This window comes from Streptomyces sp. JK94, from assembly GCF_053613315.1.
The window spans coordinates 115,078-171,198 of record NZ_JBSICH010000026.1 but is presented as its reverse complement, the minus strand read 5'-3'; the positions used below and the strand labels follow the sequence as shown (position 1 = coordinate 171,198).

At 71.9% G+C, this 56,121-nt stretch carries 53 protein-coding genes and 5 pseudogenes (2 of these 58 cut by a window edge); 29 read left to right on the top strand and 29 right to left on the bottom strand.

Annotation, left to right across the window (positions count from 1 at the left end; translation table 11 throughout):
• Both ACVV2G_RS23550 and ACVV2G_RS23545 read right to left on the bottom strand, forming a co-directional pair.
• Positions 1–3,889, bottom strand: partial view of a type I polyketide synthase gene (locus tag ACVV2G_RS23550; protein WP_453844731.1) — the 5' portion only. 1,820 nt of this gene lie to the left of the window's left edge; only the first 3,889 of its 5,709 coding nucleotides appear in the window; it begins with the start codon at positions 3,887–3,889; its stop codon lies off the left edge, out of view.
• 11 nt (positions 3,890–3,900) lie between these two features.
• Entirely contained in the window at positions 3,901–4,215 is a 315-nt protein-coding gene (locus tag ACVV2G_RS23545) for an acyl carrier protein (protein ID WP_453844730.1), read from the bottom strand.
• A gap of 150 nt (positions 4,216–4,365) precedes the next feature.
• Between ACVV2G_RS23545 and ACVV2G_RS23540 the strand changes: the two genes are divergently transcribed.
• The 11 genes from ACVV2G_RS23540 to serS all read left to right on the top strand — a co-directional run bounded on the left by ACVV2G_RS23540 (position 4,366) and on the right by serS (position 15,244).
• Positions 4,366–5,997 (top strand): aldehyde dehydrogenase family protein, encoded by a 1,632-nt coding sequence (locus ACVV2G_RS23540; protein ID WP_453844729.1) that lies wholly within the window; start codon positions 4,366–4,368, stop codon positions 5,995–5,997.
• A 45-nt stretch (positions 5,998–6,042) separates the two neighbouring features.
• Positions 6,043–7,182, top strand: a complete 1,140-nt coding sequence (locus ACVV2G_RS23535; protein ID WP_453844728.1) for an acyl-CoA dehydrogenase family protein — start codon at positions 6,043–6,045, stop codon at positions 7,180–7,182.
• Between the two features lie 133 nt (positions 7,183–7,315).
• On the top strand, positions 7,316–8,611 hold the full coding sequence (locus ACVV2G_RS23530) for an aspartate aminotransferase family protein (protein WP_453844727.1): 1,296 nt from the start codon (positions 7,316–7,318) through the stop codon (positions 8,609–8,611).
• A gap of 2 nt (positions 8,612–8,613) precedes the next feature.
• Entirely contained in the window at positions 8,614–9,096 is a 483-nt protein-coding gene (locus ACVV2G_RS23525) for a type II toxin-antitoxin system RatA family toxin (protein ID WP_453844726.1), read from the top strand.
• Between the two features lie 21 nt (positions 9,097–9,117).
• Complete coding sequence (locus ACVV2G_RS23520) at positions 9,118–9,726, top strand: hypothetical protein (RefSeq protein ID WP_453844725.1); 609 nt, start codon at positions 9,118–9,120, stop codon at positions 9,724–9,726.
• Positions 9,723–10,280, top strand: a complete 558-nt coding sequence (locus ACVV2G_RS23515; protein ID WP_453844723.1) for a flavin reductase family protein — start codon at positions 9,723–9,725, stop codon at positions 10,278–10,280. The genes ACVV2G_RS23520 and ACVV2G_RS23515 overlap by 4 nt, the downstream gene beginning before the upstream one ends.
• Entirely contained in the window at positions 10,277–11,269 is a 993-nt protein-coding gene (locus ACVV2G_RS23510; protein WP_030234932.1) for a ferritin family protein, read from the top strand. The genes ACVV2G_RS23515 and ACVV2G_RS23510 overlap by 4 nt, the downstream gene beginning before the upstream one ends.
• Positions 11,266–12,273: a beta-ketoacyl-ACP synthase III gene (locus ACVV2G_RS23505; protein WP_453844722.1), complete on the top strand. Its 1,008-nt coding sequence runs from the start codon at positions 11,266–11,268 to the stop codon at positions 12,271–12,273. Before ACVV2G_RS23510 ends, ACVV2G_RS23505 begins: the two co-directional genes overlap by 4 nt.
• Positions 12,274–12,379: 106 nt before the next feature.
• Positions 12,380–12,610 (top strand): acyl carrier protein, encoded by a 231-nt coding sequence (locus ACVV2G_RS23500; protein WP_018888444.1) that lies wholly within the window; start codon positions 12,380–12,382, stop codon positions 12,608–12,610.
• Entirely contained in the window at positions 12,610–13,830 is a 1,221-nt protein-coding gene (locus ACVV2G_RS23495) for a beta-ketoacyl-[acyl-carrier-protein] synthase family protein (protein WP_453844721.1), read from the top strand. The genes ACVV2G_RS23500 and ACVV2G_RS23495 overlap by 1 nt, the downstream gene beginning before the upstream one ends.
• A gap of 136 nt (positions 13,831–13,966) precedes the next feature.
• Positions 13,967–15,244 (top strand): serine--tRNA ligase, encoded by a 1,278-nt coding sequence (serS, locus tag ACVV2G_RS23490; RefSeq protein ID WP_453844720.1) that lies wholly within the window; start codon positions 13,967–13,969, stop codon positions 15,242–15,244.
• An 83-nt stretch (positions 15,245–15,327) separates the two neighbouring features.
• Here serS and fabI read toward each other — a convergent pair whose 3' ends face one another.
• The 6 genes from fabI to ACVV2G_RS23460 all read right to left on the bottom strand — a co-directional run bounded on the left by fabI (position 15,328) and on the right by ACVV2G_RS23460 (position 20,677).
• Positions 15,328–16,092, bottom strand: a complete 765-nt coding sequence (fabI, locus tag ACVV2G_RS23485; RefSeq protein ID WP_453844719.1) for an enoyl-ACP reductase FabI — start codon at positions 16,090–16,092, stop codon at positions 15,328–15,330.
• Positions 16,089–16,415, bottom strand: coding sequence for a ferredoxin (fdxA, locus tag ACVV2G_RS23480; protein WP_150483456.1), 327 nt, complete (start codon positions 16,413–16,415; stop codon positions 16,089–16,091). The genes fabI and fdxA overlap by 4 nt, the downstream gene beginning before the upstream one ends.
• A gap of 2 nt (positions 16,416–16,417) precedes the next feature.
• Positions 16,418–17,842, bottom strand: a complete 1,425-nt coding sequence (locus ACVV2G_RS23475) for an MFS transporter (protein WP_453844718.1) — start codon at positions 17,840–17,842, stop codon at positions 16,418–16,420.
• Between the two features lie 182 nt (positions 17,843–18,024).
• Positions 18,025–19,128 carry a fatty acid desaturase family protein gene (locus tag ACVV2G_RS23470; RefSeq protein WP_264247817.1) on the bottom strand — a complete coding sequence of 368 codons (1,104 nt, stop codon included), beginning with the start codon at positions 19,126–19,128 and terminating at the stop codon, positions 18,025–18,027.
• Between the two features lie 245 nt (positions 19,129–19,373).
• Positions 19,374–19,538, bottom strand: a complete 165-nt coding sequence (locus ACVV2G_RS23465; protein ID WP_453844717.1) for a hypothetical protein — start codon at positions 19,536–19,538, stop codon at positions 19,374–19,376.
• 143 nt (positions 19,539–19,681) lie between these two features.
• Positions 19,682–20,677, bottom strand: coding sequence for a DUF2156 domain-containing protein (locus tag ACVV2G_RS23460; protein ID WP_453844716.1), 996 nt, complete (start codon positions 20,675–20,677; stop codon positions 19,682–19,684).
• 175 nt (positions 20,678–20,852) lie between these two features.
• On the opposite strand from ACVV2G_RS23460, the pseudogene ACVV2G_RS23455 reads away from it, so the two are divergent.
• The 7 genes and pseudogenes from ACVV2G_RS23455 to ACVV2G_RS23425 all read left to right on the top strand — a co-directional run.
• A pseudogene (locus ACVV2G_RS23455) lies at positions 20,853–20,945 on the top strand.
• A gap of 31 nt (positions 20,946–20,976) precedes the next feature.
• Positions 20,977–21,069, top strand: a pseudogene (locus tag ACVV2G_RS23450).
• 420 nt (positions 21,070–21,489) lie between these two features.
• The gene (locus ACVV2G_RS23445; RefSeq protein ID WP_453844715.1) at positions 21,490–22,284 is read left to right on the top strand and encodes an AfsR/SARP family transcriptional regulator; all 795 of its coding nucleotides are present in this window, start codon (positions 21,490–21,492) and stop codon (positions 22,282–22,284) included.
• 110 nt (positions 22,285–22,394) lie between these two features.
• Complete coding sequence (locus tag ACVV2G_RS23440; protein ID WP_453844714.1) at positions 22,395–22,826, top strand: hypothetical protein; 432 nt, start codon at positions 22,395–22,397, stop codon at positions 22,824–22,826.
• 24 nt (positions 22,827–22,850) lie between these two features.
• Positions 22,851–24,395 carry an acyl-CoA carboxylase subunit beta gene (locus ACVV2G_RS23435; RefSeq protein WP_453844713.1) on the top strand — a complete coding sequence of 515 codons (1,545 nt, stop codon included), beginning with the start codon at positions 22,851–22,853 and terminating at the stop codon, positions 24,393–24,395.
• A gap of 32 nt (positions 24,396–24,427) precedes the next feature.
• The gene (locus tag ACVV2G_RS23430) at positions 24,428–24,616 is read left to right on the top strand and encodes an acyl-CoA carboxylase epsilon subunit (protein ID WP_453844712.1); all 189 of its coding nucleotides are present in this window, start codon (positions 24,428–24,430) and stop codon (positions 24,614–24,616) included.
• Between the two features lie 134 nt (positions 24,617–24,750).
• Positions 24,751–25,101 (top strand): annotated as a pseudogene (locus tag ACVV2G_RS23425) (IS1380 family transposase); the annotation flags it as partial.
• A gap of 4 nt (positions 25,102–25,105) precedes the next feature.
• On the opposite strand, the pseudogene ACVV2G_RS23420 reads toward ACVV2G_RS23425, so the two are convergent.
• A pseudogene (locus ACVV2G_RS23420) lies at positions 25,106–25,384 on the bottom strand (transposase); the annotation flags it as partial.
• Here ACVV2G_RS23420 and ACVV2G_RS23415 point away from each other — a divergent pair.
• Positions 25,385–25,510 (top strand): annotated as a pseudogene (locus ACVV2G_RS23415) (IS701 family transposase); the annotation flags it as partial.
• Positions 25,511–25,725: 215 nt separating this feature from the next.
• Here ACVV2G_RS23415 and ACVV2G_RS23410 read toward each other — a convergent pair.
• Both ACVV2G_RS23410 and ACVV2G_RS23405 read right to left on the bottom strand, forming a co-directional pair.
• Complete coding sequence (locus ACVV2G_RS23410; protein WP_453844711.1) at positions 25,726–27,078, bottom strand: class I SAM-dependent RNA methyltransferase; 1,353 nt, start codon at positions 27,076–27,078, stop codon at positions 25,726–25,728.
• A 70-nt stretch (positions 27,079–27,148) separates the two neighbouring features.
• On the bottom strand, positions 27,149–29,206 hold the full coding sequence (locus tag ACVV2G_RS23405; RefSeq protein WP_453844710.1) for an APC family permease: 2,058 nt from the start codon (positions 29,204–29,206) through the stop codon (positions 27,149–27,151).
• A 565-nt stretch (positions 29,207–29,771) separates the two neighbouring features.
• Here ACVV2G_RS23405 and ACVV2G_RS23400 point away from each other — a divergent pair.
• Positions 29,772–30,443: a potassium channel family protein gene (locus ACVV2G_RS23400; RefSeq protein WP_453844709.1), complete on the top strand. Its 672-nt coding sequence runs from the start codon at positions 29,772–29,774 to the stop codon at positions 30,441–30,443.
• A complete protein-coding gene (locus ACVV2G_RS23395; protein WP_453844707.1) occupies positions 30,443–31,120 on the top strand; it encodes a potassium channel family protein in 678 nt (225 codons plus the stop codon). The genes ACVV2G_RS23400 and ACVV2G_RS23395 overlap by 1 nt, the downstream gene beginning before the upstream one ends.
• 77 nt (positions 31,121–31,197) lie before the next feature.
• Here the strand turns inward: ACVV2G_RS23395 and ACVV2G_RS23390 are convergent, their stop codons facing one another.
• The 5 genes from ACVV2G_RS23390 to ACVV2G_RS23370 form a co-directional block, all read right to left on the bottom strand.
• On the bottom strand, positions 31,198–31,977 hold the full coding sequence (locus ACVV2G_RS23390) for a DUF3159 domain-containing protein (protein ID WP_453844706.1): 780 nt from the start codon (positions 31,975–31,977) through the stop codon (positions 31,198–31,200).
• Between the two features lie 3 nt (positions 31,978–31,980).
• Positions 31,981–32,379: an OB-fold nucleic acid binding domain-containing protein gene (locus ACVV2G_RS23385; protein ID WP_453844705.1), complete on the bottom strand. Its 399-nt coding sequence runs from the start codon at positions 32,377–32,379 to the stop codon at positions 31,981–31,983.
• A gap of 221 nt (positions 32,380–32,600) precedes the next feature.
• A complete protein-coding gene (locus ACVV2G_RS23380; RefSeq protein ID WP_453844704.1) occupies positions 32,601–33,353 on the bottom strand; it encodes a DUF3710 domain-containing protein in 753 nt (250 codons plus the stop codon).
• 1 nt (position 33,354) lies between these two features.
• The gene (gene dut, locus ACVV2G_RS23375) at positions 33,355–33,906 is read right to left on the bottom strand and encodes a dUTP diphosphatase (protein WP_453844703.1); all 552 of its coding nucleotides are present in this window, start codon (positions 33,904–33,906) and stop codon (positions 33,355–33,357) included.
• Positions 33,903–34,487 carry a PaaI family thioesterase gene (locus tag ACVV2G_RS23370; RefSeq protein ID WP_453844702.1) on the bottom strand — a complete coding sequence of 195 codons (585 nt, stop codon included), beginning with the start codon at positions 34,485–34,487 and terminating at the stop codon, positions 33,903–33,905. The genes dut and ACVV2G_RS23370 overlap by 4 nt, the downstream gene beginning before the upstream one ends.
• Positions 34,488–34,544: 57 nt before the next feature.
• On the opposite strand from ACVV2G_RS23370, the gene ACVV2G_RS23365 reads away from it, so the two are divergent.
• On the top strand, positions 34,545–35,006 hold the full coding sequence (locus ACVV2G_RS23365; protein WP_453844701.1) for a DUF3093 domain-containing protein: 462 nt from the start codon (positions 34,545–34,547) through the stop codon (positions 35,004–35,006).
• Positions 35,007–35,019: 13 nt separating this feature from the next.
• Here the strand turns inward: ACVV2G_RS23365 and ACVV2G_RS23360 are convergent, their stop codons facing one another.
• The 4 genes from ACVV2G_RS23360 to ACVV2G_RS23345 form a co-directional block, all read right to left on the bottom strand.
• Entirely contained in the window at positions 35,020–35,961 is a 942-nt protein-coding gene (locus ACVV2G_RS23360; RefSeq protein ID WP_453844700.1) for a hypothetical protein, read from the bottom strand.
• A 13-nt stretch (positions 35,962–35,974) separates the two neighbouring features.
• A complete protein-coding gene (locus ACVV2G_RS23355; RefSeq protein WP_003993510.1) occupies positions 35,975–36,271 on the bottom strand; it encodes a DUF4193 domain-containing protein in 297 nt (98 codons plus the stop codon).
• Between the two features lie 405 nt (positions 36,272–36,676).
• A complete protein-coding gene (locus tag ACVV2G_RS23350; RefSeq protein ID WP_453844699.1) occupies positions 36,677–37,921 on the bottom strand; it encodes a sensor histidine kinase in 1,245 nt (414 codons plus the stop codon).
• Between the two features lie 6 nt (positions 37,922–37,927).
• Positions 37,928–38,581 carry a response regulator transcription factor gene (locus tag ACVV2G_RS23345; RefSeq protein ID WP_266726523.1) on the bottom strand — a complete coding sequence of 218 codons (654 nt, stop codon included), beginning with the start codon at positions 38,579–38,581 and terminating at the stop codon, positions 37,928–37,930.
• A 426-nt stretch (positions 38,582–39,007) separates the two neighbouring features.
• On the opposite strand from ACVV2G_RS23345, the gene ACVV2G_RS23340 reads away from it, so the two are divergent.
• Positions 39,008–39,181 (top strand): hypothetical protein, encoded by a 174-nt coding sequence (locus ACVV2G_RS23340; RefSeq protein WP_453844698.1) that lies wholly within the window; start codon positions 39,008–39,010, stop codon positions 39,179–39,181.
• Positions 39,182–39,522: 341 nt separating this feature from the next.
• Here ACVV2G_RS23340 and ACVV2G_RS23335 read toward each other — a convergent pair whose 3' ends face one another.
• Both ACVV2G_RS23335 and ACVV2G_RS23330 read right to left on the bottom strand, forming a co-directional pair.
• Positions 39,523–40,341 carry an inositol monophosphatase family protein gene (locus ACVV2G_RS23335; RefSeq protein ID WP_453844697.1) on the bottom strand — a complete coding sequence of 273 codons (819 nt, stop codon included), beginning with the start codon at positions 40,339–40,341 and terminating at the stop codon, positions 39,523–39,525.
• Between the two features lie 8 nt (positions 40,342–40,349).
• The gene (locus ACVV2G_RS23330) at positions 40,350–41,477 is read right to left on the bottom strand and encodes a ferrochelatase (RefSeq protein ID WP_453844696.1); all 1,128 of its coding nucleotides are present in this window, start codon (positions 41,475–41,477) and stop codon (positions 40,350–40,352) included.
• Positions 41,478–41,638: 161 nt separating this feature from the next.
• Between ACVV2G_RS23330 and ACVV2G_RS23325 the strand changes: the two genes are divergently transcribed.
• The gene (locus ACVV2G_RS23325; RefSeq protein ID WP_453844695.1) at positions 41,639–42,895 is read left to right on the top strand and encodes an MFS transporter; all 1,257 of its coding nucleotides are present in this window, start codon (positions 41,639–41,641) and stop codon (positions 42,893–42,895) included.
• Complete coding sequence (locus tag ACVV2G_RS23320; RefSeq protein ID WP_453844694.1) at positions 42,837–44,174, top strand: D-arabinono-1,4-lactone oxidase; 1,338 nt, start codon at positions 42,837–42,839, stop codon at positions 44,172–44,174. Before ACVV2G_RS23325 ends, ACVV2G_RS23320 begins: the two co-directional genes overlap by 59 nt.
• Here the strand turns inward: ACVV2G_RS23320 and ACVV2G_RS23315 are convergent.
• A complete protein-coding gene (locus tag ACVV2G_RS23315) occupies positions 44,098–44,952 on the bottom strand; it encodes a hypothetical protein (RefSeq protein ID WP_453844693.1) in 855 nt (284 codons plus the stop codon). The genes ACVV2G_RS23320 and ACVV2G_RS23315 overlap by 77 nt on opposite strands.
• Before the next feature lie 470 nt (positions 44,953–45,422).
• Here ACVV2G_RS23315 and sepH point away from each other — a divergent pair, with 470 nt between their 5' ends.
• The gene (gene sepH / locus ACVV2G_RS23310) at positions 45,423–46,475 is read left to right on the top strand and encodes a septation protein SepH (RefSeq protein WP_453844692.1); all 1,053 of its coding nucleotides are present in this window, start codon (positions 45,423–45,425) and stop codon (positions 46,473–46,475) included.
• Between the two features lie 340 nt (positions 46,476–46,815).
• Here the strand turns inward: sepH and ACVV2G_RS23305 are convergent, their stop codons facing one another.
• A complete protein-coding gene (locus ACVV2G_RS23305) occupies positions 46,816–47,406 on the bottom strand; it encodes a TetR/AcrR family transcriptional regulator (protein WP_453844691.1) in 591 nt (196 codons plus the stop codon).
• Between the two features lie 150 nt (positions 47,407–47,556).
• Between ACVV2G_RS23305 and ACVV2G_RS23300 the strand changes: the two genes are divergently transcribed.
• Both ACVV2G_RS23300 and ACVV2G_RS23295 read left to right on the top strand, forming a co-directional pair.
• Positions 47,557–48,576, top strand: a complete 1,020-nt coding sequence (locus tag ACVV2G_RS23300; protein WP_309032744.1) for an aldo/keto reductase — start codon at positions 47,557–47,559, stop codon at positions 48,574–48,576.
• A 231-nt stretch (positions 48,577–48,807) separates the two neighbouring features.
• Positions 48,808–49,650: an IS5 family transposase gene (locus ACVV2G_RS23295; RefSeq protein WP_453844690.1), complete on the top strand. Its 843-nt coding sequence runs from the start codon at positions 48,808–48,810 to the stop codon at positions 49,648–49,650.
• Positions 49,651–49,897: 247 nt separating this feature from the next.
• Here ACVV2G_RS23295 and ACVV2G_RS23290 read toward each other — a convergent pair whose 3' ends face one another.
• Entirely contained in the window at positions 49,898–50,749 is an 852-nt protein-coding gene (locus tag ACVV2G_RS23290; protein ID WP_453844689.1) for a sulfurtransferase, read from the bottom strand.
• A 252-nt stretch (positions 50,750–51,001) separates the two neighbouring features.
• On the opposite strand from ACVV2G_RS23290, the gene ACVV2G_RS23285 reads away from it, so the two are divergent.
• On the top strand, positions 51,002–51,823 hold the full coding sequence (locus tag ACVV2G_RS23285) for a VOC family protein (RefSeq protein WP_453844688.1): 822 nt from the start codon (positions 51,002–51,004) through the stop codon (positions 51,821–51,823).
• A 137-nt stretch (positions 51,824–51,960) separates the two neighbouring features.
• Here the strand turns inward: ACVV2G_RS23285 and ACVV2G_RS23280 are convergent, their stop codons facing one another.
• From ACVV2G_RS23280 to ACVV2G_RS23265, 4 genes are all read right to left on the bottom strand, one after another.
• Complete coding sequence (locus tag ACVV2G_RS23280) at positions 51,961–52,611, bottom strand: thymidine kinase (protein WP_453844687.1); 651 nt, start codon at positions 52,609–52,611, stop codon at positions 51,961–51,963.
• A gap of 46 nt (positions 52,612–52,657) precedes the next feature.
• Positions 52,658–53,851, bottom strand: coding sequence for an alkaline phosphatase family protein (locus ACVV2G_RS23275; protein ID WP_453844686.1), 1,194 nt, complete (start codon positions 53,849–53,851; stop codon positions 52,658–52,660).
• On the bottom strand, positions 53,851–54,447 hold the full coding sequence (locus ACVV2G_RS23270) for a DUF5998 family protein (RefSeq protein WP_453844741.1): 597 nt from the start codon (positions 54,445–54,447) through the stop codon (positions 53,851–53,853). Before ACVV2G_RS23270 ends, ACVV2G_RS23275 begins: the two co-directional genes overlap by 1 nt.
• Before the next feature lie 62 nt (positions 54,448–54,509).
• Positions 54,510–56,121 carry the 3' portion of a bifunctional acetate--CoA ligase family protein/GNAT family N-acetyltransferase gene (locus ACVV2G_RS23265; RefSeq protein ID WP_453844685.1) on the bottom strand. 1,454 nt of this gene lie beyond the right edge of the window, so the window shows 1,612 of its 3,066 coding nt (coding positions 1,455–3,066); its start codon lies beyond the right edge, outside the window; its stop codon occupies positions 54,510–54,512.

Sequence of the window (56,121 nt, the reverse complement as noted above, 5' to 3'; positions counted from 1 at the left end):
CCGGGTCGCCGGGCAGCCACTGGGCTCCCTCGGTCACCAGCCACAGGCGGGGCGGCCGGGGGGTGCCCGCGGCGTCCAGCGCGGTGATCAGGGCGAGCAGTTCGCGGTAGTTCTCCTCGCACTCGGCGCGCAGCCGGTCGGCGGACATGGCCTGCGGGAGCTGCCGCCAGACGCGGCAGACGTCGGTGACGGTGGGGTCCTCCAGGGCCGCCTTGAGTTCGGTGAGGCCGGCGCCCCGGGTGACCTTCAGGCCGGGCCGTCCGGCGAGGTCGGCGGCGCGGGCGGGCGACGGGTCGAGCAGCACGACGTGCCGGGCGGGGGCGGTGGTCTGCGGTGCGGGCAGGGCGCGGCGGACCCACTCGGGGCGGTGCAGGAACCGGCGGCGGCCGGCTCTGCCCTCGGGGCGGGCCAGCCGGACGCCGAGCAGTTCGGCGACCGGGTCGCCGTTCTCCAGCAGCAGCACGTCGGCGGTGCGGCGGTCCTGGTCGCCGTGCACTCGGGCGAGGACGCGCAGCTCCTCGCCGCGGGGCTTGCGGAAGTGGCGGACCGAGGCGACGCCGCGGGGCACGAACACCGGGCCCTCGGGGTCGAGGACGACGCACGCCTGGACGGCGGCCTCCACGAGCTCCGCCGGCACGTGTTCGACGGCGGAGGCATTCCGGCCGGTCAGCTCCCCGGTGACCAGGCCGTCGGCGTGCCGGGCGGCGCGCAGCAGCAGCCGCATCCGGGAGCCGTGCGGGCGGCCGACGGAGGCGAGGTCGGTGTAGATGTCCTCGTCGTCGATCTGTGTTCCGGCGGGGGCGAGGCCCGCGTCCAGTTCGGCCAGTTCGGAGACGGGGACCACCGGTTCGGGGTCGGCGTCGATCACCGCGGTGGCGTGCACGTCCTCCTCGCCGCCGACGACCGTGAACACCGCCACCTCGGCGCCCCCGCCCGGCAGCGGCCGCCAGCGGGTGGTCAGGGCGGTCCTGGTCTCGGCGGGAACGTCGAGCGGCGCGAGCAGCCGGAGGTCGCGCACGGCGGACCGGGCGTGGCCCCGGACCTCGTCCTGGACCGCGAACAGCAGGTCGACGTAGGCGCCGGCGGGCAGGGTGGTGCGTCCGCCGTCGGCCAGGTCGGCGAGCGGGCCGAGGTCCTCGGCGGTGAACTCCGCGGTGAACTCCCGTACCCCCGAGGCGAAGCGCTCCTCGGTGCCGAGCAGCGGGTGGCGGGCGGTGCCGCCCGCGGCGGCGCGGCGGGGTCCGGCGGCCGGCAGCCAGTAGCGCTTGCGCTGGAAGGCGTAGGTGGGCAGATCCACCTTGGCCGGCACGGCGTGCCCGGCGTGGTAGCCGGGCCAGGAGACGGTGAGTCCGGCGGCCCAGTACTCGGCGAGTGCGGTCAGGGTGGTGGTGGCCGTCCGGTCCCGGCGGCGCAGGCTGGCCAGCCACAGGTGGTCCTCGGCGGCGACGCCGCGCCGGGCGAGCGCGGTCAGCGCGGCCTGCGGGCCGATCTCGATCATGGCGTGCCGGCCGCGCCGGGCCACCGCGCGGATGCCGTCCAGGAAACGCACGGGTTCGCCGATGTGCCGCACCCAGTAGTCGGGGGTGGCGATGTCGCGGAACCGGGCGAGCCGCCCGGTCACGTTGGAGATCAGGCTGATGGCCGGCTCGTGGAACTCGATGCCGTCGAGTGCGGCGCGGAAGTCGTCGTGGACCTCGGCCATCTGCGGGGAGTGGAAGGCGTGCGAGACCGCGAGCCGGTCGACGCGCACGCCGCGCTCCTTGAGGATGGCGCAGACCTCGTCCAGGGCGGGGAGGGCGCCGGAGACGACGCACTGGTCGGGGGCGTTGACCGCGGCCAGGGCGAGGTCGGGGCGGCTCTCCAGGAGCGGCTCGACGTCCTCGGCGGGGGCGGCGACCGCGGCCATGCCGCCCTCGGCGCGCACCGCCTGCATCAGCCGGGCCCGCGCGGCGACCAGCCGCACGGCGTCGGGGAGGCTGAACAGGCCGGCGACCGCGGCGGCGACGACCTCGCCGATGCTGTGCCCGACGAGCACGTTGGGGCGCACGCCCCAGGCCATCCACTGCCGGGCGAGGGCGTACTCGAGGGTGAACAGGGCGGGCTGGGTGTACTCGGTGCGGTCGATCGCCCCGGGGTCTTCGGCGGTGCCGAGCAGCAGGTCGCGCACGGAGCGGTCCAGGTGCTCCGCGAACAGCCGGTCGCACGCGTCGACGTGGGAGCGGAATTCCGGGAGGGCCTCGTAGAGGGCGGCGCCCATGCCTGCGTACTGGGAGCCCTGGCCGGTGAACATGAAGGCCGTCTTGCGGATGCCGCTGGGGCCCTCGTGGTCCTGGCCGGCCGCCCGGTCCAGGAGCCGGGCCAGGGCGGCGCGGTCGGCGACCGGGGCGGCGACGCGGTAGGGATGGTGGGTGCGGGCGACGTTGGCGGTGTGGCAGAGGGCGTCGAGGGGAAGGTCGGGCCGCTCGTCGAGCAGCCGCCGGTGGTTCGCGGCCTGCTCGCGCAGGGCGGCGGAGCTCTTGGCGGAGAGGGTGAAAAGCGGGGCGGCAGGCGTGCCTGAGGACTGCGGCGCGGGGCTCGCCTCCGGTGCCTGCTCCAGGATCACCGCGCCGATGGTGCCGGCGAAGCCGAAGCTGTTCACGACCGCGCGGCGCACCTCGGCCCGCCATGGCTCGCAGGCGGTCGGCACGCGCAGCGGGTAGAGGTCCCAGGGGATGCGCCCGGACGGGGTGGTGAGGTTCAGGTGCGGGTAGATGGTGCCGGAGCGCAGCTGCAGCACCGTCTTGATGACGCCGACGATGCCGGAGGCCGGCTCCATGTGGCCCAGGTTGGTCTTCACCGATGCGGCGAGCACGGGGTTGTCGGCGGTGTGCGACTCGGCGAACACGTCCCCGATGGCGCAGAACTCGATCGGGTCGCCGAGCGGGGTGCCGGTGCCGTGCGCCTCCACGTACTGGATGTCCTCGGGGGCGAGGCGGGCCGTGGCCAGCGCGGCGCGGATCACCTTCTCCTGAGCGGGGCCGTTGGGCACGGTCAGTCCGGCGCTGTCGCCGTCCTGGCCGACGGCGGTGCCGCGCACCAGGGCGAGCACCCGGTCGCCGTCACGCTCGGCGTCGGAGAGCAGCTTGAGGACCAGGACGCCGCAGCCCTCGGCGCGCGCGTAGCCGTCGGCCGACTCGTCGAAGGTCTTGCACTGCCCGTCCGGGGCGAGCATCCGTGCGTTGGAGAACATCACCGGGATGCGCGGGTGGTGCAGGGCGTTGACGCCACCGCACAGCGCGATGTCGGTCTCGCCGGAGCGCAGGGCCTGCACCGCCAGGTGCAGTGCGACCAGGGAGGACGAGCAGGCGGTGTCGACGCTCATGCTGGGTCCGCGCCACCCCAGGAAGTACGACAGCCGGCCCGACAGCGGGAACATCGTGATGCCGGAGGCCAGGTGGCCGTCCATCTCCTCGTACGGCAGGGACTCCAGCTCGAGCGCGTAGTCGATGGAGCTGGCGCCGACGTAGACGCCGCCGTTGCCGCGGCGCAGCGGTGCCGGGTCGATGTTGGCGTGCTCCAGGGCCTGCCAGGCGGTCTCCAGCAGCAGGCGCTGCTGGGGGTCCATGTACCGGGCCTCCTTCGGGGAGATGTTGAAGAAGGCGGCGTCGAAGAGGTCCACGCGGTCGAGGAAGCCCCCCGCGGTGGTGTGGATCTTCCCCTTGTCCTCGGGGGTCTCGGGGGTGAACGCAGCCACGTCCCACCGGTCCTGCGGGATCGGGCCGATCCCGCTGCGTCCCTCCCGCAGGAAGGCGTCGAACTCGTCGGGCGAGGTGCTGCCGCCGGGGAATCGCAGACCGATTCCGACGATCGCGACCGGCTCGGGCGGCTGCTGGGACTCCGCACGCGGCATGGAGAGACTCCTTAGCTTTCCTGAGAGGAACTTTCCTGGACGGCCTGGGTCAAGTGGTCCACCAGATGGGCGACCGTCGGCTCGTTGAAGAGCACGTTGACGTTGATGGAGAGATCAAGGAGCCGCTCCAGGCTCTGCCGTATTTCGGTCAGCCGCAGTGAGGTGAGTCCGAGATCGAAATAGCTGATGTCGAGCGGGAGGTCTTCGGATTCGTCCATGAGGAGAACCGCCCTGAATCTCTTCAGGACGATCGACTCGATTTCTTCGGCGAGTTCGGCGCGCGGCAGATCACGCAGGCGCTGGACAGTGCTGTCGACGGGTGGCATGCGGTCATGCAAGCAGCGCAGGCTGACGCTCCACTGACGGACGGCGGGGCCGGCTTGGCTGAATCAGCCCCCTGTCAGCGCCGGGTCAGATTCCGCTGCCACGCTCGCACTGCTTCGAAAAATCCGCTCGCCAAAGGTGAAAGGCTGAAGATGCTTCGCGAAGCCGCGCAGGAGGAGAGTGCCGAGGCACCTTCCGATATCAAGAGCTACGACCTCTACATCGCGGGCAAGGACGTCGCGGGTGACGGGTGGGTGTACACCGTCAGCGGCCGGTCCCTGCTGGAAGACGTGTTCACCAGCGTGAGCCTGAAGCGCGCCCTGGAGCAGGACCCGGAGTCGGAGGCGGCCAGGCACCCGTATGTCGTCGGGCGCTGCGCGGTCGCGGACGACGCGTCCATCGACCTGGCCACGCAGGCCGCGGCCGCCGCCGCACCCGACTGGGCGGCCGTGCCGCTGGAGCGGCGGATGCGGCTGGGCACCCGGTTCCGTGAGGAACTCATCAAGCACCAGGACGAGTTCCTGCGCATGCTGGTCGCCGAATCCCACCCGGTCAAGCTGGCCCGCTGGGAGCTGAGCTGCCTGCTGCAGATCTACTCCCCGGGCTCCCTGCGCTGGTACACCAAGCAGATGCGGGTCGAGAAGGAGTACGCCGGCCGCACGCTGGTGCTGCACCGCCAGCCCGACGGTGTGGTGGCCTTCAACCCGCCGCAGAACGCACCCCTGCCGAGCGCCGCCCTGTGCGTGCTGGCGCTGATGGCCGGCAACGCGGTGGTGGTGCGGGCGCCGCGCAGCATCGCGCTGAGCACCATGTGGCTGCTGCGGGACGTGGTGGCGCCGCTGCTGGAGGAGATGGACGCGCCGGCCGGGGTGCTCAACGCGGTGTGCAGCAACCCCAAGCAGACCATGGACCGCTGGATCGCGGACCCGCTGATCAACGACATCTTCTACATCGGCGGCAGCCAGGAGGGCCTGCGCTTCGAGCAGCAGTGCGTGGCGCACGGCAAGAAGCCGATCCTCGAACTGGCGGGCAACGACGGCATCGTGGTGTGGAAGGACGCAGACGTCAAGTGGGCGGCCGAGGCCATCACCGAGGCCTTCTACGGCTCCGGCCAGATCTGCATGGTGCCCAACTACGTGCTGGTGCACCCGGACATCGCGGACAGCCTGATCGCCGAGGTGAAGGAGCAGGTCAAGGGCATCCGGCCGGGCCTGCCCGAGGAGGAGGACGTACTGCTGTCGCCGGTGCGGCGCAGTGAGCGGTTCTTCCGGCTGCTGCGGCAGGCGCTGGACAACGGCGCCGAGCTGGTCACCGGCGGCCACCGCACCGAACTGGACGGCACGCCCTCGGAGACGGGGGTCTTCCTCCAGCCGACGGTGGTGCGCGTGGACGGCCTGGACCGGGCGCGCACCTACGACGTGGTGCGCGAGGAGACGTTCTTCCCGCTGGTGCCGATCGTGGTCCCCGAGCGGGAGGACGACGACGCCCTCCTGGAGGCGTTCCTGCGCTTCGTCAACAGCAACGACTACGGGCTGCGCAACTCCCTGTGGTCGCGTTCCGACCACGTCGTCGAGACCTTCGTGCGGAGGGTCGTCAACGGCGGCCTGCTGAAGGTCAACGACTCCCACATCGGCTTCCTGCCCTACCTGCCCAGCCACGGCGGCACCGGCCGCACCGGCGGCGCCTTCGGCGAGGCCAACTACCCGATGCTCAAGACCTCCCACGTGCAGGGCGTCAGCATCGCCCGCGGCGTCAGCCCGTACGACGCGGTGTTCGGCGCCTGACCGCCCTCCGCCCCTGAACCCCGCCGTTTTCGCTGGAGGCTTCCGTTGCGTTCCCTCGACCTCGCCCGCTCCGTCTGCGAGCGCTTCCACCCCGGTCTGCTCAAGGAGCTGGACCAGATCCCGTACACCGACCGCGAGCGGCCCGGCAGCCCGGTGATCGACCTGTTCCGCATCCACGGCGGGGTCGGTCTGCTGATCCCCGAGGAGTACGGCGGCCACGGCGCCGACGCCCTGGACGCAATGCGGGTCCAGCTGGCCCTGGGCGCCGTGTCCCCGTCGCTGGTGGCGGCCGTGTCGATGCACCACTTCACCACCGCGATGCTGTACTCGCTGGCCGTCAAGGCGGGCCGGCTGACCGACGAGCAGACGGCCCTGCTGCGCCGGATCGTGCCCGACCAGCAGGTGATGGCGTCCGGCTGGGCCGAGGGCCGGACGGCGCAGAACATCCTCAAGCCGGCCGTGACCGCCCGCCCGGTGCGCGACGGGTTCCTGCTCACCGGTGCCAAGAAGCCGTGCAGCCTGTCCCGTTCGATGAGCCTGCTCACGGCGAGCGTCGCCATCCACGGCGACGACGGCGAGCCGGAGCTGGCCCTCGCCCTGGTGCCGGCCGACGCGCCCGGCCTGACCGTGCACCCGTACTGGGGTAACGACCTGCTGGCGGGCGCGGAGAGCGAAGAGGTGCGGCTGGAGGACGTGTTCGTACCGGCCGGCATGGTCGTGCGGGCCGGCGCCGACGACCCGCACCGCCTCGACGACCTCCAGTCGGCCGGGTTCGTCTGGTTCGAGCTGCTGATCTCCGCCGGGTACGCGGGCGGTGCGCTGGAGCTGGTGGAGCAGGTGCTGGAGCGCGAGCGCGGCAGCGTGGCGGAGCGGGCCTCCCTCGCCATGGACATGGAGACCGCGGTCGCGCTGCTGGAGGGCGTCGCGCGGGCGACCGGCCCGGAGCCCGGTGACGAGGAGTCGGTGGGCCGCGTGCTGGTGGCCCGGTACGCCGTGCAGAACGCCCTGCCCGACATCGCCTCCCGCGCCCTGGAACTGCTGGGCGGCCTGGACTTCATCCGCGGCTCCGGTCCGGCACAGGCCGCGGCCGCGCTGCGGGCCCTCGCCTTCCACCCGCCGTCGCGCGCCGCCGCCGCCGAGCCGCTGCTGCGCTGGTTCGGCGGCGGCGAGCTCGTCCTCGCCTAGGGCCGCGGCCGGGACGGTTCGCCGGCGGTGAGAACCCGGTCACGGCACCACTGCCGCGGCCGGACAGGCCCCGGCCGCAGCACGGTCCCGGTCCTGTCCGCACGACCCCACGACCCCTTGGAGTGAGCCACACGTGACCGTCATCCAGGAATCCCCGGCGGCTCCGTCCGCCGACGCCGAGGCAGAAATCCTTGGCCTGTACCGCGCGCATCTGAGCAAGGGCCGGGCCACGCTCGCCGAACTGTTCGGCAGCCACATGGAGGTGGCGTCCGAGGGCGCCTGGCTCACCACCAGCGACGGTGAGCGCTTCCTCAACGCCGGCGGCTACGGCGTGTTCGTGATGGGCGCCCGCCACCCGATCGTGATGGAAGAGGTGGAGCGCCAGCTGCGCATCCACCCCACCGCGACCCGCATCCTGCTGGAGCCCACCGTGGCCCGCGCGGCCGAGGCACTGGTCTCGGTGCTGCCGCCCGGTCTGGACCGGGTGCACTTCGCGCTGTCGGGAGCGGAGGCGGTGGAGACCGGCCTGAAGCTGGCCCGCGCGGGCGGTTTCAAGCGCACGGTCTCCATGCGCGGCGGCTACCACGGCAAGACCCTCGGCGCGCTGTCGGCCACCGCCAAGGAGGTCTACCAGCGGCCGTTCCGCCCGCTGGTGCCCGACTTCCTGCACCTGCCCTTCGGTGACGCCGACGCCCTGGAGGCCGAACTCGCCGCCCACCCGGGCGAGGTGTGCGTCATCCTCGAACCGGTCCAGGGCGAGGGCGGTGTGATCATCCCGCCGAAGGGCTACCTCAAGCGCGTCGAGAAGCTGGTGCGCGAGTACGACGGCTTCCTGATCCTCGACGAGGTGCAGTCTGGCTTCGGCCGGCTCGGCGAGTGGTGGGGCGCCGACATCGATGGCGTCGTCCCGGACGTCCTGCTCGCCGGCAAGGCGCTCGGCGGCGGGGTGATGCCGGTCTCGGCGGCCGTCGCCACCCGCAAGGCCTTCCGTCCCTTCGACAAGGACCCCTACGTCCACACCGCCACGTTCTCCGGCCAGCCGGTACTGATGGCCGCGGTCCAGGGCGCCATCCGGGCCGTGAAGGAGGAGCGCCTGGTCACCAGGGCGCTGGGCCTCGGCGCCCGGCTGCTGCCGGCGATCACCGAGATCGCGCGCCGCAACATCCCCGACCTCGTGGTGGACGTGCGCGGCCGGGGCCTGCTGATCGGCGTCGAGCTCGTCGAGGCCGGGCTGGCCGGCGAGCTGCTGATCGAACTGTTCAACCACGGCGTGGTCGCCAACCATTCGATGAACGGCAGCTCGGTGGTGCGGTTCACCCCGCCCGCCGTGCTCGGCGACACCGACGTGGACTTCCTCCTCAACTCCTTCGACCTGGCCACCCGCGACCTCGTACGGGGCGCGGCCAAGATGCCGGAAGGCGGTAACTGATCGTGAGGCACGTCGAACTCGATGCCCGGATACCCGGGGAGCAGGCCGAGACGGTCCTGCACGCCGTACGGCGCTGGGAGCGGTACCCGGACCTGGCGCCCCACGTCAACGCGACCACGGTGCACGCCGCCTACCCCGACCCCGCCGCCTCCTCCAGCTGGGAGCTGCACTTCCGCAGCGGCCTGCTGCGCTGGACCGAGGACGACACCGTGCTGCCGGAGCAGGGCGAGATCCGCTTCGAGCAGTCCGACGGGGACTTCGACTCCTTCTCCGGGACCTGGTCGGTGACGCAGGACGGCGACGACGTCGCGGTCCGCTTCGACGCCGACTTCGACTTCGGCATCCCGAGTCTGGAGGGCATCCTCGACCCGATCGCCGAGCGGGTCATCAAGGAGACCGTGGCCTGGGCGCTGACCGGCCTGTTCCCCGCCGTGCGCATCAACGGCGGCATCGAACTCACCCCGCCCGCCGCGGTCGGCGCCTAGCGCATCAGGGAGCTGCTGACCATGGACCAGGCAAACCCGTTCGAGACACCGCGCACGTACTCGCTGCACCGCGCCGAGTACGTGGTGGGCTTCGCCGTCACCACCGGCCTGATGATCGCCCACTTCGACGAGATCCGCTGGCTGCCGGCGATCGCCCTCTTCCTCTACATCGACCTGATCGGATACATCCCGGGCGCGATCGCGTTCCGGCGCAGTGGCGGGCGGCCGATCCACAAGGCGTACTACGTCCTGTACAACGTGATGCACAGCCTCATCACCCAGGCCGCCGTGGCCGCGCTGTGGTGCTGGCTGGTGAAACCCGAGTGGGCGCTGCTGGTGCTGCCCTTCCACCTCTTCGGCGACCGCGGGCTGTTCGGCAACTTCATGAAGTCCTTCACGCTACCCTTCGAGCCGGTCCGCCAGCCCGGCTACCTGCGGCTCCTGGACGACCTGGGCCTGCCGCACCCCAAGCCGGTCGGGCATGTGACGGACCCGGTGCCGGTCGGGCACGTCCCGGTCCGCAAGCCGGTGCCGGCGCCGCGGGCGGACGCCGCCGCGGCGCAGGAGGCCCCGGCGCAGGCCGCCGTGGCCGGAGAGTCCGCGGCCGGGCAGGCGGAGGCGCTGCGATGAGCACCGCGACCGCGACCGGCCCGCGCACACGCCGGCCCGTCCGCCAGGACCCGGCCGAACGGCGCCGGGCGCTCTACCACCTGGCGTCCCCGGTGTCGGTGCTGACCACCGGCCCGGAGAGCCGGATGCACGGCACCACCGCGAGCACGGTCACCCTGGTCTCGCGCGAGCCGCTGCTCGTCGGCGTCGTGCTGCGGGCCGGGTCGTCCTTCGCGCGGCGGGCCGCCGCCACGGGCCGGTTCGCGATCAACGTGCTGGGCGGTGACCAGGCGGAGGTGGCCCGCCGGTTCGCCGACAGCGGGCGCCCCGACGGCAGCGCCCAGTTCGCGGGCCTGGCCTGGACGGCGGACCCGTACGCGCAGGCCCCGCTCATCGCGGGTGCGCTCGCCCACTACACCTGCCGCTTCCACTCCGCCCACGCCGCGGGCGACAGCGAGCTGCTGCTCGGCCACGTCGTGCGCGCCAGGGCGGACGAAGGGCTCCCCCTGCTGAGTTACGCCGGCCGCCTGCGCGCCGGCACCCTGCACCCGGCTAAGGAGGCCGCAGCGTCATGACGCAGTCCAAGGTACTCGTGGCCCCCGAGGCCGACTGGGACAAGGCGCCCGGTCTGCTGGACGGGGCGAAGGAACTCACCCTCGGTCCCGAGGAGTGCGACCTCGCCTACTGGATCACCTCGGTGGCCCAGGGCACGCTGCGCGACCGCGGCGTGACCGGCCACCACGACGACGCGATCGTCCCGGACTTCCTGAAGGAGCCGGGCCCGCTGCGCGAGGCGCTGGTGCTGGAGTTCGGTCTGCGCGGGCTGTCCGAGGAGCTGGCCACCCGGCTGCTCGGCCACTACGTGTCGATTGCGCCCGGCATCCCCGAGATGGAGTTCTACGCCACCCAGTTGCTCGACGAGGCACGGCACGCCCGGGTGTTCCGCAACCACCTGGTGGAGCTGGGCATCCCGGCCGACACGCTCCTGAAGAGCATCGACGAGATGGCCCGGGACTACCGCGCCCGGGTGCTGGACCCGGTGGTCGACTTCACCCTCGACATCGTCCGGGACCAGGCCGACTTCCCCGGCGGTGTCGCCGTGTTCGCCATCGTCATCGAGGGCGTGCTGGCACCGGCCGCCGAGCTGAGCGAACGCAAGTGGACTCCCCTGTCCCCGGCCACCGGCGAGATCTCCCGCGGCACCGCGATCGACGAGATCCGCCATCTGACGGTGGCCAGCACCATCCTGCGCGACCACGTGGCCGCGCACCCCGAGTACCGTCCGCGCCTGCTGGAGATCCTGCGGGCCGGCGTGCGTCTGTGGGACGAGATCCCCGACCGGGAGTTCGTGATCCACCGCGAGGAGCTGTTCCAGGAGGGCATGCTCCGGCACGCCGACCGGATCGGCGACTACGAGATCTGGCCCGGCGTGCGGATGCTCGACACCACTCCCGAGCAGCGCTACGACATGGCCGAGCGGTGGACCGACGAGATGGCCGAGGCCCGGATGGCCTACATGGGCCTGCCCCTGGAGGTCCTCAGCAGTCCGGGGCCGGGCGCGTGAGCACCCGACGGGCCGCCGTGGTCTGCGGGATCGGGTCGTACGTCCCGCCCGACGTGGTCACCAACGAGGATCTGGCCCGGAGCCTGGACACCTCGGACGACTGGATCCGCTCGCGCACCGGGATCGCCCGGCGCTGTGTGGTCGCCCCGGGCACGGCGACCAGCGACCTGGCGGTCGAGGCGGGCCTGCGGGCGCTGAAGTCGGCGGGAGACGGGCGGGCGGGCGCGGTGGTGCTGGCCACCACCACCCCGGACCAGCCGTGTCCGGCCACCGCGCCGCAGGTCGCGGCGCGGCTCGGACTCGGCGAGGTGCCCGCCTTCGACGTGGCCGCCGTCTGCTCCGGCTTCCTGTACGGCCTGGCCAGTTCGGCGGGCCTGATCGCCGCCGGGGTGACGGACCGGGTGCTGCTGATTGCCGCGGACGCGTTCACGACGATCATCAACCCCGAGGACCGCACCACGGCGGTGATCTTCGGGGACGGCGCGGGCGCGGTACTGCTGCGCGCCGGCTCCCCCGGGGAGCCGGGCGCGGTGGGCCCGCTCGTGCTGGGCAGCGACGGCGGGCTGAGCCATCTGATCGAGGTGCCGGCCGGAGGGTCGCGGCAGCGGTCGTCCGGCCGGGAGCCCGCGCCGGAGGACCGTTTCTTCCGGATGGTGGGCCGCGACACCTACCGGCACGCGGTGGAGCGGATGACCGTCACCTCCACCGAGGCGGCAGAGCGGGCCGGCTGGCGGCCGTGCGACGTCGACCGGTTCGCCGCGCACCAGGCCAACGCCCGCATCCTGGAGGCGGTCTCGGAGCGGCTCGGCATCTCCGGCGAACGGCGGCTGAGCAACATCGCACGGGTCGGCAACACCGGCGCCGCCTCACTGCCGCTGCTGCTGGCCGAGAGCGCGGCGGACGGACGGCTCACCGCCGGGCACCGGCTGCTGCTGACCGCGTTCGGCGGCGGGCTGTCCTGGGGCGCGACCACGCTGGTCTGGCCCGAGGTGCGAACCATCTGACGTCCCGTCACAGGCGGGGCCCGGGCCGGCCCCTCCCACAAGCGTTGTCCGACACAGCGGAGAACGGGCGCTTGCGCCTTCGAGAGAACTGTCGAAAGGAACCGACATGCTGGAGCAGCTCAAGGAAATCCTGTCCAACAAGCTCAAGGTGTCGCCGGAGGCCATCACCCCGGAGGCCACCCGGGAGGACATCGAGCTGGACTCGCTGGCCGTGGTGGAGCTGTCACTGCTGCTGAAGTCCGAGCTCGGCCTGGACGTCAGCGACGACGACCTGCTGGAGGCGGAAACCGTGGCCGACATGGTCCGGCTGATGGAGGAGCGGAGTGCGAAGGTCTGATGGCCGGCATGGACATCGCCGTCACCGGGCTCGGCCTGGTCACCCCGGGTGGTATCGGGGTCGGGCCGAGCTGGGCGGCGGTCTGCGACGGCAGGCCGGCCGCCGCCCTCGATCCGCTGCTGACGGATAACCCCGTACGTATCTCCTGCCGGGTGCCCGGCTTCGACCCCGAGCGCCTGCTGAGCGCGCGGCGGGCCCACCGCCTGGACCGGTTCGTCCAGTTCGCGCTGGTCGCCGCGCACGAGGCGGTGGCCGACGCGGACCTCGATCCGCAGACGTGGGACGGGGCGCGGGTGGGTGTGGTGCTGGGCTGCGCAGACGGCGGCCCGGGCACCGTCGAGGAACAGCACCACGTGCTGCGCGAGCAGGGCGCCGACCGGGTCTCGCCGCTGCTGCTGCCCATGCAGCTGCCGAACATGCTGGCCGGTCAGACGGCCATCGAATTCGGGGCGACCGGGCCCAACCTGGTGGTGGCCACCGCCTGCGCCTCGGGCGCGACCGCCATCGGCACGGCCCGGGACCTGCTCGCCCTCGGCCGCTGCGACATCGTCCTGGCGGGCGGCAGCGAGGCCATGGTCACCCCACTGGTCATGGCCGGCTTCGCCCAGATGGGGGCACTGTCGAAGCGGCACGACGACCCGGCCTCCGCGTCCCGGCCGTTCGACGCCGACCGGGACGGCTTCGTCGCCGGGGAGGGCGCCGGCATCCTCGTCATGGAACGGGTGGCGGACGCCCGCGCCCGCGGCGCCCATGTGCACGGCCGGATCATCGGCTACGGCGCCACCGCCGACGCCCACCACATGACGTCGCCGCACCCCGACGGCGCGGGCATCGAGGCCGCCGTCCGCGCCGCGCTCGCCGACGCGGGCGCGGACCCGGACGACGTCCAGCACGTCAACGCCCACGGCACGTCGACACCGCTGAACGACCTGGCGGAAGCCCGCATGATCGGCCGGACGCTGCGCGGGGACCCGCTGGTCACGTCCACGAAGGGAGTCACCGGACACCTGCTCGGCGCGGCCGGGGCAGTCGAGGCCGCCTTCACCGTGCTGAGCGTCGAGCACGAACTCGTGCCCCCCACCGCCAACCTCGTCATGCCCGACTCCAGGATCGACATCAAACTCGCCCAGGCCGCCACGTACATGCCCATCGATCTCGCCCTGAGCAACTCCCTGGGCTTCGGCGGCCAGAACACGGCCCTGGCCATCGCGCCGGCCTGAACGGCCCGGACACATACCGGCAGCCGCCCGCGGAGCACCTCCGCCGGGCGGCTGTTCCCGTGCGGCACCCGGCCGCACGGCACCCGCCCCGCCGGTCCGCGGGCCACCCCATCCCGCCACACGTCAGGAGTCCACCGTGCACGATCCCCAAGAACTGCTGAAGGACGGGCCGCAGGCCGTACGGCGGCTGGCCCGCCGACGCCACGACCTCGACCCGGCCGCGCTGGCCGGCGCCCTGCGCGAGCGCAACGGCGCGCAGGCGGAGGTGACCCGGCTGCGCACCGAGCTGAACCGCACGGCCAGGGCCCGCCGCTCCGGCCCGCCGACCGAGGAGGAAAAGGCGTCCGCCCGGGCGCTGCGGACCGAGGTGCAGCGGGCCGAGGCCGCCGCCCGCACGGCCGCAGCACACCTGACCGAGCTGCTGCTCTCCGTCCCCAACATCCCCCTGGACGCGGTCCCGGACGGCGACTCGGAGAAGGAGACCGTGGAGATACGCCGGGGCGGTCCCGCTCCGCGGCCGGCGGACGGCGCCCGCCACCACGCCGACATCGGGGAGTCCCTCGGCATCCTCGACGGCCCGGCCGCGGCCCGGCTGTCCGGTGCCCGCTTCGCCGTCGCCCGCGGGGCCGGGGCACGACTGGAGCGGGCCCTGCGCGACTTCCTCCTCGACCTGCACACCCGCGAGCACGGCTACACCGAGCAGTCGGTGCCGTTCCTGGTCGACCGCGACACCATGACCGGGACCGGGCAGCTGCCCAAGTTCGAGGACGACCTGTTCCGCACCCAGGTCGGTGAGCGGGAACTGTTCCTGATCCCCACCGCCGAGGTCCCGCTGACCAACCTGGTGGCCGGCCGGCTCCTCGACTCCCGCTCGCTGCCGCTGGCCTTCACCGCCTGCACGCCGTGCTTCCGGGCGGAGGCCGGGGCGTACGGCCGGGACACCCGCGGCATCCTGCGGCTGCACCAGTTCGAGAAGGTGGAGCTGGTGCGCGTCTGCGCCCCCGAGGACGCCCCGGCACAGCTCGAACTCATGGTGAACCACGCCGAGGAGTGCCTGAAGCGCCTGGAACTGGCGCACCGCGTGGTGCTGCTGCCGGCCGGCGACCTCGGGTTCTCCGCCCGGATGACCTACGACGTCGAGGTGTGGCTGCCGGGCAGCGGCTCCTACCGGGAGATCTCCTCGGTCTCCGACTGCGGCACCTTCCAGGCGCGTCGCGCGGACATCCGCGTCAAGCGGCCCGACGGGAGCAGGACGCCGGCGGTCACGCTGAACGGCTCGGCGCTGCCGATCGGCCGCACGGTCGCCGCGCTGCTGGAGCAGGGCGTGCGGGAGGACGGCTCGGTGGTGCTGCCCGAGGCCCTCGTCCCGTACACCGGCTTCCGCCGGATCCTGCCGGGCGGGGACACCGCGTAGGCGCCGGCGGGCGCCACCGCGAAAGGGGCGGGAGCCGGGTCCGCGACCCGCTCCCGCCCCTTTCGCCGCGCCCGGCCCGGGGCTCAGGCGCCCATCATGTGCACCCCTCCGTCGACGTGCACGATCTCCCCCGTGGTGCGCGGGAAGAAGTCCGACAGCAGGGCGACGACCCCGCGGGCCGCCGGTTCCGGGTCGGTGGGGTCCCAGCCCGCCGGGGCCCGGTGCTCCCAGACCCCGGCGAGGTCGGCGAACCCGGGGATGGACTTGGCCGCCATGGAGCGCAGCGGTCCCGCCGCGACGAGGTTGCAGCGGACGCCGCGACCGCCCAGGTCCCGGGCGAGGTAGCGGCTGGTCGACTCCAGGGCGGCCTTGGCGACGCCCATCCAGTCGTAGCGCGGCCAGGCGACCGCGGCGTCGAAGGTCAGCCCGACCACCGAGCCGCCGCACCGCTCCATCAGGGGCAGGCAGGCCGTGGTCAGCGACTTCAGGGAGTACGCCGACACGTGCACGGCGGTCGACACGTCGTTCCAGTCGCCGTCCAGGAAGGAGAAGGCGCCCCGCGGCCCGTAGGCGATGGAGTGCACCAGTCCGTCCAGGGTGTCGGTGTGCTCGCGGATCCGGTCGCCGAGGCCGTCCAGTTGCCGCTGGTCGGTGACGTCGAGTTCGAGCACCGGGGCCGGCTTCGGCAGCCGTCCGGCGACGCGCTCGATCAGGGAGAGGCGCCCGAAGCCGGTGAGGACGACCTCGGCACCCTCCTCCTGGGCGATGCGGGCCGTGTGGAAGGCGATGGACGCGTCCGTGACGACCCCGGTCACCAGGATCCGCTTGCCGGCGAGGAGTCCGCTCATGTCCGGGTCACCGCCTCGGGCAGGGCCCGCACCAGCGGGGAGTCGTGGCCGAGGGCACCGAGTGCGGCGGCACCGCCGGGCGAGCCCACGGCGGCGAAGAAGTCGGCGTTGGAGGCGGTGTGGTCGCCCCACTCGGCGGGCACGTCGTCCTCGAAGCAGATCGCCTCGACGGGGCAGACGGGTTCGCAGGCGCCGCAGTCGACGCACTCGTCGGGGTGGATGTACAGGGCCCGGCGGCCCTCGTAGATGCAGTCCACGGGGCACTCGTCGACGCAGGAGCGGTCCTTGACGTCGACGCAGGGCAGTGCGATGACGTAGGCCATCGTCAGCTCCTCTTCGTCACGGGGGTGGTCGGGGGGCCGGCGACGCCGTCGACCGGAGCCCCGGTGGTGCGCTCGCCCAGCAGCAGGACGGTCGCCGCCAGGGCCGCCATCGCCGCGGCGATGACCCCGAACAGGGCACCGGGGCCGCGCGAGTCCAGGACCGGCAGCAGGACGAACGGCAGTGCGGCAGCGCTGAGTTTGGACAGCGAGTAGGCGGCGCCGGACGCGGTGGCGCGGATCGCGGTCGGATACTGCTCGGAGAGGTACACGTGCGAGACGCTGGAGAAGACGTTGCTGCACAGGGTGTAGACGAAGCCGAACGCCACGATGAGCGCGGGGGATCCGGCGTAGGCGAAGCCGAGGCCGGCCACCATCATCGCCGCCGCGGAGGCCGCGACCAGCGTCCGGCGCTCGAACCGGTCGACGATCGGCAGGGCCAGCGCGGAACCGACCGGGTAGCCCAGGAAGGACAGCGCGGTGAAGCCGATGCCCGCGACGATGCCATAGCCCTTGGCCGCGACGATCTGGGGGGCCAGCGTGCCGAAACCGTAGTAGCCGACCACGGACAGCACGCAGAAGATCCACAGCACCACCGTGCGGCGCCGCATGCCGCGGCCGAACACGTCGCGCACACGGTGGCGCACCGCGGCCGGTTCCACCGGTCCGGCGGTGCCCGCGGCCACCGGGCGAACCGTCGCGGGACGGTCCGGGTAGGCCTGCTTCTCCATCTCGGCCACCAGCAGCTCGGCCTCCTCGGTGCGGCCCTGGGCGGCCAGCCACCTCGGCGACTCGATCAGCCGGCGGCGCAGCACCCACACCACGGCGGAGCCCAGCGACCCGATCACGAACAGCCAGCGCCAGCCGTCGATGCCCAGCGGGGACAGGGGCACCAGCCACAGTGCGGCGAAGCCGACGGCGGGCACCCCGCAGAAGGCGACGGTGTAGGCCCAGGCGATGTACCGGCCGCGCCGCTTGGCGGGCAGCACGTCGGCCAGGTAGCAGTCGGAGAGCACCTGTTCGGCACCGATGCCGATGCCGGCCATGAAGCGGGTGACGATCAGCCAGGCGGCGTTCGGCGAGAAGGCGCCCAGCAGGGAGAAGCCCGAGTAGATGGCGAGGTTGATCAGGAAGGCCCGGCGCCGGCCGAACCGGTCGGCGATCCGGCCGAGCACCAGCGAGCCGATGAACTGGCCGATGAACACCGAGGCCAGGACGAGTTTGAGCTCGGTCGCCCCGAAGGCGAAGTCGCTCTGGAGCACCTTGGCGATGGTGCCCGAGAGGTTGTTCTCGAACGTGTCGAAGAGCAGACCGATGCCGATGACCATGGTGAGTCTTCGGTGCATCGGGGTGATCGGCATGCGGTCCAGGCGGACCCCGATCGCGGCGGGGGCGGTGACACCGCCCGCCACCGTGGTGGTCTGGGACATGGGGAGGCTCTCCTTGGACTCCTGGTTCTCAGGGACTCCGGTGAGGGAACCGCCCGGGCCGACGGCGGGCCCGGGCGTGCGGCCCGGGGGCCGGGGCTGTGGACGCGTGGGGTGCGGGGCCGTGCAGGACCGGAGCGTGGGGGGGGTCCCGGACCGGCGGCGACCGAGGGGCGCGGGCCGGGTCAGGCCGCCTGGGCCGCCCGGCGCCTGATCTCCTCCTCCACGGTCCCGGCCCGCACCGGCTCACTGACCTCGTGCAGGTAGGAGGCGACCTCCCGGTAGGACGTCCAGAAGCCGACCTCGTGGTACGGCACCCCGCGCTCGGCGCAGTAGGCGCGGGTCAGTTCCCGGGCGCGCGGCAGGTGCTTCTGCGGCATGGCCGGGAACAGATGGTGCTCGACCTGGTAGTTGAGGCCGCCGTAGAGGAAGTCGACCACCGGGTTCGGGCGGATGTTGCGGGAGGTGAGGACCTGGCGCTCCAGCCAGTCCAGGGTCTCCTCCTCGCCGTCGCGGACGTCCATGCCCTTGTGGTTCGGGGCGAAGATCATGCCGAAGTAGACGCCCAGGGCGGCGTGCTGCACGAGGATGAACGCGACGGCGAGGACCGGCGAGAGAACCGTGAAGACCAGGGCGCAGTAGACCGCGGCGCGCAGCACGACCAGGAACGACTCCAGCACGGGCCGCTTGGTCTTGCCCTGCGCGATGGACACCACGGCCGTCCGGAGCATCTTGAAGCCCTCCAGGACGAGCAGCACGAAGAACAGCACGCTCTGGTGGCGCACGACGAACTTCTGCGTGCCCCGCCGGCTGGGGTACTGCTTGACGTCGAAGATGACAGTGCGCCGGCCGATGTCCGGGTCCTTGTCCAGGTGGTTGGGGTTGCTGTGGTGCCGGTTGTGGTGGTTGACCCACCAGCCGTAGCTGACCCCGTTGACGAGGTTGGCGTGGATGTAGCCGACGGCGGAGGCGGCCTTCTTGCTGCGGAACATGGCCTTGTGTCCGGCGTCGTGCCACATGAACGCCGACTGGCCGCCGCACAGCCCCATCCACAGGGCCGTCAGCAGCTGCCACCAGGAGTCGCCCAGGGCGAAGAACGCGGCGAATCCGATCAGCAGCAGGGTGGTGTTGAGCGCGAGACGGCCCACGTAGTAGCGCGGGTCGAGGTCGAGGAGACCTTCCGCCTTGACGCGTTTGAGAAGCTCGGCGAACGTCGCCGAGGCGCCGGTGCGCGGACCGGCCGCGGAGGCGGCTGCTGCCCCGGCTTCTTGTGTGTGCGGACGCTGCATGCGTTGCTCTCCTTGGGAGAAGTGCCCCGTTCGGGCGGCGGCGCCGCTGCCCCGCGGACCTGCGGGCGCCGCGAGTCGACAGTGCTCCCGCGGGCGGTCGGGAACGCGCGGGCGTGCCCGCCCGGCGGTCCGGGAACGCCGGAGCACAGTGCGGTACTCCGCCGGGGGACCACCGGACGAACACGTGTCCAGCGTGCTGCGCCGCGCTGATGTGCCACTGATGCCGGTCTGATCGGCGGTGGCCGTCAGGCGGCGGACTCGGCGCGCAGCCGTTCGTCGAGCGCCAGGACGGCGGCGTCCGCGTCGCGCGCCACTTCCTCGTCGTCGGGCGCGCCGATGACGGCCATCAGCCGCTCGACCACGGTGTGCTGGAGGACTTCGGTGCTGGTGTCGGGTCCGTTGTCGCTCATCGCTGGTTCTCCTGTTCCGGAAGACGGGTGGTGCGTGAGGGCGGTGCGGGGAGGGCGCCCCGCGGCGCGCCGCGACGCCGCGCCCCGCTGCGGGCACGGTCGGTCCGGAGTGCCCCGCTGCGGGCGTGGCGGATGACGGCTCGTCAGAACGCCTTGCAGGCACGGAAGACGTGGGCGAAGGACGCCAGCGAGGCCTGCGGGCCGTCGAAGGCGACGTACTCCGGGATGACCACGTCCGGAGCCCACTTCTGCTTGTACGACAGCTGGGTCTGCGCCGGGTACAGCGCGGCCCCCTCGGCCCACAGGGCGTGCATCAGCCACTGGAACGCCGGGCTGTGGCCGTCGATCTCGTGGCCGGCGTCGAGGCCGGTGAACGGGGTGAAGCCGAAGTGCAGCCACTCGACGCCCTCCGAACGGAACACCTCGGCGGCGGTCGCGTTGATGGCCTCCATCAGTCCCGGGGAGCTGTCCGGGACGCGCCGGCTCAGGTCGTGCATCCAGCCGGCCCGGCCGCCGTACACCGGCGAGTAGGAGATGTACGCCACGGGGCTGCCGTCGATGGTGCCGGTGAACAGCCGGCGGTGTGCCTGGGCCGGTCCCCCGATCTGGCCGACCAGGAACTCCAGTTGCTGGGCGCCGCCCTTGGAACCGAGCCAGGCCCGGTCGATGGCGGCGATCGCGTCCTGCCAGTCGTCGGCGGAGACCTCCTGGACGACCAGGCCGTTGCGGCGGGCCCGGGAGATCTTGTTGCGCAGCTGCATGAAGCGGGTGCCGCGCAGTGTGAAGTCCGGCAGGCCGACGGCCCAGGAGGCGCCGACCTGGTTGACGGTGAAGCCGCGTCGGGCGTAGTGCTCGGCGTCGGCGCGCTGGAGCTGGATGGCGACCAGGGTGCGGCCCTCGTCGCGGACGTGCCGGCGGAAGGCCTCCAGGAGAGGGTCGTAGTCGTCGGGGGCGGCGAAGGGGCCGCCGAACTGAACGGCGAACCGACCCGTGCGGCGGTATACGACGACGCCGTCGGCACCGGCCAGTGTGAAGACGTCGTTTCCGCTGTTGAGGCCCAGGAACGCGCTGGGGTTCTCGGTTGACGTATGGGTGCGTATCGCCTCGAGAACCGGGGTTTCCATGGCGGTCACGGTCATTGTTTTCCCCTTTCGGGAGCGTTTTCCGTCGTTCCGAGTAGAGCATCGAGGGCAGGTGCGGGAAAAGACCGGACGGGAATTCCCAGATCGAGTCAGAGAAACGTCAGCGCTTTGTCAGGCCTCCCTGCCAATGTTGTTCTCGTGAACGGCACGGGAGACCGGAAGCCGGGAACAAGGAGAGGTGCCCGGAGCGGCCTATCGGGGACCAGAGAGCAATCTCACGGTCGGGCCCACAAAGCCCACGCAGGTTCGAATCCTGCCCTCTCCGCGAAAACGGCCACGCACCAACGGCCACACAAGGAGAGGTGCCCGGAGCGGCCTATCGGGGACCAGAGAGCAATCTCACGGTCGGGCCCACAAAGCCCACGCAGGTTCGAATCCTGCCCTCTCCGCTCGTCGTATACGCCCCGGCACCCGGCTTCCGGCGCGGCCCCGCCCCACCGGCCGCGCGGCCCCGGTGCCGCACGCACCGTCGGCGACCCCCCGCGCCGACGGACACACGCGCCCCGGCGCACCGCCCGGCACTGGGCGGTGCGCCGGGGCGCAGACACGTCCGCATCCACCACCACTCCTTCCGCTTGACCTCCGTCGTCCGGCAACCGCACAGGTCAGCGCCCTTGTCGGCATGACTCGGACTCGTGCAGCAGAAAAATACCTTCCCAAAGGAATTATTCTGTGCCAGGATGGAGTCGGGAGGAAACCCCGTGACGGAGACCGGCCGGGAGACCGCCACGCGGCCTCGGCCGCAGAGACGGACCGCCGCGACCGGCCCCCCGACCACTCTCTGCCGCACTGATCGCCAAGGGGGAAACATGCTGAGGTTCTCGATCCTCGGGGCACTGCAGATCCGCACCGCGTCGGGACCGGCCGAGATCTCCGGCGATCTGCAACGGACCCTGGTCCAGACGCTGCTGGTCAGCGAGGGCCAGTCGGTCTCCGGTGAGGCGCTGGTCGAGGAGATGTGGGGCGAGGGCGCCCCGGACAACCAGGCCAACGCCCTGCAGGCCCATGTCAGCCGGCTGCGCCGTAAACTGCGCGGCCTGGAGCCCGACCGCAGCACCTCGCGCGTCACCATCCACCCCTCGGGCTACCGCCTGACGGTCAATGAGGGGGAGCTGGACGCCGCCGAGTTCGTCAGGGCGGTCCGCCAGGCCGAGACCCTCGGCTCTGGCTCACCGGAGGAGGCGGCCCGGTTACTGAGACAGGCCCTGGCCATGTGGCGGGGGCCGGTCTTCGGCGGCTTCACCGGCGGCACCCTGTGCCAACTCGCCGGCGCCCGCTACGAGGAATACCGCATGCGGGCCATGGAGCTCCGCTTCGACGCCGAGCTGCGGCTCGGCCGGCACGCCGCCGTCCTGGCCGAACTCGCCGAGACCCACACGAGCCACCCGCTCAGGGAACGCTTCTGCGAGCAGCTGATGATCGCCCTGTACTGCGCGGGCCGCCAGGCCGACGCCCTGGATGTGTTCCGCCGTATGCGCCGCCACCTCGCCGACGAACTCGGCATCGAGCCGTCCCCCGCGCTGCGGCAGGTCGAGAGCGCCATCCTGTCCCACGACCCGGCCCTGTCCGGTGACGTGCGCGCTCCCCTGCTCCAGCTCACCTGACGCCACCGGTCCCGACGCCGCGCGTAAGCGGCACGTCAGCCGCTGGTCAGCACTGCCTGTAACGATCCGGATCGGAAGTGGAAACCGCCCCTCGACCTTTGGAGAACCACATGACCACGAGCCAGTCGCCGGCCCGCGCCGTGACGACCCAAGGGCGCGCGGAGGCCGCGCGTCCGTTACGTCTCTTCCTCGGCCTCGACGCCGTCGTGACCGGCGGCAACGGCCTCATCTACCTGTTCGCCGCCGGCCCGGTGGGGGACCTGCTCGGCCTCGACACCGGCTTCCTCCGCGGCATCGGCGTGTTCCTCACCGTCTACGGCGCACTGGTCGCTGTGCTGGCCAGCCGTCCGGTGCCGTCCACCGCGGCCACCAAGGTGGTCATCGAGGCGAACCTGCTGTGGGCGGTCGCGAGCGTGACCGCCGTGGTCTTCGGCTGGCTGGACCCGAACACCGTCGGCACGGTGTGGACCCCGCTCCAAGCGGCCGTCGTCGCGGCCTTCGCCGTGCTCCAGATGAACGGTCTGCGTCGGCTCGGCAACTGACATCCCGTCCCATCAGGGGGAGACATGAGGTCCCACGTCGCGGAGCTGGCCGGGATACGCCGCCAGGTACTGGCCGGCCCTAGTGAGAAGGCGACGCGGGCGCAGCACGCCAAGGGCAAGCTGACCGCGCGCGAGCGCATCGGCCTGCTGTTGGACGAGGGCTCGTTCCGCGAGGTCGAGCAGCTGCGCCGACACCGGGCGACCGGATTCGGCCTGGAGGCCAGGAAGCCGTACACGGACGGTGTGATCACCGGCTGGGGCACGGTGGAGGGCCGCACGGTGTTCGTCTACGCCCACGACTTCCGGATCTTCGGCGGCGCGCTGGGCGAGGCCCACGCGACGAAGATCCACAAGATCATGGACATGGCCATCGCGGCGGGCGCACCGCTGGTCTCCCTCAACGACGGCACCGGCGCCCGCATCCAGGAGGGCGTCACCGCGCTCGCCGGCTACGGCGGCATCTTCCAGCGCAACACCCGGGCGTCCGGCGTCATCCCGCAGATCTCGGTGATGCTCGGCCCGTGCGCCGGAGGTGCCGCCTACTCCCCCGCACTCACCGACTTCGTGTTCATGGTCCGCGAGACGTCGCAGATGTTCATCACCGGACCGGACGTCGTCAAGGCGGTCACCGGTGAGGAGATCACCCAGAACGGCCTCGGCGGCGCGGACGTGCACGCCGAGACCAGCGGCGTCTGCCACTTCGCCCACGACGACGAGGAGACCTGCATCCAGGAGGTCCGCTACCTCCTGTCCCTGCTCCCGCGGAACAACCGGGAGAACCCGCCCGCGGTGCCGTGCGACGACCCGCACGACCGTCGCTGCGACACCCTCGCCGACCTGGTCCCGGCGGACGGCAACCGGCCCTACGACATGGCGGAGGTCATCGAGGAGATCGTCGACGACGGCGAGTACCTGGAGGTCCACGAGCGCTGGGCGCGCAACATCATCTGCGCGCTGGCCCGTCTCGGCGGGCAGGTGGTGGGCGTCGTCGCCAACCAGCCCAGAGTGCTCGCCGGCGTCCTGGACATTGAGGCCAGCGAGAAGACCGCCCGCTTCGTGCAGATGTGCGACGCCTTCAGCATCCCGATCGTCACCCTCCTGGACGTCCCCGGGTTCCTGCCCGGCGTCGACCAGGAGCACGGCGGCATCATCCGCCACGGCGCCAAACTGCTGTACGCGTACTGCAACGCCACGGTGCCGCGGATCTCCCTGATCCTGCGCAAGGCCTACGGCGGCGCCTACATCGTCATGGACAGCCAGTCCATCGGCGCCGACCTCACCTATGCCTGGCCCACCAACGAAATCGCCGTCATGGGCGCCGGGGGCGCGGCCAACGTCATCTTCCGCCGCCGGATCGCCGAGGCCGAGGACCCCGAAGCCATGCGGGCCGAGCTGGTCAAGGAGTACAAGGCGGAACTGATGCACCCCTACTACGCGGCCGAGCGCGGCCTCGTCGACGACGTCATCGACCCCGCCGACACCCGCGAGGTCCTCATCCGCTCACTGGCGATGCTGCACACCAAGCACGCCGACCACCCCGCCCGCAAGCACGGCAACCCCCCTCAGTGACGGCACGGCCGCCCCACAGTGACGGAGGTCCCATGCTCACTCCCCCGCTTCCCATCCGCGTCGAGAAGGGCCAAGCCACGGACGAGGAACTGGCCGCCCTCGCGGCTCTGCTGCTCAGCCGTGCCACCCGGGCCGACGTCGATGCGCAGGCGTCCACCCCCGGCACCACCTCCTGGCGCCCCCGCCCTTTCCACCCCCCGCACAGCTGGCAGACGCCCTGAGCGGTGACGCGCCGAAGCGCCGGAACTCGGGCGTCCCCATTCACCCGGTCCAGCCTGGGCGTTTCACTTGCCGCGGTGTCCGAGTCTTGGTCGGAAAAGCGAAAGTGCCTTCTGATGACGCTTGTCCAAGGCCTCTGTCATCACAGCGGGAAGGCACTTTCTGCGTGCGGCCTGTCCGGTCGCGTCCCAAGCTCGTCGTGTCGGCCGACGGTCACGGGGGGGTCAGCCACGCCGGATCCCGTCTGCTGGCCGATCACGCCGATGTCACTGGTCTGACCAGCGCCTTCATGAATGCATTGCGCCGGTTGCGGCCGCGTGGCACCGGGCACGATCCCGGCCGGATCGCGGTCGATTTCGCGGTCCTGCTCGCCGAGGGCGGCGGGGCGATAGCGGACCTGACCCTGCTGCGCGATCAGGCAGAGGTGGTCGGCCCCGTCGCCTCCGGCCCGACCGCCTGGCGCCTGCTGGCCGGCATCGACTCGGCAGGACGTTGGCGCCGGCGTTGCCGGGCCTGAGGACTCCGGCCAGGGCTTCGCCGGTGTTGTCCAAAAAGCACAGCAGCGGGTGGTAGCCGAAGCCGCGCTTGTAGGTCGTCGCTGCCTGCTCTTCCTCGGAGTGGCAGGTGACCAGGGTGGCGTCGAGGTCCAGGACCAGGCCGGGCAGGTCGCGTCCGCCCGCGCGGGCTGCGGGTATCCCTGCCCTGGTCTCGGCGGCCTGCAGCCAGGCGATCCCCCGGGCGGTGGCCCTGGCCGAGCGCAGGCGGGCGACGAGACCGAGCCGGTCCGGTTCTGGCTCTCCGACCTGCCCGCCGACACCCCACTGACCACCCCGGTCCAGCTCGCCAAGCTCCGCTGGCGCATCGAGCACGACTACCGGGAAATGAAGCAGGCCCTGTCACGCTCCGTCAGAAACAGCGTCGAACGAGCGTCAAGACATTTCCCGAACCCGTCCCTTACGGAGTTGAGGCCGAGCGTTCTCGCCTCACACCTCTGCTGCGGAACCGCAGGTGAGACGTGTGGCAGGAACCTACAGCATGCTCCACGCGGTGAACCTACGGAAACATGTCGGCACGACCCGCCCGCAACCTGGGGAATCAGAAAATCAGCAGGTCAGCTGCCCTTTGCTGCGAGCTCAAGAATCGCCACACACTCCACATGCGACGTCATCGGAAACAGATCGAACACCCGCAGCATCCGCACCCGGTACCCCCCGTCCCGGAAGTACCCCAGGTCCCGGGCCAGCGCCGCCGGGTCGCACGCCACGTAGGCGATCCGCCGCGCGCCCAGGGACGCGAGGTGCTGCACCGTCTTCCTGCCCGCTCCGGCGCGCGGCGGGTCGAGGACGATGAGGTCGGCCTCGTCGATGCCGGTCCGCGGAAGGACGGACTCCACCTTGCCCTGTTCGATGCGGACGCGGTCGAAGGCGGCGAGGTTGTGGCGGGCGTCCTCGACGGCGCGCTTGCCGGACTCGATGCCGAGAACCGCGCCCTTGTCGCCGACCCGGTCGGCCAGAGCGCCGGCGAAGAGACCGACGCCGCAGTAGAGGTCGAGGGCCATGTCGCCCTTGCGGGGCAGCAGGCCCTGCATGACCGCGCGGACCAGGGTGTCGGCGGCCTTGGGGTGGACCTGCCAGAAGCCGCCGGAGCCGACCCGGTAGGTGCGGTCGTCGGCGCGCTCGCGGACGAAGGCGCGGCCGTGGACGCGGTGGACGCCGCCGTCCTTCTCCTCCACCCGCATGACCGAGACGGGCTTGTCCAGTTCGACGAGCGGGAGACGGGCGCCGGGCCGCGGTTCCAGGATCACCATGCGGTCCTGCGATCCCGTCGCGGCGATCGCCTCCACCGAGGCCATGCCGATCCAGTCGCGCTGCTCGATGCCCAGTTCGCTGACGCCCTCGGCGGCGATCATGCAGTGGTCGATCGGTTCGACCTCGTGCGAGCGGTGCTTGCGCAGGCCCGCGTTGCCCTCGTCGTCCACGGCGTACTGCACGCGCGTGCGCCACGACGGGACCTGGCCGGCGGGCAGCTTGTCGCCCTCGGCCGGCATCACCGTGCCGTCCCAGCCGGCCTCCTCGGGGGTGAGGCCCGCGAGGCGTTTCAGCTGCTCGGCGACGACCTCGCCCTTCAGGCGGCGCTGGGCGCCCGGCTTGGCGTGCTGCCAGTCGCAGCCGCCGCAGCGGCCGGGGCCGGCGAAGGGGCACGGGGCCTCGATGCGGTCCTTGGACGCGTCCAGGATCTCCACCGCGTCCGCGCGGAGGAAGCGGGACCCCTCCTCGCCCTCCGTGACCCGGACCACGACGCGCTCACCGGGCAACGCGTGCCGGACGAACAGCACCTGTCCCTCGGACGTGCGGGCGATGCAGTGGCCGCCGTGGGCGACGGGGCCGATCTCCACCTCGTACTCCTGGCCCACCAGCGAGACCACCGGGGGCTCCGCCTGCGACTTCTTCGGTTCTGCCTGCATGGCGGGGTGACTCCAGAGAACGGGGACGGCAACGGAAAGGGTCGAACGACAACAGCCGTCCAGTCTACGTCTACAAGGAGGACTCCTTCGCCCGGTCGTCGTGGGCCGGACCGCGCCGGACCGCACCGGGCGCGTTCCAGTCCTGCCGTTTGCGGGCCCGGCGCTTGGCGGCCTCGGAGGACTGGAGCTGGTACGGGACGGAGGTGACCATGACGCCCGGGGTGAACAGGAGGCGGCCCTTGAGGCGCAGGGCGCTCTGGTTGTGCAGCAGGTGCTCGTACCAGTGGCCGACCACGTACTCGGGGATGATGACCGAGACCGCGTCGCGCGGGGACTCCTTGCGCAGGCTCTTGACGTACTCGATGACCGGGCGGGTGATCTCGCGGTACGGCGAGTCCAGCACCTTCAGCGGTACGGCGATGCCTCGCCGTTCCCACTCCTCGCGCAGCGCCTTGGTCTCGGCCGGGTCGACGTTGACGCTCAGCGCCTCCAGGGAGTCGGAGCGCATGAGCCTGGCGTAGGCGAGGGCCCGCAGGGTGGGGCGGTGGATCTTGGAGATGAGGACGACCGAGTGGACCCGGGACGGACGCACCATGTCGTCGCTCGGCGTCTCGTCGGGGTCCTCGGGGGCGGCGATCTCCTCGGCGACGCGGTCGTAGTGCTTGCGGATCGCCGTCATCGTCGCGAAGAAGATGCACATGCCGAGCAGCGCGACCCAGGCGCCGTGCGTGAACTTCGTGGCCAGCACGACGACCAGTACCAGTCCGGTGAAGAAGGCGCCGAAGGCGTTGATCGCGCGGGAGCGGTGCATGTGGCGGCGCTTGGCCTGATCCCGTTCGGTGCCCAGGTGGCGGTTCCAGTGGCGGACCATGCCGATCTGGCTGAGCGTGAAGGACACGAAGACGCCGACGATGTAGAGCTGGATCAGCCGGGTGGAGTCGGCGCCGTAGACGAAGACGAGGAACATGGCCGCGCCGGCGAGGAGCACGATGCCGTTCGAGAAGGCCAGGCGGTCACCCCGGGTGTGCAGTTGGCGCGGCAGGTAGCGGTCCTGGGCGAGGATCGAGCCGAGCAGCGGGAAGCCGTTGTACGCGGTGTTCGCGGCGAGGAAGAGCACCAGCGCGGTGGCCGCGGCCAGGACGATGAACAGGAGGCTGCCCTCACCGAACACGGCCTCGGCGACCTGCGAGATCACCGGGTGCTGGACGTAGTCCGCGCCGACCGCGACGCCGTTGTGGAAGAGGTCGGTGGCGGGGTTCTCCGACATGCGTACGTCGGTGGCGGCGGCCAGGGTGATGATGCCGCAGAACATGGTGACGGCGAGCAGGCCCATCAGGGCGAGCGTGTTCCCCGCGTTCTTCGACTTGGGCTTGCGGAAGGCCGGGACGCCGTTGGAGATCGCCTCCACGCCGGTGAGCGCGGCACAGCCGGAGGAGAAGGCCCGCAGGAGGAGGAAGACCAGCGCGAAGCCGGCCAGTCCCCCGTGCTCCGGTTTGATCTCGTAGTCCGCCGTCGGCGCGCGCATGGTGTCGTCGAGCACCAGCCCGCGGAACGCACCCCACGCGATCATGATGAAGACGCCCGCGACGAAGACGTACGTCGGGATCGCGAACAGGCTGCCCGACTCCTTGACGCCGCGCAGGTTCATCAGCGTCAGCAGCAGGATCACGGCGATCGCGCAGAGGACCTTGTGCTCGACGACGAAGGGGACCGCGGAGCCGAGGTTCTCGATGCCGGAGGAGATGGAGACCGCGACGGTCAGTACGTAGTCGACCAGCAGGGCGCTGGCCACCGTCAGGCCGGCCTTGGGACCGAGGTTGGTGTTCGCCACCTCGTAGTCGCCGCCGCCGCTCGGATAGGCGTGCACGTTCTGCCGGTAGGAGGCGACGACGGTGAACATCAGCACGACGACCGCGACCGCGATCCAGGGGCTGAAGTGGTACGCCGACACGCCCGCGATGGACAGGACCAGCAGCACCTCGCCGGGCGCGTACGCCACGGAGGAGAGCGGGTCGGAGGCGAACACGGGGAGGGCGATGCGCTTCGGCAGGAGGGTTTCCCCCAGCCGGTCGCTGCGCAGTGCGCGCCCGATGAGGATCCGTTTGGGCACGTCGGTCAGTTTGGACACAACAGAGGATCGTAAGCGTTCGAACGGGCGCCCGCCCAGCCGCCACCCCCGGTCGTCCCACCGTCTGCCCTACGGGTGAATTCGCAGGCGATGCGGCTGCGGATTCCGCAGGTTGTCCGGTTCGCGTGTCTATATGGCTGCCCATATGACAAACACCGCCCGATGCCGTCGATTTCGCGGGCGTCGCCGCCCCTGGGAGGTCTCATGCACCTGAGCGCAGAGCTGATCGGCGGCGCCGTCACGCTCGTCGGCCTCGGATTCCTGACTCTCGCCAGCATCCGCAGCATCGGTCGGCGGGGGTCCTCGGCCGGGGGCTGAGATCGCCCTGCGGGCCGTGGACGCTTGCCGCTACGTTGGGGTGCGGGCAGGAAGCCGGGGCGTTGCCGGAGCGGGAATCCGGTTTCTCCGGGCCCCGAGAGGGTCCGGGGCCGGTACTCACCGGCATGATGTTCCCCTGCGGCCCGCACACCGGCCGCGACGTGTCGCCAGGCGAGCCGAAAGAGAGACATGAGCAGGACATCCACAGAGGCCGGCGGGCAGCCCGCAGGAAGCGGGGTGTGAGGCGATGCACATCGTCATCATGGGCTGCGGGCGCGTCGGCTCCGCCCTCGCGCAGACCCTGGAGCAGCAGGGGCACACGGTCGCCGTGGTCGACCAGGACCCCACCTCCTTCCGTCGTCTCGGTTCCACGTTCGGCGGCCGCAGGGTCACCGGCATCGGCTTCGACCAGGACACCCTGCGCGAGGCCGGCATCGAGGAGGCCGGTGCCTTCGCCGCCGTCTCCAGCGGCGACAACTCGAACATCATCGCCGCCCGCGTGGCCCGCGAGATGTTCGGTGTGGAGAACGTCGCGGCCCGCATCTACGACCCCCGCCGCGCCGAGGTCTACCAGCGGCTGGGCATCCCCACGGTGGCCACCGTCCGCTGGACGGCCGACCAGATGCTGCGCCGGCTGCTGCCCTCGGGCGCCGAGCCGCTGTGGCGCGACCCCACGGGCGGCGTCCAGCTCGCGGAGGTGCACACCTCGGCGTCCTGGGTCGGCCACCGGATCAGCCGGCTCCAGGAGGAGACCGGGGTACGGGTGGCGTTCCTCACCCGGCTCGGGGAGGCCATCGTGCCCACCTCGCAGACGGTGTTGCAGGAGGGTGACCTGGTGCACGTGATGATGCGCACCGACGAGGTCCACAAGGTCGAGGCGGCGTTCGCCCAGGGTCCCGAAGAGGAGGGCGGTCACTGATGAGGGTCGCCATTGCCGGAGCCGGTGCGGTCGGCCGTTCGATCGCCGCCGAGCTGCTGGAGAACGGCCACGAGGTCCTGCTCGTCGACAAGGCACCGACCGCGATCTCGGTCGAACGCGTCCCGAGGGCGGAGTGGCTGCTCGCCGACGCGTGCGAGATCACGTCACTGGACGAGGCCGCGCTCCAGCGCTGCAACGTCGTCATCGCCGCGACGGGCGACGACAAGGTCAACCTGGTCGTCTCCCTGCTGGCCAAGACGGAGTACGGCGTTCCGCGCGTCGTCGCCCGGGTGAACAACCCGAAGAACGAGTGGCTGTTCAACGAGTCCTGGGGCGTGGACGTCGCCGTCTCCACGCCGCGGCTGATGTCGGCCCTGGTCGAGGAGGCGGTGAGCGTCGGCGACCTGGTCCGGCTGCTGCGCTTCAGCCACGGCGACGCCAACCTGGTGGAGCTGACGCTGCCGGAGGAGTCGGCGCTGGCCGGCACCCAGGTCGGCGACGTCGAATGGCCCGAGGACACCTCGCTGGTCACGATCATCCGCGGCACCCGGGTGCTGACCCCGTCCCGGGAGGACTCGCTGGAGGCGGGCGACGAGTTGCTCTTCGTGGCGGCGCAGGCCCGCGAGGAGCAGCTGGAGGACCTGCTGTCGGCACGGCGGAGCGACGCCGCGCGCTGACCGGCTCGCGGCGGCACGGGGCCGCGTACGACGGTGGGGCGCCCAGGGAATCCCGGGCGCCCCACCGTCGTACGACGTCAGTCCTTGCGGTGCCTGCCGCTGCTGACGGAGTCCACGGCTGCCTCGCCCAGGGCCTCGCGCTCCGCCTTCTCGCGCTCGGCCTTGGCCTCCTCGGCCTTCTCCGCCGCCTCCATCTCCGCGAACACGTCGATGGGCGCCGGTGCCTTCGCCAGGAACACCCAGGTCAGCCAGACGGCGAGCAGGAACGGCGGGATCTTCAGGGCGACCAGGACCCAGCCGAGCTGCTCGGTGTCCGCCCACCAGTACAGCGGGAAGAGGATCGCGCTCTTGCCGAGCAGGATCAGGCCCCAGGCGTAGCTGGCCTTCGTGTACGCCTTCTTGCGGCCCGGGTTGCGGGTGCGCCAGGAGAGGTTCTCCTTGAAGACCGGGCCGAGGATCAGGCCGATCAGGGGGACCCCGGCCAGCGAGGTGACGATGTAGGCCAGGGCCAGGCCCAGCGTGTAGAGCATGCCAGGCAGGTAGAAGTTCTTCGCGTTGTCGGTCATCATCGCGAAGACCACGCCGAAGGCGACGCCGAAGACCCCGCCGAAGGCGTGCTTGACGGTGTCCTTCCTCGCCAGCCGCACCACGACCAGCACCAGCGACACGGCGAGCGCGGCGATCGCCGACATGTGCAGGTCGTTGTTGAGCGTGAAGATCGTGACGAAGAGCAGGCCCGGCAGCACCGTCTCGACCAGGCCCCGCACGCCGCCGAACGCCTCGAACAGGGCGGCCTCCGTCACCGCCCGGGCGTCGTCCGCTTCCGTCTCTTCGGTCGGCTTGTCGAGCGACGTCACCGGCTACTCCCGTCCCAGGGGTCTCAGTTCGTACTTCGGGTTGAAGAGCACCCGGCGGCCCCGGCTCATGGAGATCCGGCCCGATGCGATGAGCTTGCGCCCCGGCTCTATGCCCACGATGGAGCGTCTGCCCAGCCACACCACGTCCAAGGGGGCGGAGCCGTCGAACAGCTCGGCCTCCAGGGCGGGGACGCCCGCGCGCGGGCGCAGGGTGACCGTGCGCAAGGTACCAGTTACCGAGACGATCTGCCGGTCCTGGCAGTCGCAGATACGGGTGCAGCCGGCCATGTCGGCGTCCTCGCGCAGTTCCTCGGACTCCAGGTCCTCCTGCGACGAGGAGAGCCGGTCGAACATGCGCCGGAACCGGCCCATCGGCTTGTCGGAACGCGGAGCAGCACTCATATCTGAAGCGTACCGGGGCACGCCGACGGCCAGACACCCTCTCCGGGCCGGTATCGCGAGGCTCACGTCCCGCCCACGTCGCGAAGCGGCACCCCGCGTCCGGTTCCGGAGCGACGTGCCGCGGGTGCCTCGCGCCGTCCCCCGATCACGCGCCGCCCGCAGACACGGGAAAGGGCCGCGTCCCGTCGGGGACGCGGCCCTTCCGCCGGTGTACGGAGCGCTTACCGGACCTCGGTGATCTCCGGTCCGCGCTGGAGCTGGCCCATGCCGCCGGAGAAGCGGGAGCCCTCCTCCTGCTGGACCCCCTCCGGGACCATCTGCGCGTCGTTCGGCAGCTTGAGGACGATCGGGTCGCGCGGGGCCATGGGGCCGTCACCGCGGACGACGACCGTGTCCCGGAAGATCTGCTCCAGCAGACCGGCGGCCTGCGGCTGCACCGCGCCCTGGCCCGAGATCACGCCGCGCAGGAACCAGCGGGGACCGTCCACACCGACGAACCGCACGACCTGGAAACCGCCCGTGCCGTCCGGCAGCTGCACCGGGACCTGGGCCCGCAGCTCCCAGCCCAGCGGGCCCTCGACCTCGTCGACGATGCCACCCTGCTGGGTGATGCCGGAGCCGATCTCCTCGCGCACCTCGCCCCAGATGCCCTCGCGCTTGGGAGCGGCGAAGCCCTGCAGCTGGATGGCGCTGTCGCGCAGCACGACGGTCGCGGCGACGATCGCGTCGCCCGCGACCTCCACCCGCAGCTCCATGCCGTCGACTCCGGGTACGAACAGTCCGCCCAGGTCCACCCGGCCCTCGGCAGGGTCGCGGACCTCGGTGCTGTCCCAGGGCCCGTCGGGCCGCGGTTCGGGCTCGAGCCGCACGCGCTCGCGCTCTTCGTCCGCCTCGGTCTCGACGCTGTCGACGACCTGCTCGGCCTCGCCGGCCGCGCCCTCGGCGGCATCCCTCTTCTTGCGACGTCCGAACACGTCACTGTCCTTCCCGGTCGGATACGACCGAAGCGTATCGATTCCCACCCGTCGGGCCGCCCTCGGCGACCTGACCGCTTGTGCCGCTTGCACGGTCCCACCCGGCGTGGCCGCCGGTGGACCCGAAGCCCCCCTCGGCCCGCGCCGAGTCGGGAAGCTCCGCGACCTGGCGGAAGCGGACCCTCTCGACCTGCTGGACGACCAGTTGGGCAATCCGGTCGAAACGCTCGAACCGCACCGTCTCGCGCGGGTCGAGATTCACCACGATCACCTTGATCTCCCCACGGTACCCGGCATCAATCGTCCCCGGGGCATTCACGAGGGCGACACCGCAGCGGGCGGCCAGCCCGGAGCGTGGGTGCACGAAGGCCGCGTACCCCTCCGGGAGCGCCACAGCCACGCCCGTCGGCAGTACGGCCCTTTCGCCGGGCCCGAGTTCGCGGCTCTCGGTGGTCCGCAGATCGGCCCCCGCGTCACCGGGCTGCGCGTACGCGGGAAGCGGTACGTCGGGGTCGACGCGGCGGATCAGGACGTCCAGGCCGGCACGGCTCACGGGTTCACCTCGAAGGCGCGGGCGCGGCGGAGCTGGTCGGGGTCGTCCATGGCGGCGCGGATCTCCTCCTCGCGGCCGTGGCTCACGAAGTGATCCACCTTGACCTCGATGAAGAGCGCGTCCGCGCGGACGGCCACGGGTCCGCCGGGGCCGCCGATCCGGCCGGTGGCGGTGGAGTAGATCTTCCGGCCGGCCACGGCGGTCACCTCGGCCTCCAGGTGCAGCGTCGTACCGACGGGCACCGGCCGCAGGAAGTCGGTCTCCAGCCTGCCGGTCACCGCGATGGTGCGCAGCAGCCAGTTCAGCGAGCCGAGGGTCTCGTCCAGGGCGGTGGCCAGCACGCCGCCGTGCGCCAGGCCGGGGGCTCCCTGGTGGGCGGGCCGCACGGTGAACTCGGCGGTGATCGACACGCCTTCACCGGCCCGCGCCTGGAGGTGCAGTCCGTGGGGCTGGTCGCCGCCGCAGCCGAAGCACTGGCCGTAGTGCGCGCCGAGCAGCTCGCCGGGGGCGGGCGCGTCGGGGTGCCGGTCGGGTTTCACGGCGTCGGCGGGGGGCTGGAGACCCGGGGAAGTACCACTCACAGGCGCAGACCTTACCCGCGCGTCGGCCGAACACCGATACCGTGCCAAGCTTGGTTCATGCAGCCCTCCCCCGCCCCGTACGAAGAACGCCTCACCGCGCCCCGCTCCTGGTGGCTGGTCTCCTTCCTGGTGGGGCTCGCGTTCGCCCTGATCCTGCTGCCCTTCGGCACGCTGCCGATGCTGGGCGGCCTGGCCGGCGGGACGGCGGTGGCCGCGGTGGCCGCCAGTTCGTACGGCGCGGTCCGCATCCGCGTCGTGGGCGGCTCGCTGATCGCGGGCGAGGCGAAGGTGCCGGTCTCGGCGCTGGGCGAGGCGGAGATCCTCGATCCGGAGGAGGCCCGCGCCTGGCGCACCTACAAGGCCGACACCCGGGCCTTCCTGCTGCTGCGCGCCTACATCCCGAGGGCCGTGCGCGTGATGGTCACGGATCCGGAGGACCCGACTCCATACCTGTACCTGTCGACCCGTGAGCCGGAGCGGCTGGTGGCGGCCCTGACGGCGGCGAAGGCGGCGGTGTAGCGCCTACGGAGGTTCAGTGCCCGTCGTCCCGGCGGCCGGGCCCTCCCGGGCCTAGCTCCTTCGCCAGGGCGCTCATGTCCAGGGCGTCCTGCGGCCCTTCGAGAGCCGGAAGGTCGTCGAGGGCGCTCCACGGCACCTGCTTCCTGCGCAGGTCCGCCCGGATTCTGGCGGCCAGCTTTCTGGTGTCGCGGCGGTTCATGACGGCTCCGACGGCCGCGCCCACCATGAACGGCATCAGGTTCGGCAGGTTGCGCACCATCCGCTTCATGATCTGCTGGCGCAGCTGGCGCTTCATGTGGCCGTTCATGGCCGAACCGAGGGTCGACGGCTTCGAGACGTCGACACCGCGCTCGTCCGACCAGGAGTTGAGGTACGCGGTGCTGCGCTGGGTGAGGCCGCCGGGCGGGCGGGCGCCGTAGACCTCGTGGAGTTCGGCGATCAGTTTGAGTTCGATCGCCGCGACGCCGGTGACCTCGGCGGCCAGCTCGGCGGGCATCGCGGGTGGTACGGGCATCATCGCCGCCGCGCCGATTCCCGCGCCCACCGTCGCCGTGCCCTTGGCCGCGCCGGCCACCAGCCGGTCGGCGAGCTCCTCGGGTCCCAGGCCGGGGAACTGCTTGCGGAGCGTCGCCAGGTCCCGCACCGGCACACGTGGGGCCAGCTCGATGATCCGGTCGGCCAGGTACGCCAGAGCGGCCCTGGCACGCTGGCCGCCGTTGCGGACTCCCTGTCCCGCCTTGTGCCGGAACGCCGCTGCCCGGCGCCGGGCAGCGGGTACCGGCGTCTCCGCGGTCGCCGGGAGGCTGCCCCGGTCGTCCACCGGTTCGAGCGAGGCCGTCCCGCTGCCGGTCGGGCCCCGCTCGTCATCACGCGCGCTGTACGGACCGTCCGACGGTCCTTGGTCCGCTTCCCGCCTGGAGAAGCGGCGCTTCCAGGGAGGGGTCGAGCCAGTCACGGCCGACCCCGCCTCAGTCGCAGTCGCGGCAGATGGGCTGGCCGTTCTTCTCCCGGGCCAGCTGGCTGCGGTGGTGCACCAGGAAGCAGCTCATGCAGGTGAACTCGTCCTGCTGCTTCGGCAGTACACGGACCGCCAGTTCCTCGTTCGAGAGGTCTGCGCCGGGAAGTTCGAGGCCTTCCGCGGCCTCGAACTCGTCGACGTCGACGGCCGAGGCGGACTTGTCGTTCCGCCTGGCCTTCAGCTCTTCGAGACTGTCCGAGTCGACGTCGTCGTCGGTCTTGCGTGGAGTGTCGTAATCGGTTGCCATGGTCGCTCTCCCCCTCTGGGTATCTGCGGTGTCTCCAGCGCACGTAACGCGTGAGAGGCCGGACTTGTGCCCGACCTGAGGCGGAGATTTTGCCTCACATCAAGGTCTGTTACTCAATCGACACCCAACCGGACTCCTCATGAGTGATCGGGTTGGATGGCGATGGGGACCGTACACGGTCCTAATACCGCACTACAAAGGCGCCTCATCGTGTACTTCCCGTGATCAAGACCCCTGAAAACCGGGATTTTCCCGGCTTTCCGACAGGGTGCATGATCACGGAGAGTAGGTGGCGAGAAAGCCTCCGCTGTGATCGATCACACAGGCGGCTTCCGGGCCGGTGGCCTGCAAATTCCGCTCAAAGCGAACGTCCTCGGAGCTCTGTGGAATGTCGGGGTCATGATCTCAGACGGGGAGCGTGACGCGCATGACGAGCCCCCCGCCCTCGCGCGGCTGCGCGTAGATGTGCCCGCCGTGCGCCCGGGCCACCGACCGCGCGATGGACAGGCCGAGGCCCACGCCCTTGTCGCTGCCGGTGCGCTCGGTGCGCAGCCGCCGGAACGGCTCGAAGAGGTTGTCGATCTCGTACGCCGGCACGACCGGACCCGTGTTGGTGACCACCAGGACCGCCTGTCCGTTCTCGACCGCGGTGGTGACCTCGACCCAGCCCTGTTCGGGCACGTTGTAGCGCACGGCGTTCTGCACCAGGTTCAGCGCGATCCGCTCCAGCAGGACCCCGTTGCCCTGGACCACCGCGGGTTCGCGCGCGCCGCGGATCTCCACGTCCTTGGCGTCCGCCTCGGCGTGCACCTGGTCGATGGCCTGACCGGCCACCTCGGCGAGGTCCACCGGTTTGCGTTCGACGATCTGGTTGTCGCTGCGGGCCAGGAGCAGCAGGCCCTCGACGAGCTGCTCGCTGCGTTCGTTGGTGGCCAGCAGCGTCTTGCCGAGCTGTTGGAGTTCCACCGGGGCGTTCGGGTCGGACAGGTGCACTTCCAGGAGGGTGCGGTTGATCGCCAGGGGCGTGCGCAGCTCGTGGGAGGCGTTGCCGACGAAGCGCTGCTGGGCGGTGAAGGCCCGCTGCAGCCGCTCCAGCATGTCGTCGAAGGTGTCCGCCAGCTCCTTCAGCTCGTCGTCCGGGCCGTCCAGCTCGATCCGGCGGGAGAGGTCGGAGCCCGCCACGGCGCGCGCCGTGCGGGTGATCCGGCCCAGCGGCGACAGGACGCGTCCGGCCATGGCGTAGCCGAAGGCGAAGGCGATCACGGCGAGGCCGAGCAGGGCCAGCAGCGAGCGGCTGAGCAGCCGGTCCAGGGCGACCTGGCGCTGGTGGTCGATGCAGTCGCTGATCGCGGCGTTGAACTGCGACAGCGAGAGGCCGCCGTTGGTGACGCCGGGGCAGTCGTTGCTCGCGACCTGGAGGTCCTGGAAGTCGACGATCTTGTAGAGCGGCTGGTTGCCGGTGCGGACCGCCTGGGCGGCGAGCAGGTAGATGATCGACAGCAGCAGGATGCCCGCGATCAGGAACATGCCGCCGTACAGCAGGGTGAGCCTTATCCGGATGGTGGGACGCAGCCACGGCATCGGGGCGGCCGACCGCGGGTCCCAGGTGGGTTTCGGGGGCGCCCCGGGGGGCGCGGGTGTCGTCGCCACGGTCGATCAGATCCGGTAGCCGGAGCCGGGGACGGTGACGATGACGGGCGGCTCGCCCAGCTTGCGGCGCAGGGTCATGACGGTCACGCGGACGACGTTGGTGAACGGGTCGGTGTTCTCGTCCCAGGCCTTCTCCAGCAGCTGCTCCGCCGAGACGACCGCGCCCTCGCTGCGCATCAGCACCTCCAGCACGGCGAACTCCTTGGGGGCTAGCTGCACCTCCTTGCCTTCGCGGAAGACCTCGCGGCGGTTGGGGTCGAGCTTGATCCCGGCCCGCTCCAGGACCGGGGGCAGGGGCACACTGGTACGCCGGCCCAGGGCGCGTACGCGCGCGATGAGCTCGCTGAACGCGAACGGCTTCGGGAGGTAGTCGTCGGCGCCGATCTCCAGGCCCTCCACCCGGTCGCTGACGTCGCCGGAGGCCGTCAGCATCAGCACGCGCGTGGGCATGCCCAGCTCGACGATCCTGCGGCACACGTCGTCGCCGTGCACGAGCGGGAGGTCGCGGTCGAGGACGACCACGTCGTAGTCGTTGACGCCGATGCGCTCCAGGGCGGCCGCACCGTCGTACACGACGTCGACGGCCATGGCCTCCCGGCGTAGTCCGGTGGCCACCGCATCGGCGAGCAGCTGCTCGTCCTCGACGACGAGTACGCGCACGTCGCTTGTCCTTCCTGTGTCCACCCGCGCAGCGCTTGTCGGGCGCACGAGGGCAGGGGGCTGGTGGGTGTGTTGCCTCCATCCTGCCCTTTTCGGCCATAAGTCGGCGGTAAGGCGGGTGAGGGGGCGGTGCGGTCCGCCGTGGGTCCCCACCGCGGAACCGGGAATGCGGGATTTTCTCGCGCGGTTGAGGTTTCCGCGAAAGGGAGCAGGGGGAGGACGGCTTTACACCCCGCGATCACGCTCTGCCTGTGCCGCGCCACCGCGCGGTACGCCGCGGTCCGCTTCCGCAGAGCGGGCGTGGGTGTCCGGCACCGTCGCCGCCCAGCGGGGTGGCGCTGGGCACTCCACCGGAGACGTGATCGCCCCTTCCCAACGGCACACCCCCGTGCCACCGACCCACGACCCAGGACGAGGGGGCGCAGCATGGACGCTTTCACCGCAGGACTTCTGCAGCGCATACAGACGACCGAGTCCGACCTGTCCCGGGCCCGCGACGAGGGGGACGAGTTCCTCGTCGAGGTGGAGCTGGGAGAACTCGACGACCTGCGCCGTCTCGCAGCCGAGCACGGTGTGGAGGTCGGCGCGACCAGCGTCTGATCGGCCCGTGAGCGACCAGGCCCCGGCGGGATCCAGCGCCGGGGCCTGGTCGTGCGGGTCGCCTCCGGCGGGGGCGCGGGCGGTGGTGGGGCGCGGTCCGGCGGGGCGGCCCGGAGTGGCCGGCACCGGCCGTGGGACGGACGTGACGGCGGCCGTTCGCCCCTCCCCGCGGTCCCCGGCCCCCGGGTCGGCGCGGACGCGGGTGCCGCCACCGCGCGGGGGACGGTGGCGCCGCCCCGTCGGTGTGGACGCGAGGGTGCCGCCGGACGTACGCGGGGCGGCCCGGTGTCCACGCCCACCCGGCGCCGCCGCCGCTCGTGGCCGGCCCTTCCGGGCGGGGCCTACGCGCCGAACTGCGTCAGCAGCCGCTGGAGGGGCTCGAACACCGCCGGGGTGGCCGCGACGGCCAGGTCTCCGGACGGGCGCTTACCGGGGCGTCCGCCGGTCACCGCGCCCGCCTCCCGTGCGATCAGGTCACCCGCCGCGAGGTCCCAGGGGTGCAGACCGCGCTCGTAGTAGCCGTCGAGGCGCCCGGCGGCCACGTCGCACAGGTCGATCGCGGCGGAGCCGCCGCGCCGGATGTCACGCACCAGCGGAATCAGCCGCCGTGCGATCTCGGCCTGTTCGGCGCGGACGTCGGCGACGTAGTTGAAGCCCGTGGAGACCAGGGCCTGGTCCAGCGGCGCCGGGGCCCGGCAGGTGAGCCTGCGCTCGCCGTCCCAGGCGCCCGTCGCCCAGGCCCCGCCGCCCAGCACCGCGTGGTACGACTCGCGCCGCATCGGCGCCACGACGACGCCGGCCACCCGCTCGCCGCCCTGCTCGGCGGCGATCGAGACCGCCCAGGTGGGCAGCCCGTACAGGTAGTTGACCGTGCCGTCGAGCGGATCGATCACCCAGCGGACGCCACTCGTGCCCTCCGTCGAGGAACCCTCCTCGCCGAGGACCCCGTCGTCGGGGCGCCGGTCGGCGATCAGGCCGGTGATCAGCTTCTCCGCCGCGATGTCCATCTCGGTGACCACGTCGATCGGGCTGGACTTGGTGGCGGCGACCGCCAGGTCGGCCGGGCGGCCGTCGCGCAGCAGCTCGCCCGCGCGGTGGGCGGCCTCCTGGGCGATCTCCAGCAGCTCGGCGTGCAACGGGTCGGGCGTCACGTCGGTCACGGGGTTCCTCACGCGTAGGGGCTGTCGGCGCCCGCGGCGGCGGGGCGGGGAGCGCGGGCGGGGCAGCAGCCGACCGGGCAGAGGTGGTGGCTCGCGCCGAGCGTGCCGAGGGCGCACGGCGCGACCTCCTGCCCGCGCTCGTCGGCGGCGCGCTCCAGGACCAGGTCGCGGACCGCGGCGGCGAACCGCGGGTCGGCGCCCACGGTGGCCGACCGCCGCACCGGCAGCCCCAGCTCCGAGGCCTTGTCCGTGGCCTCCGTGTCCAGGTCGTACAGGACCTCCATGTGGTCGGAGACGAAGCCGATCGGGGCCATCACCACGGCGGGGGCTCCGGCCGCGTGGCGCTCCTCCAGGTGGTCGCAGATGTCGGGCTCCAGCCACGGGATGTGCGGGGCGCCCGACCGCGACTGGTAGACGAGCTGCCAGGGACGGTCGACACCGGTGCGCTCGCGGACGGCGTCGGCGATCAGCTGCGCGACGTCCAGGTGCTGGCGCACGTACGCCCCGCCGTCCCCGTGCTCCTCGGCCGGACCGGAGGTGTCCGCCGCCGAGGTGGGGATCGAGTGGGTCGAGAAGGCGAGGTGCGCGCCGTCCCGGACCTCCTCGGGCAGCTCGGCCAGGGACCGGACGACCCCGTCGACCATGGGCTCGACGAAGCCCGGGTGGTTGAAGTAGTGCCGGAGCTTGTCGATCCTCGGCAGCTCCAGGCCCTCGGCCTCCAGGGTGGCGAGCGCGTCCGCGAGGTTCTCGCGGTACTGCCGGCAGCCCGAGTAGGAGGCGTAGGCGCTGGTGGCGAGGACGAGGATGCGGCGGCGGCCGTCGCGGACCATCTCGCGCAGGGTGTCCGTGAGGTACGGCGCCCAGTTGCGGTTGCCCCAGTAGACCGGCAGGTCCAGACCGTGCCCGGCGAAGTCCTCGCGGAGGGCGTCCAGCAGGGCGCGGTTCTGGTCGTTGATGGGGCTGACCCCGCCGAAGAGGAAGTAGTGACGGCCGACTTCCTTGAGGCGTTCCTTGGGGATACCGCGCCCGCGTGTCACGTTCTCCAGGAACGGGACCACGTCGTCCGGGCCCTCCGGGCCACCGAAAGAGAGCAGGAGCAGGGCGTCGTAGGGGCTGGCATCGAGCACGTCTGGCATGTCTCGATCCTGCCACCCGGCACTGACAGCGGGAAAACGGTGGGTGCCGACGGTGCGTCTCCCCCTCTCCGCGGGGGTGTTTCCGAACAAAGCGGCGAGTAATCTGTATCGACGGCGTTCGGACCTTACCGAACTCCACCGAACCGTTCCCGGAGACCTCGTTGCCCAGCCCCTACCGCGCCCTGTTCGCCGCCCCCGGCGCCAAGGCCTTCTCGACCGCGGGCTTCCTCGGCCGGATGCCGCTGTCGATGATGGGCATCGGCGTGGTGACGATGATCTCGCAGCTCACCGGACGGTACGGACTGGCCGGGGCCCTGTCGGCCACCATCGCGCTCGCCGCCGCCGTGGCCGGACCTCAGGTCTCCCGTCTGGTCGACCGGTACGGCCAGCGGCGGGTACTGCGGCCGGCGACCCTGGTGTCGCTCACCGCGGCGGCCGTGCTGTTGCCGGCCGCGCACTACGGGTGGCCGGACTGGGTGCTGTTCGCCGCCTGTGTCGGCATCGGCTGCGTGCCGAGCGTCGGCGCGATGGTCAGGGCCCGCTGGGCGGCCCTGTACCGGGGCACCCCGCACCTGCACACCGCGTACTCCTTCGAGTCCGTGGTGGACGAGATCTGCTTCATCTTCGGGCCGATCATCTCCATCGGCCTGTCCACGGCCTGGTTCCCGGAGGCCGGACCGCTGCTCGCGGCCTGCTTCCTCGCGACGGGCGTGTTCTGGCTGACCGCGCAGCGCGCCACCGAGCCCGAGCCGCACCCGCGCGAGCACACGGGCGGCGGCACCGCGCTGCGCTCCCGGGGCCTTCAGGTCCTGGTCGGCACGTTCGTGGCCACGGGCACGATCTTCGGGGCCGTAGACGTCGTCACCGTGGCCTTCGCCGAGGAGGAGGGGCACAAGGCCGCCGCCAGTCTCGTACTCGCCCTGTACGCGGCGGGGTCGTGCACGGCGGCCATGGTCTTCGGGCTGCTCCGCTTCGCCGGGCCGCCCGAACGCCGCTGGCTGCTGGGCGTCTGTGCGATGGCCGTGAGTATGATCCCCCTCCTACTGGTCGGAAACCTGCTGTTTCTGGCCGCGGCGCTGTTCGTTGCGGGTCTGTCCATCGCTCCCACGATGATCACGACCATGTCCCTCATCGAAGAGCACGTACCACGCACGCAGCTCACCGAGGGCATGACCTGGGTGAGCACCGGACTCGCGGTCGGGGTCGCGCTCGGCTCCGCCGGGGGCGGCTGGGTGATCGACACCTCCGGGGCCCGTGCCGGGTACGGGGTTCCGGCGGTGGCCGGTGCCGTCGCGGTCGCGGTCGGTTTCCTCGGGTACCGCCGGCTCAAGCGGCCGGCTCCGCGTCGGGGAGGGACCGTTGAGCAGCACACGCACGGCGAGCGGAAAGACGAGCGGGAAGAACCGCACATGGCGTAACTGGGGCGGCACCGTCCGCGCGCGCCCCGCGCGGGAGGTCGCCCCCGCCTCCGTCGACGAACTGGCCGCAGCCGTCCGCGGGGCCGCCGAGGACGGACTGCGGGTCAAGGCCGTCGGCAGCGGGCACTCCTTCACGTCCATCGCCGCGACGGACGGTGTGCTGATACGCCCCCACCTGCTGACCGGCATCCGCGGCATCGACCGCGACGCCATGACCGTCACGGTCGAGGCGGGCACCCCGCTCAGGAGGCTCAACCTGGCCCTGGCGCGAGAGGGCCTGTCGCTGACGAACATGGGCGACATCATGGAGCAGACCGTGTCCGGCGCCATCGCCACCGGCACCCACGGCACGGGCCGCGACTCGGCGTCGATCGCCGCCCAGGTCCGGGGCCTGGAAATGGTCACGGCGGACGGCTCGGTACTGACCTGTTCCGCGCACGAGAACGGTGAGGTGTTCGCCGCCGCCCGGATCGGCCTGGGCGCGCTGGGCGTCGTGACCGCGATCACCTTCGCCGTCGAGCCGGTCTTCCTGCTCACGGCCCGCGAGGAGCCGATGCCGCTCCAGCGGGTGCTGGCCGACTTCGACGAACTGTGGGCGGAGAACGAGCACTTCGAGTTCTACTGGTTCCCCCACACCGGCAGCACCAACACCAAGCGCAACAACCGCAGCGCCGGCCCCGCGCGGCCGGTGGGCCGGCTCCAGGGCTGGTTCGAGGACGAGTTCCTGTCCAACGGCGTCTTCCAGGCGGCCAACCAGGTCGGCCGCCTGGTGCCCGCCGCCACCCCCGCGATCGCCCGGATCTCGAGCAGGGCGCTCTCCGCGCGGACGTACACGGACACCCCCTACAAGGTCTTCACGTCTCCGCGCCGGGTGCGGTTCGTGGAGATGGAGTACGCCGTTCCGCGTGCGGCCGTCGTCGAGGCGCTGCGCGAACTGAAGGCGATGGTCGACCGGTCGCGGCTCAGGATCAGCTTCCCGGTCGAGGTGCGCACCGCCCCGGCCGACGACATCACGCTGTCCACCGCCTCCGGCCGGGACAGCGCGTACATCGCCGTCCACATGTTCCGGGGAACGCCCCACCAGGCGTACTTCACCGCCGCCGAGCGGATCTTCACGGCTCACGAGGGGCGGCCGCACTGGGGCAAGCTGCACACCCGGGACGCGGAGTACTTCTCCCGGGTGTATCCGCGCTTCGGCGAGTTCACGGCGCTGCGGGACCGTCTTGATCCGGAGCGGCTGTTCCTGAACGACTACGTGCGCCGGGTTCTGGGCTCGTAGCCGAGGCGTCGGGGGCCGGGCTCGTGGTCTCGCCGGCGTCCTCCTCGCCCGTGGCGTCGGGTGTGGGCGTCGGGCTGGACGCCGTACCGCCGTCGTCGGGGGTGGAGCCGTCCGAGGGCGTGCTGTCGCCGGTCCCGCCCGGGGACCCGGACGGAGTGGCCGCCGGAGTGCCGGCCCCGGAACCGGAGTCCTCCGTCTCGTCGGCCCCGCCGGAGTCCTGGTCGTCCTGCCCGTCGTCGGAGCTGCCCGACTCCCCCGAGTCCACCGCCGACTGGTTTCGGCCGGACAGCGCGTCGCCCACGGTGGTGCTGTGGCCACCGCCGAGGTTCTGGCCGGAGGCGAGTTCGTACGAGGTGATCCCGGTCATGGCGATGCCGAAGACGAGGGCCGCCGCGACCACCGGGCGCTTCCAGCCCGTGGTCCGCGCGCGATGGAGGGTGCCCTCGGTGAACTCGCCCGGGGCCGGGCCCGTAGGCACTGCCGCGGCCGGAGCCGTCCGCCCACCGGCCCGCACGGCTCCGACGGTGCGCTTCTCCCGGAACTGCTCGCCGGTGCGCTTGAAGAAGTGCTGGAGGACCGAACCACCACAGGTCGCGACGACGCTGATCAGGCCGGCCCCCAGGATCGTGCCGTACACGCCGAAGGAGGAGGCGAGTTTGGCGGCCACCACCGCCGCCAGGGCACTGCTCGCGACCTGGGGCACGCTCAGGTCGATCCGCTTGTGCGTCCCCTCCGTGTGCGCATCCGTGTCACCTGCGTTCTCGGGCTTTTGACGCATCCCCGGACCTTGCCTGCCTTTCCCGTACGCGATCGATCAACTGCATGAGAAAGGGACGTGCGGACGAAACCATTAGTTCCGTTTCTGGCGATTGCGTGAAGTACGCCACGCCAAGATCGCCGGAACCGCTCCGGGGAGGGCAGAGCGGCACCCTTGCCGGAAAACGGACGGCGCGCCCATCCACGCACGTGGCCCGAATGGAGTACTGTGGCGAGCCCTGGGTCAAGCCTCCCGACAGGGGGTGCGGGACCCCGAAGGACCGCCGGGAGGGGGCTAGTTACTCTGGGTGACGAAGTTGGTCACTTAGCGTTGCGAACAGGTAACCGTGCCATAACGGCGATCCAGGGCCCCTGCCCGACACGCCGGGCAACTCGGCAAGGTTGTGGCAGGCTGCACCCGGGCAGGCCACACTCGACAGAGCGGAAGCAGCGACGCACGTGACGTCGGCAGGCACCACCCGGGAGGTCCCCATGCCCGAACTGCGTGTCGTGGCCGTCTCGAATGACGGCACACGGCTGGTGCTGAAAGCTGCGGACAGCACGGAGTACACGCTTCCGATCGACGAGCGGCTCCGGGCCGCCGTGCGCGGCGACCGTCCCCGCCTCGGCCAGATCGAGATCGAGGTGGAGAGCCATCTCCGCCCCCGCGACATCCAGGCGCGCATACGAGCCGGCGCGACCGCGGAAGAGGTCGCCCAGATGGCCGGCATCCCCGTCGATCGCGTACGGCGCTTCGAGGGTCCGGTGCTGGCCGAGCGCGCCTTCATGGCGGAGCGGGCCCGCAAGACCCCCGTCCGCCGTCCCGGCGAGAACTCCGGTCCGCCCCTCGGCGAGGCCGTCCAGGAGCGGCTGCTGCTGCGCGGCGCCGACAAGGACACCGTCCAGTGGGACTCCTGGCGCCGCGACGACGGCACCTGGGAGGTCCTGCTGGTCTACCTGGTCGCGGGCGAACCGCACTCGGCGAGCTGGACGTACGACCCGCCCCGGCGGCTCGTCCAGGCGGTCGACTCGGAGGCACGCGCGCTGATCGGCGAGTCGGAGGATCTCGCCGCGGCCGAGCCCAGCTTCCCGTTCGTCCCGCGCATCGCACGGCTGCCGCGCGACCGGCCCCTGGACCGCACCCTCGACCGGGAGCAGCGGGAGCGGCCGAGCCTGCCCCCGCCGCCGTCCGAGCCTGCCGAGGAGACCGCCGTCACGGCCTCGGCCGAACGCGACTCGCTCACCAGCCTCCTGGAGGCGGTGCCGAGTTTCCGGGGCGACCTGGTGGTCCCCGAGCGCGCCGTGGAGCCGGCGGACGAGCCCGTCGAGGAGCCCGAGGTGGAGGAGGCTCCGGCGCCCGCGGCGTCGGCCGGTTCCGCCTACGCCGACGTGCTCATGCCCCGTTCGGTGGCCAGCCACCGCGACCGCCTGACCGGCTCCACCGACCGGCAGGCGGAGGCCGACGGCGTCCGGCCGGGCCGCCGGGCGGCGGTACCGAGCTGGGACGAGATCGTGTTCGGGACGCGGCGCAAGAAGCAGGAGTAAGAGGTCGCACAGATAGGCAGGTGGGGGAGTCCCTGGCGACAAGGCGGACACCGGTCCTGGTGATCACGAAGTTGCGACGCTCTGTGATCACTGGGCAGACCTGCGCACGTGTTGCCGCCATGCTCGAGTCTGAGCCCAGGTGGTGGCCGGTTTCAGCTGAGGGTTTCGCCGTCGTCGATGGTGATGTATCTGACCGGTGACGTAGTTGTTGACCATGGGGAAGAGGGCCGCGGCGGCGGCTTCCTCGGTGGTGCCGAAGGCGACCGAGGGGAGCGGTCGATCCGGGGTGGCGGCGATCGCGCGACCTCCTGGCAGAGCCGCACGCGCGAGGTCGCCGAGGTCAGTGGTGTGGTCGGCGTAGCCCTGCGATGAGCAGTTCGGTCATCCGGCGTGCGTCGTAGCGGGGATCGCTGTCCGCGCCGATGCAGAGGTTACCGACGCCACGCATGAGCTGATACGCGTCGATGTCGGGGCGGATCTCGCCGGCGACGGCTGCGGCTTCGAGCAGTTCGGTGCAGACGGGTAGGAGACGGTCGAGGAAGTAGGCATGCAGCGCCTCGAAGCCGGCGTTGTCGGCCTGTAGCACAGAGGCAAGTCCGTGTTTGGCCACCAGGAAATCGACGAAGAGGTTGATCCACTTCCCTAGGGCTGTGTGCGGAGAACTAGTCGCCAGGAGGGCCGGACCGGCATCGGCGCAGGCGTCGACTTGATGCCGGTAGACGCCGATGACGAGGTCCGCTCGCGTCGGGAAGTGGCGGTAGATCGTCCCCAGCCCGACGCCCGCCTTGGCCGCGATGTCGCGTACCGGCGCGTCCACTCCTGACGTGACGAAGACCGCGGCGGCCGCATCGAGCAGGGTTTCCTTGTTACGTCGGGCATCCTTCCGCCCAGACGGGGCCGCCAGTCCTGCGCCCTCGCAGCTGTCGCTCACCACGCGTTCCTTCCACTCACCGCTTGCAAAAACGGAACCATGTTCCGTATCATTCCGGAACGAGGTTCCGTTTTGCTCATACTGCCAGAGCAGGAACCCGGTAACCAAGCCATGTAATGCACCACGCTTCCCCCATGAGGAGACACGGTCATGCAGTACCGCACCTTGGGCCGCACCGGTGTGCAGGTCAGCACCCTCGCGCTCGGCGCGATGAACTTCGGAAAGATCGGGCGCACCACCCAGGACGAGGTCACCGCCATCGTCGACGCCGCGCTGGAGGCGGGGATCAACCTGATCGACACTGCCGACGTGTACAGCGGCGGCGAGTCGGAGGAGATGGTCGGCAAGGCCATCGCCGGGCGCCGCGACGACATCGTGCTGGCCACGAAAGCGACCATGCCGATGGGCGACGAGCGCAACCGCCAGGGCAGTTCGCGCCGCTGGCTGGTCACCGCGCTGGAGGACAGCCTGCGTCGGCTCGGCGTCGACCACGTCGACCTTTACCAGATCCACCGGTGGGATCCGAACACCAGCGACGAGGAGACCCTGTCAGCGTTGACCGACCTGCAGCGCGCGGGAAAGATCCGCTACTTCGGCTCCTCGACCTTTCCCGCCTACCGCATCGTGCAAGCCCAGTGGGCCGCCCGCGAGCACCACTTGAGCCGTTACGTCACCGAACAGCCCAGCTACTCGATCCTGCAACGCGGCGTCGAGACCCATGTGCTGCCCGTGACAGAGCAGTACGGGCTCGGCGTCCTGGTATGGAGCCCACTGGCCTCGGGCTGGCTGTCGGGCGCGATCCGCGAGGGCAGGGACATCACCACCAGCCGCTCAACGTTCATGCCGCAACGCTTCGACACCACCACCCCCTCCAACCGGGCCAGGCTCGACGCCGTCGAGCGGCTGGCCGGAGTCGCCGACGACGCCGGCCTGACGATGATCCAGCTCGCGCTCGGCTTCGTGACCGCGCACCCCGGCGTGACCAGCGCGCTCATCGGCCCCCGGACGCCGGACCACCTGCACTCGCAGCTCGCCGCCGCAGACACCAAGCTCCCCACCGACGTACTCGACGCGATCGACGCCATCGTCGCCCCCGGCGCCGACCTCGCCGCACACGAGAAGAACGACACCCCGCCCGCGCTGCTCGACCCGTCCCTGCGGCGACGCTGATCGTCCCAGCGACAGCCTCCATCCTCTGGCGCGACATCACGAAGCTGCAGCAGTAGACGGCGACAGCACATTCCGCTTCATAGTCTGCCTATGGGACTTCCATCACCTGGCGGCCCATCAATAATCCGCCGCGCTCACGCAGACAGACGGCGTGGGAAGTCCCCGGCGACAAGGCGGGCCCAGGACCCGGTGATCATGGAGTTGCGACGCTCTGTGATCACTGGGGGACCTGTGCCCGTGCTTCCATCATGGCTGACTGACCCGGTCTGGGACCAATTCGCGGCGTTCTTGCCTGAGCGCCCTACGGTCGATCCGTCCCACCCGCTGGGGTGCCACCGCCGCCGCATCAGCGACCGGATCGTGTTCGACAAGCTGTTGCAGCTTCTGCGCTTCGGCTGCTCCTACCAGGCGATCTCCGACACGACCTGCTCGGCGACCACCATCCGCAACCGCCGCGACGAGTGGATCCGGCTCGGCATCTTCGCCCGGCTCAAACAGATCATGCTGGAGTCCTACGACCGGATCGTCGGGCTCGTGCTCGACCAGATCGCCATCGACGGCTCCATCACCAAGGCCCCCGGCGGCGGCGAGGTCGCCGGGCCCTCACCGGTCGATCGCGGCAAGCAGGGCTTGAAACGCTCAGGCATGACAGATGGTTACGGGATCCCACTCGGCCGGGTCCTGGCCGGGGCGAACCGCCACGACTCACCGCTTCTCGCGCCGACCCTGGACCTGCTGGACGACCTCGGGCCGCTGCCCGACGACATCACAGTCCATCTGGACGCCGGCTACGACTCGGACATTAGCCGCACCGAACTCGCCGCCCGCAACCTGCACGGCCGCATCGCGCACAAGGGTGAGAAGGCGCCGATCCAGGCGAGCCAGCGGTGGCATGTCGAGCGCACGCACGCCTGGCAGAATGCCTTCCACCGCCTTGCCCGCTGCTACGAGCGCCGTGCGACCGTCATCAACGCCTTCTTCGACCTCGCGGACACGATCATCACCATCCGTAGCCTGATCCGCCGAGCCTGGACCACCCACCGCTGGGACGACCGCCCCAAGCGACGCCCATGAGCGCCCGCCGATCTGCGGGAGCTCCAAGGGGTTCTTTTCCGACCCGGGGGCCGGGCCGCACACACGGGTGGGGTGTGCGGCCCGGCCCCCGGGTCGTCCGGCCTCCGCGGGTGGGTCGGCTTCGCGGCGGGCTCGGGCCCTGCGCGTCCGGACTGCCGCCGGTCCGGACTGCCGCGGGTGCGGGCCACCGCGGTCCGGTCTCCTGTGCGCCCGAACTGCCGCGGGTCCGGTCTCCTGTACGTCCGGACTACTGCGGGTCCGGTCCCACGGCCACCGGTCGCGCCGGGTCCGACGACCACTCCGACCACGAACCCGCGTACAGCGCCGCCGGAATACCCGCCACCGCCAGCGCCAGCACCTCGTGGGCCGCCGACACGCCCGAGCCGCAGTAGACGCCGACCGCACCGTCCGCCGAGGCGCCGAGGGTCTCGAACCGTGCCCGGAGTTCCTCCGCGGGCCGGAGGCGGCCGTCCTGCCCCACGTTGTCCGTCGTCGGCGCCGACACGGCGCCCGGGATGTGCCCGCCGACCGGATCAATCGGTTCCACCTCGCCCCGGTACCGCTCCCCCGCCCGGGCGTCGAGCAGCAGCCCCGACCGGGCCAGCGCCGCGGCCCCGTCCGCGTCCAGCAGCCCGGCAGCACCCGGCTCCGGGGTGAAGTCGCCCTCCGCGAGAGCGGGAGCCTCCGTCGACAGCGGCCCCCGCCACGCCGGCAACCCGCCGTCGAGCACCCGCACGTTCGGGTGACCCGTCCAGCACAGCAGCCACCAGGCGCGGGCCGCCGCCCATCCCTGTCCACCGTCGTAGACGACGACCGGCCGGCCGGACGACACGCCCGCACGGCGCATCGCCGCGCCGAACTCCGCCACCTCGGGCAGCGGATGCCGGCCCCTGACGCCGGGCGCGGAGGCGAGTTCCCTGTCCAGGTCGACGAAGACGGCACCGGGCAGGTGCCCGGCCGCGTACGCGGCCCGGCCGTCGAACGGCGCGGCGCCGGCCGCCTTGGCCGTGCTCAACTGCCAGCGGACGTCGAGCAGGACCGGCGGGTCCTCGCCCGCCAGTGCCTCGCCGAGTTCGGATGCGGAGATGATGGCGTTCATGGCTTCCATCCTGGCGTACCGAGTGGCCGATGTGCCGATGTCGGGCTACTCTGCCCGCCGGACAGTACCGATCACGAGGCGTATGGGTTCGGGCACATGCTGTACTACCCGTACAGCCCGGGCCGCCCCACGGGCGCGCCGAAGCGCGCGGCACCGGATCCGGTGCCGGCATCGGCGCGAAGGTCCGTCAGAGCGGAATCCGTCAGGCGGAAGCGGACGCACGGCCCGCGCAGGGCCGAGAAGAGAGTGACGATGACCGACGCACGGGGGTCGGCAGGCCGGTACGACGAGACGAACGCCCGGCACACACCCGGCACACCCTGCTGGGTGAGTCTGATGGTGCACGGGCCGGCCACGACCCACGACTTCTACGGAGCCCTGTTCGGCTGGGAGTTCCAGCCCGGCCCGCAGCAACTGGGCCCCTACGCACGGGCCCTGATCGACGGACGCGAGGTGGCGGGCATCGGCCAACTGCCCCCGGACCGGCAGCTCCCCATCGCCTGGACGCCCTACTTCGCCTCCGCCGACGTCAACCGGACGGCCGAAACGGTACGCCTGTGCGGTGGCACGATCGGTGTGGGCCCACTGGACGCGGGCGAGGCCGGCCGCATGGCCATCGGCTCCGACCCGGCGGGCGCCGTCTTCGGCGTCTGGCAGGCCGCGGCGCACCTCGGCACGGCCGTGACGGGCGTGCCCGGCACCCCGGCGTGGAACGAGCTGGTGACCTACGAATCGGCGGGCGTCGCCAAGTTCTACGAGACCGTGTTCGGCTTCGATCCGGTGCCGGAGGTGTCCGCCGGCTCCGACCACGTGACGCTGCGCCTCGACGGCCGCCCCGTCGCCGGCATCCACGGCGTCGGCCAGGCACTGCCCCGCGACCGCGGGCCGCACTGGATCACGTACTTCGAGGTGGCCGACGTGGAGGAGTCCCTGGAGCGCCTCGCCGGGCTGGGCGGCCACGTCCTCGGGCCGGCCCGGGACACCGTCCACGGCCGGGTGGCGACGGTGGCCGACCCGGAGGGCGCCCGCTTCTCGCTGCTGCAGGGCCGGCGCGGTGACACCGGAGCCCCGTAGGAGGGCCGGTCCCCCGGCCGGGGCTCGGCCCGGCCGGTGGCGGGGCCCGGCGGGTGGCGGGCCCGATCGCGGTGAACGAGGGCGGGCTCGGTGATCGAAGGACGGGCGCGGTGGACGAGGGGCGGGCGGCGGGCGGATCAGGCGCGAGCGACCGGCAGAACGTCCGGCGAGAGGGCGCCGGCCCGCGCCGAGGCGCTGGTCATCCTGCGCCGGTGGTGCCGTCGGCACAGCACTTCGTAACCGATCTCGTCGGGGGACTGTGCCACGTCGCCGACCACGACCTGGGCGCCCTCGACGACCATGACGCCGCCCACGGTGCGGGCGTTGTGCGTGGCGCGGGCGCCGCACCAGCACAGGGCCTCGACCTGGAGCACCTCGACGCGGTCGGCGAGTTCGACCAGCCGCTGGGAGCCGGGGAACAGCTTGGAGCGGAAGTCGGTGGTGATGCCGAAGGCGTACACGTCGACGTCGAGGTCGTCGACCACGCGTGCGAGCTGGTCGATCTGGCCGGGCGCGAGGAACTGCGCCTCGTCCGCGATCACGTAGTCGACGCGTCCGCCCCGCGTGAGGTGGTCGACGACGTACGCGTACAGGTCCCGCCCGTCCTCGACCTCCACCGCGTCGGTGACGAGGCCGAGGCGGGAGGAGAGCTTGCCCTCGCCCGCACGGTCGTCGCGGGTGAAGATCATGCCGGCCAGGCCGCGTGCCGAGCGGTTGTGCTCGATCTGGAGAGCCAGCGTCGACTTCCCGCAGTCCATCGTTCCGGAGAAGAAGACCAGCTCGGACATGAGGGGTTGAGCACCTTTCGGCAGCGAGGCGGAGGTTCGCGGGGTGTCAGGAGCGTACTTCGAGCAGGGGGACGAGTTGTTCGGCAGGGGTCATCGACCCGTGGTTGCCGACCATCACCGACTCCTTCGGCTCCCGCTCCGAGGCGATGAGCAGGACGTCGTCCCGCGCGGCGGCGACCACGTCGCCGATGCGGTCGTACACCCGGTCGTCGACGCGGGGGCCGAACCAGCCCGCCGTGATCGCCTCGTCCCGCGAGGCCACCCAGAACTGCTCGCCGAGCACCTCGCGCCAGCAGGTCAGCACGTCGTCGTGCGCGCCGGGAACGGCGTACACGTGCCGGGCACGGCCCTCGCCGCCGAGGAGGGCGACACCCGCCTTGAGCTCCCAGTCCTCGTCGAAGTCGATGCGGTGGTCCTCGTCGAAGGGGACGTCGATCATGCCGTGGTCGGCCGTGACGTACAGGGCGCTGCGCGGCGGCAGCTGCTCGGCGAGACGCTGGACGAGGCGGTCGACGTGCGCGAGCTGGCCGCGCCAGGTGTCGGAGTCGACGCCGAAGCGGTGGCCGGCGCCGTCGACCTCGGCGTAGTACGTGTAGACGAGGGCACGGTCCGCGCCGGCCAGCTGCTCGGCGGCGAGGTCCATCCGGTCCTCGCCGGACAGCCGGCCGTGGAAGGTGCCGCCGCTGAGCGCGACCTTGGTCAGCGGGGTGTTCTCGAAGGTCGGCGAGGAGACCTGGGCGGCGTGCACGCCCGCCTCGTGGGCGAGGCGGAAGACGGTGGGGTACGGCTGCCAGGCGCCCGGCGCCGTCCACGGCCGCCAGCGCAGCTGGTTCATCAGCTCCCCGGTGGCGGGGTCGCGCACGGTGTAGCCGGGCAGGCCGTGGGCGCCCGGCGGCAGGCCTGTGCCGACGGAGGCGAGGGAGGTCGCGGTGGTCGCCGGGTACCCGGCGGTGATCGGGCGCCCCGTGCCGCCGCGTGAGCTGCTCAGCAGCGAACTCATGAAGGGGGCGTCCTCCGGGTGGGCGCGCAGTTGCTCCCAGCCGAGGCCGTCGATCAGGAAGACGCAGTTCCGGTCGGCGGGGGTCAGTTCGGTGATGCCGGCGGTCATACCGGGGACGCCGAGGCCGGCGGCCAGGGTGGGCAGCAGGTCGGCGAGCGAACCGGCACCGTACTCGGGCACGGGGGCGGAGTCGACGGGGAGCGGTTCCGGGGTGGTGTCCCAGGCTGCGGGCTGCGTCATCAGCGGGTGGAGTCCGCGGTCGCCTCGGAGAGGGCCTGGGCGAAGACGAGTGCCTGGCGCACCGTCTCCGGCCCGTCCCCTGCCTCGCTGACGCGCAGACTGAGATCGTCGGCGGTCGAGCTGCCGGTGTAACCGTGGTCGGCCTCGCAGTTGGGGTCGCCGCAGGCGGCGGGCTCCAGGTCGAGGCGGGAGACGGCGCCCCAGCCGATGGTCAGCACGATCTCGCGGGGCAGCGTGCCCGGCTTGTACTGCTCCGGGTTGGCGACCACGCGGCTCACGACGATGGACGAGATCCTGCCGAGCTTCACGGACTCCGTGGAGGTCGTGGCGTACGGCGTCGGGGAGGTGTCGTCGGCGGCCTGCTCGTCGGTGTGGCTGACGATGAAGCGGTTGCCGGTGAGCACGAGCACGGTGACGTGCCGGCGCACCTCGTTCTGGTCGAACGTCGTCTCCTGGTGGACCAGGTACGACCGGACGGGCTCGCCGCCCACAGCGGCCTCCACCGCCTCGGCCACGAGGGCCGGGTAGTAGCCGCTGCGCTCGATCGCCGCTCGCAGCCCCTGGGTCGTCGTACTGGTCTTGGCCATGCCGTCCATCCTACGGGGGCGCACTGACTGCGCGGCACGCTCGTGCGGCTCCCGTCCCGGACCGTGGGAGGTCAGTACGCCGGCAGGGTCCGCGGGCCCAGGTCGTCCCGGGCCGGAGGGGGCGCGAGGCGGACGGAGGCGCTGAGGGCACTCAGGCCGCGCGGGGCGACGACGACCGGTTCCAGGGTGACCGCGACGACCTCCGGATGGTCGTCGACCAGCCGGGACACCCGCAGCAGCAGCTCCTCCAGGGCGGCGGAGTCGACGGGGGCCGAACCGCGCCAGCCGAAGAGGAGGGGGGCCGTGCGGATCGAGCGGATGAGCGAGCCGGCCTCCCGGTCGGTGACCGGGATCAGCCGGTGCGCCATGTCGCCGAGGAGCTGGGTGGCGGCCCCGGCGAGCCCGAAGGAGAGCACCGCTCCGGCCGCCGGGTCGATGACCGCCCGTACGACGGTGTCGACACCGCGCGGGGCCATGCCCTGCACCACCGGACGCAGCTCCGCGGGCTTGCCGAACAGCTCGGCCAACTCGGCGTAGGCCCGTCGCAGCTGCTCCTCGTCCGCCAGGTCCAGGCGTACGCCGCCCAGGTCGGCGCGGTGGCGCAGGTGCGGGGCGGTGGCCTTGAGGGCGACGGGGTAGCCGATGGTCCGCGCGGCGGCCGCGGCGTCTTCGGGGGTGGGGGCGGGCAGCGCGTGGTGGACGTGGATGCCGTACCTGCCGAGCAGCTCGCAGGTCTCCTCGGTGCCGAGTGTGAGCCCCTGCCCGCGCGCGAGGTGCCCCGCTATCAGCTCGGCGGCGCCCTTCTCGTCGATGTCCTCGTACTCCGGCACCTTGCCGGGGTCGGCGGCGTCGCGGCGCCACTGGGCGTAGGCGACGGCCTGGGCGAGGGCGCGCACGGCGCGTTCGGCGGCGGGGTAGGCGGGGATGAGGCGGAGCCCCTCGGGGCCTTCACCGGGCTCGGCGGCGGCAACCGGCGCGGGGGGCGGGGGCGTCCGGGGACCGGTGGCCGGGTGCGTGCCCGGCCCGGAGGGCGGGGGTGTCCGCGGCTCGGTGGCGGCCTCGGGCGTGAGCGGCACGGAGGGCGGGGGTGTCCGCGGCTCGGTGGCGGCCTCGGGCGTGGTCGGATCGGTGGGGGCGGGCGCGTGGGACGCGGGAGAGGCGGCCTCTTGGTGCTCGGCGGTCGGCGAAGCCCCCTGAGGGGTGGGCGGCGGGGCAGCCCGGGGGCCGGCGGGCGGTGTGGTCTGCGGTGCCGTGCTCGCCGCCGCGGACAGGGCCTCCGCCAGGCCGCCCAGCTCCACGTGCACCACGAGGACCGGCTTGGCGGGCACCGTGGCCGCCGCCGAACGCAGGGCCTTGGCCAGCGCGGCGTCCCCGGCCGACCCCTCCCCCACCGCCGGGATGGCGGTCACCACCACCGCGTCGCAGGTGTCGTCGGCCAGCGCCCGGGCCAGGGCCGCGTGGAAGTCGTCGGCCGAGGCCGCCGTCGTCAGGTCCACCGGAGGATGCGGCCGCAGCCCTTCGGAGAGACACGCGTCGTACGTCAGCAGGCCCAGTGACTCGGAGTTCCCCAGGATCGCCACCCTCGGTCCGGCGGGCAGTGGCTGGCGGGCGAGCAGCAGTCCCGCGTCGACCAGGTCGGTGATCGTGTCGACCCGGATCACGCCGGCCTGCCTGAGCAGCGCG

Bases quoted from the DNA above. Each gene is read 5' to 3' on its own strand.
- sepH (WP_453844692.1), top strand. From the start codon at position 45,423: ATGCCCGAACTGCGTGTCGTGGCCGTCTCGAATGACGGCACACGGCTG.
- ACVV2G_RS23285 (WP_453844688.1), top strand. From the start codon at position 51,002: ATGACCGACGCACGGGGGTCGGCAGGCCGGTACGACGAGACGAACGCC.
- ACVV2G_RS23470 (WP_264247817.1), bottom strand. From the start codon at position 19,128: ATGCAGCGTCCGCACACACAAGAAGCCGGGGCAGCAGCCGCCTCCGCG.
- ACVV2G_RS23445 (WP_453844715.1), top strand. From the start codon at position 21,490: ATGCTGAGGTTCTCGATCCTCGGGGCACTGCAGATCCGCACCGCGTCG.
- ACVV2G_RS23315 (WP_453844693.1), bottom strand. From the start codon at position 44,952: ATGCGTCAAAAGCCCGAGAACGCAGGTGACACGGATGCGCACACGGAG.
- ACVV2G_RS23300 (WP_309032744.1), top strand. From the start codon at position 47,557: ATGCAGTACCGCACCTTGGGCCGCACCGGTGTGCAGGTCAGCACCCTC.
- ACVV2G_RS23280 (WP_453844687.1), bottom strand. From the start codon at position 52,611: ATGTCCGAGCTGGTCTTCTTCTCCGGAACGATGGACTGCGGGAAGTCG.
- ACVV2G_RS23440 (WP_453844714.1), top strand. From the start codon at position 22,395: ATGACCACGAGCCAGTCGCCGGCCCGCGCCGTGACGACCCAAGGGCGC.
- ACVV2G_RS23540 (WP_453844729.1), top strand. From the start codon at position 4,366: ATGCTTCGCGAAGCCGCGCAGGAGGAGAGTGCCGAGGCACCTTCCGAT.
- ACVV2G_RS23545 (WP_453844730.1), bottom strand. From the start codon at position 4,215: ATGCCACCCGTCGACAGCACTGTCCAGCGCCTGCGTGATCTGCCGCGC.
- ACVV2G_RS23270 (WP_453844741.1), bottom strand. From the start codon at position 54,447: ATGGACGGCATGGCCAAGACCAGTACGACGACCCAGGGGCTGCGAGCG.
- ACVV2G_RS23330 (WP_453844696.1), bottom strand. From the start codon at position 41,477: ATGCCAGACGTGCTCGATGCCAGCCCCTACGACGCCCTGCTCCTGCTC.
- ACVV2G_RS23395 (WP_453844707.1), top strand. From the start codon at position 30,443: ATGAGGGTCGCCATTGCCGGAGCCGGTGCGGTCGGCCGTTCGATCGCC.
- ACVV2G_RS23400 (WP_453844709.1), top strand. From the start codon at position 29,772: ATGCACATCGTCATCATGGGCTGCGGGCGCGTCGGCTCCGCCCTCGCG.
- fabI (WP_453844719.1), bottom strand. From the start codon at position 16,092: ATGAGCGGACTCCTCGCCGGCAAGCGGATCCTGGTGACCGGGGTCGTC.
- ACVV2G_RS23515 (WP_453844723.1), top strand. From the start codon at position 9,723: ATGAGCACCGCGACCGCGACCGGCCCGCGCACACGCCGGCCCGTCCGC.
- ACVV2G_RS23340 (WP_453844698.1), top strand. From the start codon at position 39,008: ATGGACGCTTTCACCGCAGGACTTCTGCAGCGCATACAGACGACCGAG.
- fdxA (WP_150483456.1), bottom strand. From the start codon at position 16,415: ATGGCCTACGTCATCGCACTGCCCTGCGTCGACGTCAAGGACCGCTCC.
- ACVV2G_RS23365 (WP_453844701.1), top strand. From the start codon at position 34,545: ATGCAGCCCTCCCCCGCCCCGTACGAAGAACGCCTCACCGCGCCCCGC.
- ACVV2G_RS23355 (WP_003993510.1), bottom strand. From the start codon at position 36,271: ATGGCAACCGATTACGACACTCCACGCAAGACCGACGACGACGTCGAC.
- ACVV2G_RS23290 (WP_453844689.1), bottom strand. From the start codon at position 50,749: ATGAACGCCATCATCTCCGCATCCGAACTCGGCGAGGCACTGGCGGGC.
- ACVV2G_RS23385 (WP_453844705.1), bottom strand. From the start codon at position 32,379: ATGAGTGCTGCTCCGCGTTCCGACAAGCCGATGGGCCGGTTCCGGCGC.
- ACVV2G_RS23495 (WP_453844721.1), top strand. From the start codon at position 12,610: ATGGCCGGCATGGACATCGCCGTCACCGGGCTCGGCCTGGTCACCCCG.
- ACVV2G_RS23460 (WP_453844716.1), bottom strand. From the start codon at position 20,677: ATGACCGTGACCGCCATGGAAACCCCGGTTCTCGAGGCGATACGCACC.
- ACVV2G_RS23510 (WP_030234932.1), top strand. From the start codon at position 10,277: ATGACGCAGTCCAAGGTACTCGTGGCCCCCGAGGCCGACTGGGACAAG.
- ACVV2G_RS23500 (WP_018888444.1), top strand. From the start codon at position 12,380: ATGCTGGAGCAGCTCAAGGAAATCCTGTCCAACAAGCTCAAGGTGTCG.
- ACVV2G_RS23275 (WP_453844686.1), bottom strand. From the start codon at position 53,851: ATGACGCAGCCCGCAGCCTGGGACACCACCCCGGAACCGCTCCCCGTC.
- ACVV2G_RS23465 (WP_453844717.1), bottom strand. From the start codon at position 19,538: ATGAGCGACAACGGACCCGACACCAGCACCGAAGTCCTCCAGCACACC.
- ACVV2G_RS23410 (WP_453844711.1), bottom strand. From the start codon at position 27,078: ATGCAGGCAGAACCGAAGAAGTCGCAGGCGGAGCCCCCGGTGGTCTCG.
- ACVV2G_RS23475 (WP_453844718.1), bottom strand. From the start codon at position 17,842: ATGTCCCAGACCACCACGGTGGCGGGCGGTGTCACCGCCCCCGCCGCG.
- ACVV2G_RS23435 (WP_453844713.1), top strand. From the start codon at position 22,851: ATGAGGTCCCACGTCGCGGAGCTGGCCGGGATACGCCGCCAGGTACTG.
- ACVV2G_RS23430 (WP_453844712.1), top strand. From the start codon at position 24,428: ATGCTCACTCCCCCGCTTCCCATCCGCGTCGAGAAGGGCCAAGCCACG.
- ACVV2G_RS23520 (WP_453844725.1), top strand. From the start codon at position 9,118: ATGGACCAGGCAAACCCGTTCGAGACACCGCGCACGTACTCGCTGCAC.